The organism is Acidiphilium sp. JA12-A1 (assembly GCF_000724705.2).
GTDB classification, from domain to species: Bacteria; Pseudomonadota; Alphaproteobacteria; order Acetobacterales; family Acetobacteraceae; genus Acidiphilium; species Acidiphilium multivorum.
This window is the reverse complement of the sequence record NZ_JFHO01000056.1, coordinates 1-42286: the sequence shown is the minus strand read 5'-3', so window position 1 is coordinate 42286 and position 42286 is coordinate 1. Positions and strand designations below refer to the sequence as shown.

The following is a 42286-nucleotide window of genomic DNA, read 5'->3' as shown; positions in this document are numbered from 1 at the left end:
CTTCGAGATCGAAATCCCCAGCGATCGCAACAAGGCGAGCAACCGCGGCATCGTCGATTGACCCTGATGATATTGCACCAGCACGAAGCGGCGTAGTTCCGGACCGAAATGGCCTGCGGTTCCTTGAGGCAATGGTGCCAGGATCGTCCGGCCATCCGGCGTTATCCAGCGCTCTCGCAGGTAACGGGTCGCCGTCGCCGAAATCACGAGGTCCTGGACCAGAAAAGGTTCATGACCTTTGAAAACAGCTCCTGGCGGGACCTCAATCCCGATCACCTTTTCTTCGACTTTGACCCGGGGTGAGACCTTGCCCCGAACGGGACGCTTCTCCTGCTTCTGGGGCTTCGGCGGCGCTGTTCCTTTTTCCATGCCACTCGGTTTGATATGCGGGCGACCCTTCAGACCCTTCAGTCGCGCATTCTCTTCGCGCAATTCAGCAACGATCACCTTCAGGCTGGCGATCTCACCGAACAGTTCGACCAGCAGAGCTTCAAGCTCTGCACGGCTCAGCGCGGAAAGGGTGACGGACGGAGGCACATGACCCAAAGACTCCCCTGCGCCGAATCGGTGCAAGGAAAAAATGTACGGTCACCCACATTTTTGCCCCTCTTACACTTTATGTATCAACGGTTACTTCACGACGGTTTTCATCAACCAAGGATTGAAAATTTGACACAATGTTTGCGGTCGTTTGTCACCTTTCGGTTTCAGACTGCATGAATGACACAACTCACGATGGCGCCCGGCGCGATGGCCGCCGCCGGCATGTGTTGATTCATGTCAATGAACCCGCCCGAGGGCCCGGCTAACCGGACGTCAAATCTGGCGGATGACGATTTCATGGCGATTCTCGATCTCGATGCCTTCCGGGCGACACCGCTCACCGAAGCCCCCTTCCAGTATCTGGTGACACCGCATTTCATGGCCCGGGAGCAGGCGCGGGCCGTGCTGCAGGACTTTCCCCGGATCGAGGTTCCGGGACTTCTGCCGCTCGAGGCGACCGATCCGGGGCCGTTGTTCCGGGCGCTGATCGACGAGCTCACGGGCAGGGAGATCACCGCCGCCGTTTCGGAGAAGTTCGGCGTCGATCTCACCGGGCGGCCGACCATGATCACCCTGCGCGGCCGCGCCCGCGAGCGCGACGGCCGCATCCATACCGACAGCGAGGCCAAGCTGATCACCGCCCTGCTCTATTTCAACGAGGCATGGGAAGCCGAAGGCGGCCGGCTGCGGCTGCTGCGCGGGCCGGACAATCTTGACGACATGCTGGCCGAGGTGCCGCCGCTGCTCGGCACGCTGGTGATGTTCCGCCGCTCGGACCGGTCGTTCCACGGCCACGAACCCTTCGTCGGCGTGCGCCGCTACGTGATGATCAACTGGATGACATCGAGCCTGACCGCACGGCGCGAACTGATGCGTCACCGGCTCTCGGCCCAGGCAAAGCGGGTGCTGAGCCATGTCTGACGCCGCCGCCTCGATCCGCCGCGCGCTGGCGGGGGCCGATGCCCGCACCGAACCCTACCGGCACTGGCTGCTCGCCGAGGTGCTGCCCGGCGAGGCCGTGAGCGCCATCCTCGCCCTGCCCTTTCCGCCGCCGGAGATCGGCGAGACGGCGGGGCGGCGCGAGACGCACAATTCCACTCGCCGCTTCTTCGCGGCGGAGGAGCAGGCGCGGCATCCGGTCTGCGGGGCGCTCGCGGCCGCGTGGCAGGCGCCGGACACGATCGCGGCGATCGAGGCGATGTGCAGCGTCGATCTCGGCGGCAGCCTGCTGAGGATCGAATACTGCCAGGACCGCGATGGATTCTGGCTCGAACCGCATACCGATATCGGCGCCAAGTTCTTCACCATGCTGGTCTATCTGGCCGATCCGCCGGCCGGCGAGGACTGGGGCACCGACATCTTCGCCTCGCCCGTCGAATATGTCGGCTCGGCCCCGGCCCGTCGCAACGCAGGGCTGATCTTCATCCCCGGCGAAAACACCTGGCACGGGTTCCGCCAGCGGCCGATCAGCGGGGTGCGGCGCTCGCTGATCGTGAACTACGTGACACCGGACTGGCGCTCGCGCCACGAACTCGCCTTCCCCGACAAGCCGGTAGCGTAACCCCTATACGCGGGGGCCGACATGGAGCACCTCGCCCTGGAACAGCCGCCGCGCGGTCCGGAACACGGTGGCGTGCGAGACGCGGGGCCCGTCCGGCCCTGAGGACACGCCGGCGGCGACGAGGATCGCGCCGGAAGGATGGCCGACCCGCACCGGATCGGCCGCCTCGCCCGGCCGGACCAGGTCATGCGCCACGGTGCCGGGCAGCCGGCAGGCCACGGCGAGGCAGAGCGCGCCGGTCAGCGGCACCGCGCGATGCGGCTGGCCGGACGACATCATGCGCGCCAGAATGTCGACGCTCGCGGCCGTCTGCACCGCCCCTGACAGGACGGGCGCATCCGCCGGCGGCGCGAGAATGCCCACTTTCGGCACGCTGATGATCCGCGCCGCCGCCTCGAGATCGGCGGCAAGGCCCATCCGCACCGAAGCCGCGCGCCGCAGCGCCTCGATCCCGGCGATCAGCGCGGTGTCGCGCTCCATCGCCGCCGGGGTTTCCGTCGCGGTCATGCCGAGATCGGCGGCGGCGACCAGCACGCAGGGATTGGCGGCGTCGATCAGGGTGACGCGCAGCGGCCCGAGGCCGGGTACGTCGAGCCGGTCCGTCAGGTTGCCGGTCGGCAGCAGGCGCCCGGTGCCGGCGCCGCCGGGATCGGTGAAATCGAGGCGGATCGGTGCCCCGGTGCCGGCGACGCCGTCGATCGCGAGGTCACCCGTCACCGCGGCGCGGCCATCTTCCATCGGGAACCGGGCGACGATGATCTTGCCGGTATTGGTGTTGTGGATGCGCACCACCGCCTCGTTCCCCGCAGGCGGGGCGACCAGCCCCTCATCCACCGCGAAGGGGCCGATCGCCGAGGACATGTTGCCGCAATTGCTGGCGTAATCGACCTCCGGCCGGTCGATCGCGACCTGCGCGAACGTGTAGTCGACATCCGCATCCGGCCGGCTCGGCGGGCCGACGACGCAGCATTTCGACAGCGAGGACACGCCACCGCCCATGCCGTCGAGCTGGCGCATCGCCGGGTCCGGCGAGCCCATCGCGGCGAGGAAGATCGGCGCCCAGTCCGCCCGATCGGCGGGGAGATCGCCGGCGCGGAAGATCAGCGCCTTCGAGGTGCCGCCGCGCATGAACACGGCGCGGATTGCCCGGAGCGCCACCGGATCAGCCCGATGCCGCCGGCGCGGCGGATGCCGGACCCGGGACCAGCGCCTGGCCGGTCAGCCGGCGATAGCCGTTCTCGACATGCGCGCGCATCGCCGCCGCCACACGGTCGGGATGGCGCGTCGCGAGGGCGGCGACGATCGCGCGGTGCTCCTCCTGCGAGCCGGCGCTGCCCTGTCCCTCGTCGAAATTGCGCCGGCGGAGCAGGTGCATCCGGTCGATCAGCTTTCGATAGAATTCGATCAGGGTCGCATTGCCGGTCAGCTCGACCAGGCGGTCGTGAAAGCCGATGTTCAACGGGAAATAGGCGGCCATGTCGCCGGCCCGCGCGGCATCGGCGAGGCGGGCGAGCCAGCCGTCGAGTTCGGAGAGGATCTCGCCGGTGACGCGCGGGGCGAGCTGGCGGCCGGCCATTTCATCGAGCGTCGCGCGCAGTTCGTAGAGTTCGTGCGCCTCGGGCTCGCGGATCTCGCGGACGAACACGCCGCGGTTCTTCTCCAGCCTGACAAGGCCCGCTTCCTCGAGCGCGCGGAATGCCTCGCGGATCGGCGCACGGCTGACGTTGAAATGCTGGGCGAAGCTCTGTTCGCTCAGCTTGTCGCCGGCCACGAGGTCACCGCGCTTGATCAGGCCGATGATTTCTTCCCGCACCAGGTCGGCGACCGACCGGGTCTGGAGGATCCGCAGGTGGTTGAGGGGCGCGTTCATGGGTCCGTTATTGCCGTGCCGACGGGGTTTCGCCAAGAGGTTGCCATATTGTCGATTGTCGACAATACTACGATTAAACCACCAAGGAGGATCTGCATGCCCGACCACGCCCCACCAGCCGGCAAGGTGGTCCCCGTCACCCGCATCCTGGCGGAATACGCCGCCGCCGCATCGCCGGAGACGCTGCCAGCGCCGGTGCGCAAGGAAGCCGCCCGCACCTTCCTCAACTGGCTCGGTTGCGCGATCGGCGGCTGCCGCCACGAGGCCGTCGATGCCGCGATCGCGGCGCTTTCGCCGTTCGCCGGGCCGGGCCGCTCGGTCGTTGCCGGCCGCGCCGAGCGCCTCGATCCGCTGAACGCCAGCCTGATCAACGGGATCAGCTCGCATGTCTTCGATTTCGACGACACCCATCTGCGCACCGTGATCCATCCCGCCGGGCCGGTCGCGAGCGCGTTGCTGGCCTATGCGGGCGTGCAGCCGATTCCGGGGCGCGATTTCGTCAATGCGCTGGTCGTCGGCATCGAGGCGGAGTGCCGGATCGGCAATGCCGTCTATCCCGAGCACTACGATGTCGGCTGGCATATCACCGGCTCGGTCGGCGCCTTCGGCGCGGCCGCCGCGATCGGGCGGATCCTCGGGCTCGACGGCGAGCGGATGGCATGGGCGCTCGGCATCGCGGCGAGCCAGCCGGTCGGGTTGCGCGAGATGTTCGGCAGCATGACCAAGAGTTTCCATCCCGGCCGCGCGGCGCAGAACGGCATGACGGCGGCCCTGCTCGCCGCGAAGGGCTATACGAGTTCGCCGCAGGCGCTGGAGGCGAAGCGGGGCTGGATGAACGTCCTCAGCACCCGGCACGACGCGCGCGAGATCACCGAAGGGCTGGGGTCACGGTTCGAGATCCTGGCCAACACCTACAAGCCGTTCGCCTGCGGCATCGTGATGCATCCGGTGATCGATGCCTGCATCCAGCTTCGCGAGGAGCACGGCGTGGACGCGGGAAGCGTCCGCTCGGTTGCGCTGCGCGTCCATCCGCTGGTGCTGGAACTGACCGGCAAGACCGCGCCGCAAAGCGGGCTCGAGGGCAAGTTCAGCATCTATCACGCCGCCGCGGTGGCGCTGACCGAAGGCGATGGCGGCGAGGCGCAGTTCAGCGACCGCGCCGTCAACGATCCGGCCATCGTGGCCCTGCGCGGCCGGGTGAACGCGACGGTCGACACCGCCATGCCGGCCGATGCGGCGCAGGTGGTGCTGACCCGCACCGACGGCACCACGACCGAGATCCGGATCGACCACGCGATCGGCAGCCTGGCGCGGCCGATGTCCGACCGCGACCTTGAACGCAAGTTCACCGGACTTGCCGCACCACACCTCGATGACGACGCGATCAGGCGGCTCATCGATCTCTGCTGGCGCCTCGAAGCGCTCGATGACGTCTCGCTCATTGCCGAGGCGTCAACCCGCTAGGGATTTCGCCTCTCGCGCCCGCGCAAAAGAACAACAAGGCTTGAACAGGAGGAAACGATCATGGAACAGGTTCTGGACAGGACGGCAGCGCGACATACCGTGCTGGCGCGCATCGACCGCCTGCCGCCATCGCGGCATCTGGTCGGGCTGGTCGGGCGTATCGCGGCCGGTGGCTGGTTCGAGTTCTATGAACTCTTCATGCCTGGCTTCATCTCGCTCGGCCTCGTGCGCGCGGGCATTTTCGTCGCGAAGCCCGGCAGCATGTTCGATCCGCGCCTGTTCGCGAGCTTCCTCGCCAGCTTCTTCATTGGCATGCTGCTGAGCACGGCCGGGTTCGGCTTCATCTCCGACCGGTTCGGCCGGCGGGCGATCTTCGTCTATTCCATGGCCGTCTATTCGCTTGCGCAGCTGACCATCGCCTTCCTGTCGAACCCCGCGGCGATTGATGCCGCGCGCTTCGTCGCCGGCCTCGCGGTCGGGATGCAGCTCATCAACAATGACAGCTTTCTGACCGAGCTCACGCCCCGCGCGGCCCGCGGGCGCTACATGGCGGCGTCGTTCATCTTCGTGCTCACCGCGATACCGGTGGCGGCCTTCCTCGCGGCCATGCTGGTTCCCGCGGCGCCGTTCGGCATCGCCGGCTGGCGCTGGGTGGTGGCGATCGGCGCCCTCAGCGGCGTGGTGGTCATGCTCGTTCAGCGCGGGCTTCCGGAATCGCCGCGCTGGCTCGAAGTGCATGGCCGCTACGACGAGGCGGACCGCGTCGTCGCGGCGATCGAGGCGAGGATCGAGGTGGAAACCGGCAGGAAGCTGCCCGATCCCGTCGCCGATGTGCCCGACGCGGCGGCCGCGAGCGGACACTGGAGCGAAATGTTTTCTTCCTTCTACCTGCCGCGCACGCTGATGATCTCGATCTTCCAGTTCGCGCAGACCATCGCGGTGTTCGGGTTTACCGCCTTCGTTCCGATGCTGCTGGTCAAACAGGGATTCACGATCATCCACTCGCTCTACTACACGACGATGATCGTCCTGCTCGCGCCGGTCGGCGCGATCTGCGGCACGATCTTCGCGGAACGGATCGAGCGCAAGTGGCAGCTCGTCGGCACGGCGGTGCTGATCGGCATGAGCGGCATCGCATTTGTCCACGCGCATACGGTGGCGCTGGTGATCATCAGCGGCGCGCTGATCGCGCTCGGAAACAACTGGATGATCGCGATTTTCCATCCCTATGCGGCGGAGCTGTTTCCAACCCGCATCCGCGCGCGAGCCGTGGGCTTTACCTTCGCCTGGAGCCGCGTGAGTTCGATCTTCATCGGCTACTGGGTCGCTGACCTGCTGGCGGGATTCGGCCCGGCCGGGGTGTTCGTGATGATCGGCCTCGGCATGCTGGCGATCATCCTTTCGGTCGGCCTGTTCGGCCCGCGGACGAACGGGCAGAGCCTGGAAATCCTGTCTCCCTGAACCCAAAACTGCAAAGAAGGCAATCGAGATAATGAAGATCGGCATACTCAACGGCGACGATATCGGGCATGAAATCGTGCCGGAGGCTGTCAGGGTCATGCAGGCCGCCGCGGCCCGGACCGGGCTCGCGATCGAGTGGCAGGATATCCCGATCGGCCGGGCGGCGCTTGACAGCCTGGGTTCTACCCTGCCGGACGGAACCATCGAGCGGCTCGACGCCCTGGATGGGTGGCTGCTTGGCCCGATCGGGCACATGGCCTATCCGAAGATACCTGAGGCGATCAACCCGCATCCGCTGCTGCGCAAGCATTTCGACCTGTTCGCGAATATCAGGCCGGTGAAGTCCCATGCCGCGCTGCCCTGCCTGCATCAGGGCGTCGATCTCGTCATCGTCAGGGAAAATAACGAGGGCTTCCAGCCGGACCGCAACGTCGTCGCCGGCTCGGGCGAGTTTCGGCCAACGCCGGACGTGACGATCTCCGTGCGGGTCATCACCCGGAACGGGTCATCGAAAGTCGCGCGGGCGGCATTCGAACTGGCACGGGCGCGCCGCCGGCATCTGACCGCCGTGCACAAGGACACCGTGTTCAAGCTCGGTTGCGGCATGTTCGCCGAGGAATGTCGCAGGCTGGCGGCGGAATATCCCGATGTGACCTATGACGAGGCAATCGTCGACACGTTTGCGATGCGCCTGGTGATGACCCCGCAGCGCTACGACGTCGTCGTGACCACGAACATGTTCGGCGACATCCTGACCGACGAGGCCGCCGGCCTGGTCGGCGGTCTCGGGATGGCGGCAGGCCTGTGCGCCGGGCCGCGCCATGCGATGGCGCAGGCGACACACGGTTCCGCACCTGACATCGCAGGGCGCGGGATCGCCAATCCCTATGCAATGATCATGTCAGGCCAGATGCTGCTCGACTGGCTCGGCCGCCGCCATGCCGAACCCGCGGCAACCGCCGCGGCGCGCCTGATCGAGCAGGCCGTGGCAAACGTGATCGAGGGGCGCCACGCGCTGACCCCCGATCTGGGAGGTCAGGGGACGACCGCAGGCATGGGCTCGGCGATTATCGAGGCGATGACCGAGAGTTGAGCACGCGCCCGGGGGGCGGGCGCGCTATCCGGCGTCCTGCCCCTCCTCGCTCAGGCGGAGCGCTGCGTTCACGAGCGCAACATGCGTGAATGCCTGGGGGAAATTGCCGATCTGTCGCCGGTTGACCGTGTCGTACTCCTCGGCGAACAATCCCACGTCGTTGCGCAACGCCACCAGCTTTTCGAACAGGGCTTCGGCATCCGCGCGCCGGCCCATCATCACGTAATTGTCGACCAGCCAGAAACTGCACGCGAGAAAGACACCTTCATTGCCGGTCAATCCATCCTTTCCTGTTTCGGTGTCATAACGGCGCACGAATCCATCTTGCAGAAGATGCCGTTCGATCGCGGCGACGGTGCCAATGATGCGCGGATCGTCGGGCGGTAGAAAGCCGACGATCGGCAGCAGCAGCAGGCTCGCATCCAGCGCCTTCGAGCCATAGGCCTGAACGAAGCTGTTCATCTCCGCGTCGAAGCCGTTCTGGCAGACCTGATCGTGAATCTGCTGGCGGATCGCGCGCCAGTGTTCGACCGGACCGTCGTAGCCGTAATCCTCGACGGAGCGGATCGCCCGGTCGAACGCGACCCAGGCCATCACCTTGGAGTGGACGAATTGCTGGCGGCCGCCACGCACTTCCCAGATACCCTCGTCCGGCTCGGCCCAGATCTTCTCCAGGGTTTCAAGCAGGACGAGACGGATGTTCCAGCTGTTCTCATCCCGCCGCACCCCGCCGACATGTGCCTGATAGAGAGCATTCATCAGTTCACCGAAGACGTCGAGCTGACGCTGGCCCGCGGCCGCATTGCCGGCACGGACCGGCTTTGAACCTTCATAGCCTGGCAACCAGTCGATCTCGCGTTCGGTCAGAAGGCGCTCGCCGGCCACGCCATACATGATCTGGATGTCCTCGGCACCACCGGCGATCGCACGATCGAGCCAGCGCGACCACGCATGTGCCTCGTCCCGGTGCCCCGCATTCATCAGCGCCTGGAGTGTGAAACTCGCATCGCGCAGCCAGCAGAACCGGTAATCCCAGTTGCGCTCGCCGCCGAGTTGCTCGGGCAGCGAAGACGTCGCCGCCGCTATGATTCCGCCGGTTTCCCAATGTGTCAGGGCCTTGAGCGTGATGAGCGACCGCCGCACGATTTCGGCCCAGCGCCCACGGACCGGCGCGCGCTGCGCCCAGCTGCGCCAGCGGTCTGACGCCTGCTCGATTCCCATTTTCATATCGAAACGATGTGGCACCCGCTTGTGCGAGGGCAACCATTCGAGGCCGAACAGGAACTCCTCACCCGCCTCGATTGTGAATTGCGCTTCCGTGTGCTGATTGCGGCCGGTCATCGGCACGTCGCCCCAGACCACGACCATGTCGGGTCCGGCGACCGCCACGAAACCTTCATGGCCGGGCAGCCGCTGCACCCAGGGTACGACGCGGCCGAAGCCGAACCTGAACACGATGTCCAGCCGCATCTCCACTCGTCCGGACAGGCCGCTCACCATGCGGACCAGCCGCGTGGTGTCATGCGGGTGGGGGACCATGCAGTCGGTCACCCGCACCACGCCGTCATCGGTATGAAAGTCGGTTTCAAGCACAAGGGTCTCGGGGCGGTAACGCCGCTCCACCCGCAGGGGCGATGCAGCCGGTGCGATCAGCCACCGCCCGTTCTCGCGCGTTCCAAGCAGCGACGCGAAGCACGGATCGGAATCGAATCGTGGCAGACAAAGAAAATCGATCGAGCCGTCCTTGCCGACAAGGGCCGCTGTCTGCCGGTCTCCGATGATTGCGTAATCCTCGATTCTCAGGCTCATCGCGCCCTCCCCTCGCTAGTTTGCTGAAACCTGGCCAGCCTGCAGCGACCGCATGATTCTCCGCACGATGCCGACGGGAGACTCATCGATCGAGACGACAATCGCATCCTCTCCGGCCTGCGGCGACTCGAGCGCCGCGAGCTGGCTGTCGAGCAGGGATGCCGGCATGAAGTGACCACGCCGTGCGGCGATGCGCGCGGCCAGCAGATCGCGCGATCCATCGAGATGCACCAGCGTGAACGGGCCAGCACCGCCGCGCACCAGATCGCGATAACGCCGCGTCAGAAGCGAGCTGACAATGACGCCGCCGCATCGTCTCGTCCGCCATTCCGCAAGGCGCATGGCGATGCGATGCAGCCAGGGCATCCTGTCTTCATCGTCGAGCGGGCGGCCGGAGCGCATTTTCTCCCGGTTCGACTCCGGATGCAGATCGTCGCCATCGCAGAACGGCACGCCCAGAAGTTCCGCCAGCAAAAGCCCGATCGTGGATTTGCCGGATGCGGAAACACCCATCACGGCGATCAGTGGCGGAATGTTCGGCTTCGGCAGGCCGAGGCAACGCAGCGTGGCCGCGGCGGGTGCGAGGCCGGCCGCGGAGACCGCGTCGCCATCGAACTGGCGGGTCGAGCCATCGGGATAGCCAATGATCGCGCAGGCGGAACCCGACAGGAAGAGGCCGGTGCCGACAACGCCGGCAATCGAGCGGAGGGCAGACTCGATGGCTTCGGGAACGATGCCTTTCGGCATCGTGCAATCGGCAATGAAGTGGCCGCCATCCGAAACGAAGGGACTGCCGGCATTCGCGCGCAGAACGGGCGCAAGATCCAGTTCGGCGAGCCTGGCACAGGTGCGGTCCGCGCCATGGCGGACGATCTCGACTGGCAGTTTCGAATGCGCGCCGAGCCGTGTCACCAGCTTGCTTCGGTCGGCGATGACGACAAAGCGTCGTGCCGATTGCGCCACCAGCTTTTCCCGCAGCAGGGCACCACCCAGCCCCTTGATCAGGCGGAGCGTTCCGAACTCCACCTCATCGGCTCCGTCAACCGCAAGGTCGAGGGAACCATCGAGCGGCACGAGGCGCAGGCCGAGGAATTCCGCCCTGGCTGCCGTGAGATCGGATGTCGCGACGCATTCGATGTCGAGCCCTTCGGCGCGGACGCGCGCGCCGAGTTGATCGATGAAATGGGCGGCGGTCGACCCCGTGCCGAGGCCCACGCGCATTCCGGATTCGACGAGACCGACGGCCAGCCGCGCGGCCGCACGCTTGCCATTTTCGAAATCGGTTCCCATGCGATTTGCCCCCTTCAGTCTGCCCATCGTCCGGCGGCATCGCGATCCGCGAGCCAGATCAGGCGTCCGACCGGCCTGAGGCGAGCGGCGGGCACGTCACGATCCGAACCGCTCAGGACGCGATCGAGCATGTCGCGCTTGCCCGCGCCGGAGACGAGAAACACCACGACCCGCGCGCTTTCGAGGATCGGGTAGGTCAGCGTGACGCGTGCTTCCGGGCGTCCCTTGGTCACCGGAATCACCCAGCGTTGCCGTTCACCGAGCAGATCGTCCTGACCGGGCAGAAGTGATGCGGTATGACCGTCATCGCCCATGCCAAGCAGGCAAAGATCAAAGAATGGTCTCGAAGGATCGAGAGTCGCTGCGCCATGGACCTCGGCCAGATCCCGCTGATATGCCGCGGCGGCCTGATCGACCGTCATCCCGTCGAACGGCACCTGATGCAGGCGGGGCGCCGCCGGCAGATGCGCGGTCAGGGCGTCGCGGATCATCCGGACATTGCTCTTGTCGTCATCCGGCGCGACGAAACGCTCATCGCCGAGAACGAGATCGATGCGTGTCCAGTCGATGCTGTCGCGCCAGGGCGCAGCAGCCAGCCGTTCGTACAATGCGCGCGGCGTCGATCCGCCGGCGAGGCCGGCCACGAACCGGCCGCGCGCGGCGGCGGCCTCTTCCGCAAAGAGGCGCGCTCCGTATTCGGCGAAGGCCTTCGCATCGGGCACGACGACGAGTTCGCCACGCACAGGTTTCATCAGCGTCTCCCCTCGAGCACGAAGCGCATCATCGCTTCGGCAAAGCCATCTTCCTCATTGCCGCGTGTGGCATGATCCGCCTTCCGCTTGACACTGTCATCGGCATTGCCCATCGCGATGGAAAGGCCGCTGCGGGCAAACATGGCAACATCGTTCGGCATGTCGCCGATGGTCGCGATACGCTCGTGCGGGATGCCGAGCTCGCTCGACATCGCATCCACCACCGCGCCCTTGTTCGCATGTGCGCTGGTGATATCGAGATAATAGGGCTGCGAGCAGTCCGCCGTCACGCCGTCACCGAACGCCTTGTGCGCGGCGGCAAGGCAGGATTTCATACGCTCGGCGTCATCGGTCACCCCGACAATCTTCACGACGCCATGAAGAGACGATACATCGTACCGCTCGACGGTCTCCGGCTCGAACGCGACGGTACGCTGTTCGCGATCGACATGCGGCGCCGCGGCATCGCGGACCAGCCAGCGATCATGCGTGTAGACCCAGGCATCGAGGCCATGGTCATCGAGCAGATCGATGGCCTTGCCGATCACGTCGTCCTGCAGGTCGTGCGAGGCGACGACGCGGCTGAAATCGGGGGCCATCATCACGCCACCGTTGAACCCGGCCAGCGGCGTGTCGATGGCGAGCGGTTCGCTCAGCATCCGCATGCCGCGCGGCGGCCGCCCGCTGGTGATCGCGAAGCGGATACCCGCCTCGCGAAGCGCATCGACAGCCTGCTTCGTCGCCGCCGTCAGGCGCTTGTCATTGGTGACCAGGGTGCCATCGACATCGGCAATCACGAGATCGACCGCGCGGCTCATTGCCCGCTCTCCGCCGGATCGAGCGCGACCGGTCGCCAGCGCCGCGTCGGCTCATCATCCGCAAGCAGCTTGTCCGCCGCATCCGGTCCCGCGCTGCCGCTGCGGTAGTTCGGGAAATCGGCGGCTCGGTCTCTGCCCCAGGCGTCCAGAACACGGCCGACCACACGCCACGTCTCCTCGACCATGTCTGCCCGCTGGAATAGGGTCTGATCGCCGATCATGCAATCATACAGAAGGGTTTCGTAGCCGACGTTCGGTTCCGGTTCGAAACGGTCACGATATCTGAACTGCATCCGGGCGGGCGCCAGCCGCATGGTCTGGCCGGGTTGCTTCACCTCGAACTCGATGGCGATGCCTTCATCGGGCTGGATGCGCAGAACCAGCCAGTTCGGCGGCAGGCCATCGAGCGATGCGCCCTGGAACGGCGCCAGCGGCTGCTTGCGGAAGCGGATGGCGATTTCGGTCATCCGCTCGGAAAGATGCTTGCCGGTGCGAATGTAGAACGGCACGCCGGCCCAGCGCCAGTTGTCGATGGCAAGCCGCAACGCGACATAGGTTTCGGTATTCGAGTCCGCAGCAACGCCTGGCTCCTCGCGATAGCCGCGCGCCGATTGGCCGGACACCTCGCCCGCGCCATACTGGCCACGCACGGCATCCTCCGGACGCAAGGTGCGGATGGCGGAGAAGAGTTCCAGCTTCTTGTCGCGGATCGCCTCGGCCCGCACACCAACCGGCGGTTCCATCGCCACCATGGCGACGAGCTGGAAGACGTGGTTCGGCACCATGTCGCGCAACGCGCCGGCCTGCTCGTAGAATTTCGCCCGTCCCTCGACGCCGACCGTCTCGGCGACGGTGATCTGCACATGGTCGATTCGATCGCGATTCCAGAGCGGATCAAAGATTCCGTTGCCGAACCGCAACGCCATGATGTTCTGAACGGTTTCCTTGCCAAGAAAATGGTCGATCCGGTAGATCTGCCGCTCGTCGACCACGCTCAGAAGCCGACGGTTCAGGTCCTGAGCCGATGCAAGGTCGTGGCCGAACGGCTTTTCGATGATGATCCGCCGCCACGTCCCCCCGCCCGACTCATCCTCGGTCACGAGGCCGGCCTTGCCCAGATGCTCGACGATCGGTGCGAAGAACCGGTCGGCCACCGCAAGGTAGAACAGCCGGTTGCCGCCCGTGCCTTGCGAATTTTCGATCGCTTCGAGGCGGGACTTCAGGGCTTCGTAGAATTCGTCCCTGGTGAAATCACCCTGGACGTAATCGGCATGCGCCGTCAGGCGATCCCATGCGGCGTCGTCAACTTGCTTGATCTGGTCTTCGGCTTCCGGATCGCCGACGAAGCTCTCCAGCATCTCGCGCAGCGAGCCGGTCCAGTGCTTTGCGTCGAGGTCGGCGATATCGGCGCCAAGCAGGCCGAACTTCTCGGGCACCAGGCCGGTATTCGCAAGATTGTAGAGCGCCGGCACCAGCAGCCGCTTGGTCAGATCCCCCGCGGCACCGAAAATCACGACGCTGCAAGGGCCCGCGGGGGAGGCCGAGGCGGCGCCGGAGGATCCGGCCTCTGACCGGAGCGGGTGTTTTGCCAGCGGGTTCATGCGCCACCTCCCTGCTTGGCAGCAGCCGGTCCCTGCTCGACATGACCGCCGAAGCCCTGTCGCATGGCAGACAGGATCTTCTCGCCGAACGTATGATCGAGCCGGGAGCGGAACCGCGCATAGAGTGCGGCGGTGAGCACATCGGCCGGAACCGCCTCCTCGATCGCGGCGTTGATTGTCCAGCGTCCCTCGCCGGAATCCTCGACATAGCCGCTGTAGTCGGAAAGCGCCCCGTCGCGCGCCAGTGCCGCGGCGGTCAGGTCGAGCAGCCAGGACGAGATCACGCTGCCGCGCCGCCACACCTCGGCAATGTCGGCGACATCGAGGTCGTAGCGTTCGGCTTCGGGCAACGCATCGGCGCAGCGGTTGCGCAGGATCGCGAAACCTTCCGCATAGGCCTGCATCAACCCGTATTCGATGCCGTTGTGCACCATCTTCACGAAATGCCCGGCGCCGTTCGGGCCGGCATGGATGTAGCCAAGCTCGGCACGCTCGTCCCGTCCCTCGCGCCCCGGCGTCGGTTCGATTTCCCCACGCCCCGGCGCCAGGGTTCGAAACACGGGGTCGAGCCGCCGGACGATGGCGTCGTCGCCCCCGATCATCATGCAGTAGCCGCGTTCGAGCCCCCAGACTCCGCCCGAGGTACCGACATCGACGAAATGGATGCCCTTGCGTTTTAACCGCGCGGCATGGGCGATATCGTCGCGATAGAAGCTGTTGCCGCCATCGATGACCACGTCATCCCGCCCGAGAAGGTCGCCGAGCGCGTCGACGGTCTCGCTCGTCACCTGCCCGGCCGGAAGCATCACCCAGACCGAACGCGGTGGCTCCAGAGCCTTCACGAGGCCTGCGAGATCGCGCGCGCCGGTCGCCCCTTCCTTCTCGAGCTTTTCGACGGATTCTGCGGATTTGTCGAAAACCACACAGTCGTGGCCGTCTCGCATCAGCCGGCGGACAATGTTGGCGCCCATCCGGCCAAGGCCGATCACACCAATCTTCATGGCTCTGTCTCCGTTCCTGTTGCCGCGCCATGCCGCTGACGGTCCCACGACGCGGGGCCGCCGGGCATGACGCTCGTCAATGGTCTCCGGTCGGGCGCGGAGCTGCGCGCCCGCAAGATTCAGGCGAAGGCGTGGTCGATGGCCTTCTCCAGTTCGGCGAGCCCCGCGTCCACCTCGGCAAGGTGAACGCGGATGGCCCGGCGTTCGCGTTCGACGAGAACGCCGAGATCTCCCTCCGCCTGCGCCCCCTTCACCTGGCCGAAACTGTAGCGGTGGCCGGGCACGGCGAAATCCGCCGCGTCATCGGCAGTGATCTGCAGGAAGACGCCGCTGTTCGGCCCACCCTTGTAGGCCTGCCCGGTGGAGTGAAGGAAGCGCGGGCCGAAGCCGACACAGGTCGCGACCTTGCGGGCATCGCGCAACCGCAGGCGAATCGCCTCCAGCTTCGCCTCGTGCGCCCGCGTGTGCTCGATATAGGCGAGCAGACCGATATAGTCGCCCGCGTGGGCGCGCTGGAAATGGTGCTTCAGCCAGGCCGACAATGTGTTGTGACGGCCGAGCGCTTCGGCGTTCGCCGGATCGGCGTAGACGGCAATGCCGTTCGCGCGGAACACCGGATCGGGAGAGGCGACCGGCGCGCCCTTCTCATAGGCATCGGTCAGGGCGCGGGTCTTGATCTTGCTCGCCTCGACGTCGGGCTGGTCGAACGGGTTGATGCCGATGATCGCGCCGGCGACCGCGGTCGCCATCTCCCAGCGGAAGAATTCCTGACCGATCTGGGCGACGTCATCGAGCACGATCCGCACCACCGGATGCCCCGCTTTCGCGAGTGCTGCGAGCTTCGCATCCTGAGCCTTGTCCTCATCGCCCTTGAGCACGAGCTGCGCGAAGACGCGGTCCTTGCCATAGACGGCGGGCTCGCCGAGCGCCTCGCCATCCACGGGGATGAGGCCGTGCCCCTGCTTGCCGGTCGATTCGGCGATCAGCTGTTCCAGCCAGGCGCCCAGCCCGGCAATGCGCGGCGAGGTCACGATGGTCACCTTGTCGCGGCCGAACCGCGTCGCCGCGGTGCCGAGGAGGAGGCCGAGACGCACGCCGGGATTGCGATCCGCCGGCACGCTCGCGGCGCAGGAGGCGACCATGTGGGACGTCCGGACCAGGAAGTCGGAGACGTCGAGTCCCATCGCCGCCGCCGGCACCAGGCCGAACTTCGACAGCACGGAATAGCGCCCGCCGATCGACTTCACGCCGTGGAAGAGATGCGCGAAACGCTCGTGCTTCGCGACCTGTTCGAGCGCGGAACCGGGGTCGGTCACCGCGGTGAAGTGCCGGGACCACGCATCCTCGCCCACGGTCTCGATCATGCGGGCGCGGAAATGCGCGAGCATGATGTTCGGCTCCAGCGTGCTGCCGGACTTCGACGAGACGATGAACATCGTCTTCGCCAGATCGAGCTTCCGCTCCAGCGCGCGGATCTGGGCGGGATCGGTGCTGTCGAGCATGTGGAAGTGCGGCCAGCCGGCCTGACGGCCGAAACTGGTGGCGAGAACTTCAGGCCCGAGGCTCGATCCGCCCATGCCGAGCAGGGCGACATGGGTGAAGCCGCCCTCGCGGATCGCGTTGGCGAAGCGCACCAGCGTGCCGACATGGGCGTGCTCCTGCCCGACGATGTCGAGCCAGCCGAGCCAGTCGGCTTCGTCGGCGCCGGTCCAGACCGCGGCGTCGCCGGCCCAGAGCCGCCGGACCACGCCATCCGCCCGCCAGCCGGCGGCGGCCTCGTTCACGGCGTGGACGATATCCTCGGGCGCCTCGATGCGCGCGGCGTTCACCGTGACCAGCGCCTCGCGCTTTTCGGCGACCGCACCGAGCAGCTTGTCGAACGCCTCGGCGAACTGGCGCACGCCATCCTCGACCAGGTCATGGGTGACGGTCGCGAGCGAAATGCCCTGCTCCTCGATCGCATGCAGCGCGGCATAGGCGCCCTCGATATCCTGTTCGACGGCGTCATGCACGACCGAGCCATGGTCGCGGAACGCGTCCATCGTGGCCGGCGGCATCGTGTTCACCGTGTCGCGGCCGATCAGCCGTTCGACGTAGAGCGTGTCCGGATAGTCGGGATTCTTGACGCCGGTCGAGGCCCAGAGAAGGCGCTGCACCTGCGCGCCCTTCGCGACCAGCGCCTCCCACGCCTTGCCCGCGAAAATCCTGCGGAAGCTCTCGTAGGCGAGCTTGGCATTCGCGATCGCGGCCTGGCCGAGCAGCGGCTGCAGGATGCCGGCCGGGCCGCCGGCATCGATCCTCGCCTGCAATTCACGGTCGATCACGGTGTCGATCCGGCTGACGAAGAAGCTCGCGACGCTCGCCACCTTCGACACGTCGCCGCCCTTTGCCGCATAATCCTCAAGGCCGGCGATATAGGCCTGCGCCACCGCCTCGTAGCGGGGCACCGCGAACAGCAGGGTGACGTTGATCGACAGCCCCTCGCCGATCAGGGTGTGGATCGCGGGGATTCCGGCCGAGGTCGCCGGCACCTTGATCATCAGGTTCGGGCGGTCGACCGCGGCCCACAGGCGGCGCGCCTCGTCGATCGTGCCCTGGGTGTCGTTCGCGAGGTAGGGCGAGACCTCGAGGCTGATGAAGCCGTCGCGACCGCCGGTTTCGCGATGGACCGGCGCCAGCGCGTCCGCCGCGGCCTGGATGTCGGCGATGGCCAGGTGTTCGTAGATCTCCATTGGCGCGCAGTCGCGCTCGCGGACGAAGCGCTGGAACGCCTCCCCGTATTCCGGCGCATGGGCGATCGCCTTCTCGAAGATCGCCGGATTGGAGGTGACCCCCTTGAGCCCGTCGCGCGCGACCATGGTGGCGAGTTCTCCCCCCTCGATCAGGCCGCGCTGGACGAAGTCGAGCCAGGGCGCCTGCCCGGCTTCAGCGAGTTGTTTCAGGGGGTTCATGCGGATCTCCTCAACGCAGGTCGTGATGGACGACGGTCCGGTGCCGGAGCAGGCTTATCGGCTGTTTGCCGATCCTGTCGAGAGATGGGAAAGCCCGCCGCCGATGTCACGTCCCGTCTCGGCTTGTCACCGTTCTGTGACTGAAGGCAGGTTTGGCGCAACCGATCGTTCTTTTCAATGGTACGATGGACCCGACATATCGAAGCGGGGCCGCCTTCCGCGCAATGAAGCTGACATTCGCCCCGATCTCGATTAAACAGCGCGCATGACCTCGACCCCCACCGAACTGATCCGCAACTTCTCGATCATCGCCCATATCGACCACGGCAAGTCGACCCTGGCCGACCGGCTGATCCAGACCACCGGCGCGCTCTCCGCCCGCGAGATGACCGAGCAGGTGCTCGACAACATGGACATCGAGAAGGAGCGCGGGATCACCATCAAGGCGCAGACCGTGCGCCTCAACTACAAGGCGAAGGACGGCAAGACCTACGTCCTGAACCTGATGGACACGCCCGGCCATGTCGACTTCGCCTATGAGGTGAGCCGCTCGCTCGCCGCCTGCGAGGGCTCGCTGCTGGTGGTCGACGCCTCGCAGGGCGTGGAGGCGCAGACGCTGGCGAACGTGTACCAGGCGATCGACGCCAATCACGAGATCGTCCCCGTGCTCAACAAGATCGACCTGCCGGCCGCCGAACCCGAGCGGGTGAAGCAGCAGATCGAGGACGTGATCGGGCTCGATGCGTCGGACGCGGTGGAAATATCCGCCAAGACCGGCCTCAACATCGAGGCGGTGCTGGAGGCGCTCGTCACCCGCCTGCCGCCGCCGAAGGGCGACGAGACGGCGCCGCTCAAGGCCATGCTGGTCGACAGCTGGTATGACTCCTATCTCGGCGTGATCATCCTCGTGCGCGTGCGCGACGGGCGGCTGCGCAAGGGCCAGCGCGTCCGCATGATGTCGACCGGCGCGGTCCACACCATCGACCAGGTCGGCACCTTCTCGCCCAAGCTCACCCCGCAGGCCGATCTCGGCCCCGGCGAGATCGGCTACATCACCGCCGCCATCAAGACGGTGGCCGACTGCAACGTGGGCGACACGATCACCGACGACCGCGTCCCCGCCACCGAACCCCTGCCCGGCTTCAAGCCGTCGATCCCGGTGGTCTGGTGCGGGCTCTACCCGGTCGATGCCGACGATTTCGAGAAGCTGCGCGACAGCCTCGCCAAGCTGCGGCTCAATGATGCGAGCTTCCATTACGAGGCCGAGACCTCGGCGGCGCTCGGCTTCGGCTTCCGCTGCGGCTTTCTCGGTCTGCTGCATCTCGAGATCATCCAGGAGCGTCTGTCGCGCGAATTCGATCTCGACCTGATCGCGACCGCGCCCTCAGTGGTCTACCGGCTCTACAAGACCAGCGGCGAGATGATGGAGCTGCACAACCCGGCGGACATGCCGGACGGCTCGGTCATCGACCATATCGAGGAGCCCTGGATCCGCGCGACCATCATGGTGCCGGACGACTATCTAGGCGCCGTCCTCACCCTCTGCAACGAGCGCCGCGGCCAGCAGGTCGACCTCACCTATGTCGGCAACCGCGCCATGGCGGTCTACCGGCTGCCGCTCAACGAGGTGGTGTTCGACTTCTATGACCGGCTGAAATCGGTCAGCCGCGGCTATGCCAGCTTCGACTACCAGATGGACGACTATGTCGAGGGCGACCTCGTGAAGATCTCCATCCTGGTCAACCAGGAGCCGGTGGACGCGCTGGCCTTCATCGCCCATCGCTCCGTCGCCGACACCCGCGGCCGCGCGATCTGCGCCAAGCTGAAGGACCTGATCCCCCGGCAGCTCTTCAAGATCGCCATCCAGGCGGCGATCGGCGGCCGGGTGATCGCCCGCGAAACCCTCGGCGCGCTGTCGAAGGACGTCACCGCCAAGTGCTATGGCGGCGACATCAGCCGCAAGCGCAAGCTGCTGGAGAAGCAGAAGGAGGGCAAGAAGCGGATGCGCCAGTTCGGCAAGGTCGAAATCCCGCAGACCGCCTTCCTCGCGGCGCTGAAGATGGACGCCTAAGCCCGGTGCTCGCCGCCGCCATCGCCGCCACCATCGCCGCCCTTGGCGCCGCGATCCTCGTCGTCCTCGCGGTCCTGCAATCCCGCCAGATCGCCGCCCTGCGCGGCGAGATCGCCGAACAGTCCCGCGCCGGGCTGCGCGAGGCGTTCGACCGCGTGCAGGACGGGGCGCGGGCGCAGGGCGAGCAGCTCGCGCGCCTGCACGGCGCGATGAGCGAACTGTCCATCTTGCTCACTGGCAAGCTGGCCGAGGCGGAATCGGCGGCACAGGCCGGCCGCGCCCAGGGGCTCAGCGAGACCATGGCCGCGATTGCCCGGCTGACCGAGAGCCAGACCCTGCTCGCCGATCGCATGAACCGCGATCTCGCCGGCGTCTCGCTCGCCCTGCGCGAGGGGCAGGAGGCGCTGCGCGGCCGCGTCGAGCAGAAGCTCGATGAAATCCGCACCGGCAACGAGGCCAAGCTCGACGCGATGCGCGCCGCGGTGGACGAGAAGCTGCAATCAGCACTGGAGCAGAAGATCGGCGAGAGCTTCCAGCGCGTGGCCGAGCAGTTCGCCCAGGTGCAGCAGGCGATCGGCCAGGTGCAGTCGGTCGCCACCCAGGTGGGCGATCTCAAGCGGCTGTTCGCCAACGTGAAATCGCGCGGCGGCTGGGGCGAGGCGCAGATCCGCCAGACGCTGGACGACACGCTGCCGCCCGGCACGTTCGAAGCCAATTTCCGCGCCGATCCGAACGGCGCCGAGGCGGTGGAATTCGCGCTGCGCATGCCGGTGCGCGAGGGGGATCAGCCGGTCTGGCTGCCGATCGACGCGAAATTCCCGACCGAGGATTACGACCGCCTGCTGCTCGCCGCCGAGGCGGGCGACCGCGATGGCGAAACCCAGGCGCTGCGGGCGCTGAGCGCCCGCATCCGCGACGAGGCGAAGAAGATCGCCCAGAAATACATCCGCCCCCCGCGCACCACGGATATAGCGATCCTGTATCTGCCGAGCGAAGGCCTGTTCGCCGAGGTCGCCCGGATTCCAGGCCTGGTCGAGCAGGTGCAGCGCGAGCACCGGGTGCTGATCCAGAGCCCGAGCTTGCTGCCCGCCTTGCTGCACACGATCCGGGTTGGCCATTTCACCGTCCAGCTGGAGCGCCGCGCCGGCGAAATCGGCCGCATCCTCTCGGCGGTGAAGCTCGAATGGGGCAAGCTCGGCGAGAGCATCGAGGCGCTGGCGAAGCGCGCCGAACAGCTCTCGAAGGGGATCGACAGCACCCAGGTCCGCATCCGCGCCGTCGGCCGCAAGCTGCGCGACATCGACGAGCTCGACCCCACCCAAGCCCCTGCCCTGCTCGGCCTCGACACCGCCGAGGAATAACGCTGCCCCCCGCTTGAGCCCGGCGCGGTTGTTGGCTATGAAGCCCCGGCGCCGGAGGGATGGCCGAGCGGTCGAAGGCGCACGCTTGGAAAGCGTGTGTGCGTGAAAACGTACCGTGGGTTCGAATCCCACTCCCTCCGCCAGATTTGGAATTGTGCAATCCTAGCCACAATCTTTTGAAAATAGCGTGCTTTTTGGATTTGAATTGTTCCAAAAGGTGCTCCAAATTGAATCGCATGTCATACGTTCGGAAACATTCAAAAACTGGCATATATTGGTATAGGAGAGCGGTCCCGCCGCGGCTTCGGGAGCACATGCCGCCGATCTCTGGGTTCCCTGCACGCGTCCGCACCGAAATCACCAAGAGCCTAGAAACGCGGGACTTACGCGCCGCCAATCGACTGGCCGGAGACATCGACAGAAGGGTGCAGCGAGCGCTCGATCAAGCTCAGACGGCACTCAACGGTGGCGCTCATGAAATGTTGCCGCAGAGCGCCCCGACAACTGCCGGCAGCTCGTCCGCCGTCTACACTCGCCGGCAACTACAGGACGCCATCGAGGCATGGCGCCGGCAGGAAATTGCCCGGGTCGAGACTGAAATCCTGAACTCGCCCCTTCTAGACAACCCAGCTGAAGTGGCGATGAACGAAAAATTCGCGAATGCCGACCGAAATTTTGCCCTGTGCGAGGGCCGTTGCGAGAACGTGCCCGGCTTCTACGAAGCAATGTCAGCGGCCTTGGCACAACAAGGTGTCAACATCGCGGTCGACCATCCTGCTCTGCGGCGTCTCGACAAATCTTTCGCGTCGGCATGGCATGACACCATCACGGCACGGGAGTATTACATCTTAGGGTTGCCCTATCCGGCAGCAGAGACCAGCGCAGACACGGTCGGCATTTCACCGGGAACAACACCAATGAAGCAGTCGATGGCCGATGATAGGGCATCAAAGCCATTTCTGCTGGCATTGAACGACTGGGAACGCGAGATGCCATACCGCGGAAAGCAGATCAGCACCTACCTCTCCGACGTACGTTCGTATGCAGCCGTAATAGCCGAGGGGCCGATCTCGGCAGTTGACTTTGATTCGGTCCAGAGATGGGTGGCTGAAATTCAGACATCGCTCTCCGCGAAGACCGCGAAGCGCAAGCTGTCCGCCCTTCGGAGCTACTGGAACTACCTTCAACACAAAGGTCTAATGCCGCGTGGCGAATTTCCGGGCCGCGGCGTCACGATCCTACGCACTCGCACGGCGCCAGAAGACAAAAGACGATCATTCGCTCCCGACGATGTTGTTCGACTATGGCGAATGGCCGAGAGCAACGGGGACGTCCATCTCGCAAATGCGATACGACTCGCTGCCTACACAGGTGCGCGAATCGAATCTCTCTTTCAGATGCGCGTCGCTGATTTCGGGGAGACGGACGGTATCCTCTTCGTACGCTTCAGCGACAAGACAGATGCCGGGGTCCGGTCAGTGCCGATCCACAGCGCCATCAGACCTATGGTCGAGCGCCTGCGTGCGTCACCCCTCCCTGACGGCTATCTGCTTTCCGGCGCGATAAACCGGCATGGCGAGCGTTCCGCCGCCGTTGGAAAGCGCTTCGGGCATCTCAGAACAAAGGCAGGATTTGGCCCACAGTATGTCTTCCACTCGATCCGGAAGACGGTGACCTCCATGCTCCGAGTGGCTGACGTCGAAGAGGCCGACGCAGCACAGCTTCTCGGGCATGAATATAGAGGCATCACGTACGGCACCTATGCAGGCGACCTTGCCGTCCCCAACCTCTCAGCCATCATCGAGCGTCACCTCACCTATCCCGACGCTTTGTAGATGCGTTCCCCCCGGCGCCATCGTTGCTTGATCGGTTTCTTCGAATTCATGAGCGTTTCATCCTGTAAGCGTCGATCATCTGGCCCTTGGCCATCGAAGCGGACATCCATATCCGCCATAGAACGCGGCAGGAGATCAATTCGAGCGTCCAGAATCGGCATTCTATCCCGCAGGGGTGAAAGCCTTTTGTCCGAAGACGGCGATAAGATGCTCGGTCCGTACGCATTGTCTCCGTGTTCAGACGACAGCTTCCCCTTTGCGGCAGCGACACTGCCCTTGCCGTTCGTGCCAAAGCGGCCAAAATCGCTTTGGCCGCAGGGGCGGAACACGAGTCTTTACGGCGGCGAAAGAGGCAAAATGCGGCATCACCCGATTGATCGATCTGACCCGAGGCCGGCCCGGTGACCGCCGCAAGGCATGGTCGACCAGTCGCCTTCTTCGCCGTGGTGAAGCAATATCAGCGACTGGTCGTCGTCGAGGCAGCATTTGCCCTGACCCGTAATGCGGCTGATAACACATCGGGGAAACTTCATGACTGAGCTGAATTTCAAGGGCAAAGAATTTGTATTCAATCATCATCTGGCCGTGCCATTTCGCCCGCTCGTGCTGCATCCCACGAAGGGGATCGGGCCGGTCGCCCTCGATGGCAACCTTGTCATCCACGGAGACAACCTGCACGCATTAAAAGCCCTCCTGCCGCTCTACGCGGGCAAGGTGGACTGCATCTTCATCGACCCACCTTACAACACCGGCAACGAGGGTTGGTGCTACAACGACAACGTCAACGCCCCGATGATCCGCGAGTGGTTGGAATCGAACCCTATCGGGATCGAAGACGGGCTACGGCATGACAAGTGGTGCGCCATGATGTGGCCACGCCTCAGATTGCTTCACGAGCTTCTAAGCGATGAGGGAACTATCTGGATCACGTTGGATGACAACGAGATACATCGCGCTCGCGGGATACTTGATGGAATATTCGGCGAGACCTCTTTCATCTGCCAGATTGTCACTCAATCAAACAAGCGCGGACAAACATACAAAGAAATTGCCAAAACCCACGAGTACATCCTTGTGTATGGCAAGACACAATTTTCTGTTCTGCATGAGATTGAAACTGAAGGAAGCAACCTTCCCGATAAGGATAGCTTCGGGAGCTTTTCCGCGCGGGAACTTAGGAATCGAAATCCGAAATTTGGCCGTCATAACAGGCCAAATCTATTTTTCCCTTTTTATGTGAGGGACGGTCTTACCGACGACAATGGTCATCATATCGTCTCCGTCGAGCCATTTGAAGGGGCAGAAGAGGTTCTGCCGATGAATAGCACTGGCGGCGAAAGTTGCTGGCGCTGGGGAAAAGACAGAAGTTGGAAGAAAACCGAAAATCAATCAACAGAATTTCTGTTTGCAGCCAAGACGCGAAATGGAGAATGGAGAATATTTGAAAAATATAGAAAGGAAACTGTCAAGGCAAAAACCATATGGTCACACAGTAAGCACATCACAGAGCAAGGAACAGTTGAACTTGGAAAATTAGGTCTAGCTGATTTATTTCCTTTCCCAAAACCTTTGGGATTGCTTGAGGATGTTATTAGCATTGCCACTTCGGATGACGCTCTTATTTTAGATTCCTTCGCTGGCTCAGGCACAACGGCTCATGCAGTGCTGGAAGCGAACAAGCGTGATGGTGGCAACCGCCGCTTTATCCTTGTCGAGATGGAAGACTATGCTGATCGTTTGACGGCGGAGCGCGTCCGTCGCGTCATCAACGGCTATGACTTTCAAGGCACTCAAAAGACCGAACTGCTGCGCGAGCGACTGAACTGGCGCGCCATCAGCAATAGCGGCGATCTGGTGCATAAGGTCGAAGCCATCGAGAACCTGCACAGCCACGAATATGACCGCATCAAGAAGGAAGTGAAAGACGATGAATTGATCGTCACCGGCGAAAAGACGGTGGCGAAGCATGCCGAAGGGCTCGGCGGCAGCTTCACCTATTGCACGCTCGGCGATCCGGTCGAACTGGACAAGGTCTTGAGCGGCGAAACCCTACCCTCCTACGCCGGTCTTGGCGCGGCGCTGTTCCACATGGCGACAAATCACGCTCTCGACCCCGCCGCCGCGAGGGAGGATGACTTCTATCTCGGCGCGACCGAAGGGCAGCATGTATGGCTGATCTACAAGCCCGATCTCGACTGGCTGAAGTCGCCGGACGCGGCGCTGACCCTAGCTCGTGCAAAAGCGTTCGCCGCCACCGATCCGGACCGGCGGCATCTCGTCTTCGCTCCCGCGAGGTTCGTGAGCCAGAAGATGCTTGCGGAGCAGAACATCCCCGTCGAGTTCGTGCCGCTTCCCTTTGCGCTCTACCGCATTGATCGGAGCTGACCGCTATGTTCCGTCAGCTCGATTATCAGGACCGTGTGCTTTCCATCCTCGACGCCTATCTGGACGCCTTGAAGGAAAAGAAGGTTCGTGCCGACAGGATAGCGGCAGTCGCGGCGCAGGAGCCTGCCCTTGGCATTCCCGTGCCGGATTTCGCCAAGGAAGCTTGGGAAGCACTGAAGGCGGCGGGCAAGCTGCCCGCCTCCCGCGCCGCGATTCCGTTCTCGCCGCGCATGGATGGCTGCAACCGGCCTGTGCCCAATGCTGTGCTGAAGGTACCGACTGGCGGCGGCAAGACGTGGCTCGCTATCTCAGCCGTGTCGCGGGTGATGGGTCGCTATCTCGAACGCAACACCGGCTTCGTACTCTGGATCGTGCCGAACGAGGCGATCTACACGCAGACGCTCAAGCGCCTGAAAGATCGCCAGCACCCCTATCGCCAAGCGCTCGACCGCGCAGCGGCGGGACGCGTGACGATCATGGAGAAAGCTGATCGCCTCGACGCGCGGGATGTGGAAACCAACCTCTGCGTCATGCTGCTAATGCTGCAATCAGCGAACCGCGAGACGCAGGAGTCGCTGAAGATGTTTCAGGATCGGGGCGACGTGCACGGGTTCTTCCCGCCGGAAGGGGAACAGCAGGCCCACAAAGCCGCCATCGAACGCACCCCGAACCTTTCCGCCTATGCAGGGCTGTTCCCGATGGTGAAGGATTCCCTCGGCAACGCGCTGCGGATCATCCGCCCTATCGTCGTGATGGATGAAGGGCACCGAGCGGTTTCTGACCTCGCCTTCGGTACGCTCTACGGCTTCAACCCCTGCTTCGTGCTGGAACTGACGGCCACGCCGCAGGATGTGCAGCCGCGCGATGGCCGCAACCCGCGCGATGGCCGCTACGCCAATGTGCTGGTGGAAGTGACCGGGCGCGAGCTGGACCGGGAAGGCATGATCAAAATGCCGCTCAACCTCGACCCCCGGCAGGGCAATGACTGGAAGGCGACGCTGAACGCAGCGGTCGCCAAGCTCAGCGCGCTCGATGCCGAAGCGCGGAAGCTGCGCGCCGACACGGGCCGTTATATTCGGCCCATCATGGTGGTTCAGGTCGAACGCACGGGCGCGGATCAGCGGGAAAGCGGCCATATCCACGCCGAAGACGTGAAGGAATGGCTCCTGACGGCAGGTTTCGATCAGGCCGAAATCGCCATCAAAACAGCGCAGCAGAACGATCTAAGCGACCCCGAGAATCAGGACCTGTTGTCACCGACGAACCGCGTCCGCGCCATCATCACGAAGCAGGCGCTGCAAGAAGGTTGGGATTGTCCCTTCGCCTATGTGCTTTGCAGCCTTGCTGCCAGCGCCAATTTGAAGGCCATGACACAACTCGTCGGTCGTGTTCTCCGGCAGCCCGGCGCGCTCAAGACCGGGGTGGAAGCGCTCGATGAATGCCACGTCATCACTCACCATGCCGATACCGCCTCGGTTGTCGGCGCAATCAAGGAAGGCCTAGAGCAGGACGGACTTGGCGATCTGGTGCTGCGGGTGACGCAGGATGACAAGAGCGGCGCGGGAAAGGCCACCCGTTCGATCAAGCGTCGTCCCAAATTTGACAAGTCGGACATCTATCTGCCGAAGGTGATGATCGTGGAGGGCGGCCAAGCGCGCGAGCTGGATTACGAAACCGACGTGCTTTCGGCCATCGACTGGCGCGGCTTCGATCCACAGGCCATTGCGGACCGGATGCCTGAGAATGCGCAAGCGGCAGAAAGCCAGCTTCAGCGGATCAGGCTCGCCGATGACGGCGACGAACTGTTCATTGGCGAGACGGTCGCCGCGAACACGGAAATTCTTGCCTTCGATCCGGCCCACGCCGTCAGAATGATTTCGGACATCGTGCCGAATCCATTCGTCGGGCGCGAGATTGTCGGTGCGACGATTACCGCCCTTCGGACGCGCGGCTTCGATGATACCAAGCTCGGCCAACTCGCCAGCCTGATCGTGGAAGAGCTGCGCAAGGGGCTCGATGCTGAGCGGAGTGGGCGTGCCGAAGCCCTGTTCAAGGCCGAGGTGGCGGCGGGCAACATCCAGTTCCGGCTGCGGATCGATGGCCGCAACTGGCGGATGCCGTTCAGCATCGAAACCACGGAACCGGCGAATGCTCGTCAGCTTCTGAACCGAGCAGGTGGCCCGCTGGAAAAGAGCCTGTTTGCGCCGGTTTTTGAAAACGATCTGAACGGCGACGAACGGGACGTGGCCGTGTATCTCGATGGGGAAAAGACGCTGGCATGGTGGCACCGGAACGTCGCGCGGACCCAATATGGCATTCAGGGCTGGAAGAGAGGCAAAATCTACCCTGATTTCATTTTCGCCGTGAAGCGGGACGGACAAGCCAGTCGGATCACAGTTCTTGAAACGAAGGGTGATCAGCTCGACAATCTCGATACGGCGTACAAGCGTGATGCACTTTCGTTTCTATCAGACCATTTCCAATGGGATGCGACCGCGCCAGTCGGCGAACTGGAGTTGGTCAACAACGGCGAAATCATCGAGGCCAAACTGATCCTGATGAGCGAGTGGAAAGTGCAATTGTTGCATTGAGGCAAGCAGAATCGCGCAGCATACAAACTTGTTGCCTGTGAGGATGGAGAAAGGGTGACGACCTACAACGATGGGTCTGCAACGCCCAGAGCCCAAAGGGTATCTCCCCTTGCGACGCACGTATTGCGAGGCAGCTCGATTCGTCGGAACGCCACATTGCTCGTACGTCGAAGCGTCCGATATCGCTCGACGGTCTCCTATTCGGGCGCGGGCGCGTCGCACGTTCGCCTTGATTGGCTCCCGAACGAACGGCTTTAGGACTGACAGATTACCGGGAGGGGACCAACAAACCGGGTGGACAAGGACTCGACCGCGGCGTTGAACGCATTTTTCGCGACATCATCGCGATACCAAATTGAGGCTGACATGACGTGGCCGACTTCTGTCGATGGCGAAAGAATCTGCAGAGCGTCCAAAATCGTTTCAAGACTGATGACTTCGGGGAGAATGCCAGACGTCCCCGCGGTCAATTTGGTTTTCGGGTGACACATTTTGAACAGACAGGCATCCGTCGGGGATGCGAAACGCAGGTATACGTCCGGCGCGACTGCAGGCAGATAATCGAAGTGAATTCGTCCGACCATATCGAGGGCTTCCTCGACGTGACATTCATCAATGGCGTCGAAGATTAGGAAGAATCTGTTCCAGCGGACCATGTCGCATCTCCTGTGTTGGGCTATTTATCCGGCTGCTATAGGCGTTGTCGGGTGTGACATCCGTGCGCTGTGTCAGTCTGTTCGACGACACTTCCCTGCGACCGGGTATCGAGATGATCCCGACGTCGGTTAGGGGTTCCGGATCGGTCACTGTGTCGGGTCGGCTGCGATGCGGGCGCCCGTGTCGCGCGTTCACAAAACCCCGGTGCTGAACGGGAGCTGGAAGCCGCGGAATACGTCGCTTTTCGGATCGGCAAGAAGTGTGTCCGTAACCATCCTTTTTTGTTGACGGGCCGAGAATCCGTGCTTCCTTCTGTTCATGGGAAGCATGACGAAGCGCGCGGCGCTGTACGTTCGGGTCTCGACCGCTGATCGCGGTCAGACCCTTCAAAACCAACTGACGCCGCTGCGTGATGCCGGCGCCCGGCTGGGGTGGGAGATCGTCGCGATCCATGCCGACGAAGGCATCTCCGGCTCAAAGGGGCGCCAGCAACGACCCGGCCTCGATGCATTGCTTCGGGGCGTAACCCGACGGGAATATGATGTGGTCGCAGCGTGGTCGGTGTGTCGCCTTGGGCGGTCGCTGCCCGATTTGGTCGGGCTGCTCGGCGAACTTCGCGGCTCTGGCGTCGATCTGTATCTCCATCAGCAGGCCATCGACACGAGCACACCAGCCGGGATGGCCCTGTTTGGAATGTTGGGCGTGTTTGCCGAATTTGAACGCGCGATCATCCGCGACCGAATTCATGCGGCTTTGGACAGGGCGCGGCGGGACGGCAAACGGCTTGGTCGACCTCGACTTTCCCCATTCCGCATCGGTCAGATCACACGGTTACTGGCAGAGGGGCGAGGTGTTCGTGAGACGGCTCGGCTTCTTCAAGTCAGCCCGGCGAAGGTAACGCAGGTCCGGCGGTCGATGATGGTGCCGACTGAACAGACGTTTGAGAGGGACGGTCAGCAGCCGGCGGAGAACGCCCCATGAGCGACCGGGAGGGCGGATTTGACGACCCCGGCGAGGATCGTGATCAACCGGATCGCCCGGTCCAATCGTCGCGATACAGCCCAGATCAGATCGAAGATATGAAAGACGTGGCCTCGGTTCTCGGGCTCGATCTGCCGTTCGACTCCCCCTGTGGCGACATCACGCCCAATCTTTTGACCCCTATCCGCGAAACGATGTCGCCGGCCGAATACGACCGCCATCTCGACGAAATGGCCGCACTCCTGCGCGCAGCCATTTCGGCCGCATGGGACCGAGAGGCCAAGCGCCAAAAGCGGCTGCGGAAGAAGGGGAAGCGCCGTCATGGCCCATGACGACGAAAAGTTCGGCGATCTTCCGGCGAAACTCTGGGACAAGCCGCTTTTCGCAGATCACGTTCCGACCGAACTCATTCTCCATTTCGCCTTTATCCTGACGAATCTTCCCGAACGGAACCAACAGACCTCCGACCCAGACCTCTGCGAGGAAGAAGACCACTATGATACGGCGCTTGCGCTGATGACTATCGGCGACCTCGAACGCCGGGGTGTCGAACCGCGATTCATGCCTTGGCCGCTTCGGTTGATACGAGTGAGCATGATGGGCCGGCGAGAGGGGCGGCTGCCGCCCGACTGGCGGCCGCCGTGGCAGGACGATTGAGTCGGTGCGGCAAAGCCCGCGCAGCCATCGAAAACGATTTTGCCGTCAGGCGCGCTAGATTCGCATCACATCGCGATCCGCTGTTGCTTCATCAGGTCCTGCTCGGAACGCGGAAGCGTAACTCCGCGACCGATAACTATTGCTCTTTCTTGCGCGGCGAAGGCCATCGGACCTCGATTTCGTCGCTGTGGTAAAGCTTGTGATCGTACCGGGGCAGTTTCCGGCGACCTGAATGCTCCCGCATGCCTTCCGGCCCAGAAACAACCGGGACGAAACCCCTTTAAGGTCTTGAAAGGTGTTTTCGTCTCGGGAAGCCCCGCTACGCGCAGCCCGAATCTTTCTGGGCAGCCTGACGACATGGAAATTGCGACCGTCCGAACGCACCCGCTATAAATAGGACGTCCCGCCGGACGTCGGCTCTCCGCGACATGGATGTGATCAAGACGATAAATACGTCAGGTCAATTACGGCCTCGACCGTGATCGTCCGAAGATACTCCATCGAAAGCCCGCAGGGAGCCCGACACCCTGCGGGCTTTTGAAACGGAGTATTTGATGATCACGATTCATTACGTCGACTCCCTTGCAGGGAGCGGCAAGACCTACGCGGCGATTCGCGAATCTCACCGGCTCGCCCTCCTCGAGAAAAAGGTGCTGATTGTCCAGCCGACCGTGACACTCATCCGGCAGACCGAGGCTGATCTGCGGACCTTGGCGCCCACGGTGCCGATCACCGCGATCTATGGGGACGGCGCCCATGGCCCCGGCACCAGCGAGCAGGTCGGTGTCGATATCATGCGCCACTTCAAAGAAGCGGTCGCGGGTGGCGAAATTGTCCTGATCACGCATGCCGCCTTCCTCGGCCTTCGGTATGTTCACCGGCCCGAGGACTGGCACGTCATCGTCGACGAGATTCCGCAGGCGGACTGGGTTCATGAGGTGCAGTTCAAGCGGCCGAACGACCACAAAATCGTCACCGAGCACCTCAACCTCGTGATCGATCAGTACGCTGGCGCAGGGTATCCTCGGCTTGTGCCGGCCCGTCGGCACGTCAATCCGCTGAAGGAGATGCATCGGAACAAGGCCAACGTGCCGGAATATGCAGCGATCCGCGACTTGCTCAACAAGGTGCTGGCGCCGCACTGGCACGTGCACGTTCTCGATAGCCAATACTGCAGCCTGATCGACGGCAAGAGCGACGGTCTGCGGCTGCTCGCGTTCGCCATCCTGTCGCCGTCGCTGCTCGACGGCTACGCGTCGGCGACCATCATGGGGGCCTGCTTCAAAGAGGCGGCGTTATATCATTTGTGGCGGTTGCAGGGCGTGGAGTTCCGCCCGCACACGAAAATTCAGAGCCGGCTGCGGTACATGCAGCACAACAACTGCGACCTCCTGACGATCCGCTACGTTGTCGATCAGGGATGGTCCAAGCGACTGCGCGACGCAGCCGTTCCGACGAGCGAGCTCACGGCCGTCGAGGAGGGTGCCGAAGCGAAACGGCTGCTGGATCACGTGGTCAAGACGATCACCACGGCGTTCAACGGCCAGCCCTACGCGTGGATGGGCAACACCGACCAGCCAGACGACCTGTTCGGCGGGCAGGCAGTCCGGCTGCCGAACTCGCCGCATGGGCTCAACGAGTTCCAACACATCCACAACATCGCGGTCGTCAGCGCACTCAACCCGCCGCCTGCGCACTTCGCGTTCCTCCGGTCCGTTGGGCTGAGTGCGGAGGAGGTCAAGCGGGCCGGCTACTGGCAGTCGGTCTATCAGGCCGTGATGCGCAGCTCCCTGCGCAATCTCGGCGACCGCACGAAGAAGACGGTGATCGTCATGGATCGTCCGACGGCCGACTGGCTGGCGGGGCTGTTCCCCGGCTGCCGGGTCGAACGCCTCGACTGCGGCGTCAAAATGCAGGAGGCGCGCAAGCCGGGCCGGCCTCGGAAACATCTCCACGACGCGGATCGAAAAGCGGCATTCCGCGACCGCTACCGACGCGAACTGACAGAGGCGCTCGACGCGATGAAGGTGCAGCAGACGGATCGCATACATTGCCTGCCGGACGACCTGCGCGAGAGCTTCGATCAGTGCGTCCGGCTGCGCGAACAGAGGGCGACAACGGGTTCCAATGCCGGCCTGCCCGCCATCGGCGGCAGCCTGTTCAGTTCGATCTTCGCCGCGACGGCCTGTGCGTTCATGCCGGTGGGTGAGATCGACGAGTTCGTCGACCTGCTGAAGTGGTTCCACTCGCATCAGCACCCGTCGAAGGACGACAACTGGCTGATCAGCCCGGCCACGTTCGAGGCGTCGGCAGCGTCGAAGACCCAGCGCGGCCTCGCCAACGTCCGTGAAATCTGGGGCATCTGGCTCGACAACGATGGTGGCGATCTGACGCCCGACGCGTTCGCCGCCCTGTTCCCGCGTCTGCGGATGGTGATCTACAATACGTACAGCAGCACGAGCGCGGCACCGCGTTGGCGCGTCTTCATCCCGACGACTATGTCGATGCCGGTGGCCGTGTTCACAGCGATCCTCGACATCATGATGCGCAAGCTCAACGAGCACGGCTTCTGGTCGGACAAGCAGCTTGCGGACGGGCGGCCACGAAAAGACCCTCGGCGTCACGGCTTCGACAGCACGAAGCTGGTGCCGACCAGCCTGTTCTATCTGCCGTGTCAGGCGCAGGACCCGGCGGACAGCTTCTTCTTGGACTACAACGGCAAGTGCCGGAATCCGCTCGATCCGTATGAGTGGGCTGAGTTCGCCGCCCGGGCCGCGCGTCCCGCGCCAGAGCCGACCGCAACCGTGGTCAAGCTGACACCGGCAACCAACGAGGACGCGGCACCCACGACATCGCCGGAAGAGGTCCGTGAAGCAGCCATCGCGACGTGGAGGCGCGCTTCCAAGGGCCATGGGCATAATGAGTTCTTCAAGCTCGGGCGCGCTCTCCGCAACAGCGGCATGCCGCTCGACGAGGTCCGCGCCATGATGGAGAGCGAGGCGGCCTTCGCCCGCAGCCCGGATGAGCGGCGACGACAGATCACCGGGATCATGCATGCGCTTGTCACGGACCGCCCGAACCTAGCCGCCTGACGCGACGAGGACGGTGATCGTCGAAGACGTCTCGCCGTTGCCGGTCGATGATGCCGAGCAGCATGACATGCTCGGCATCATCGACGAGGTTGAGCGACATGGCGCTCAGGAGGCCGGCCGCGAATCGCAGGCCGGCCATCCGCCCCGCATCACGGCGACGATCCGCTCCGCGACGGTGTCGGCCGCGCTGATCAGCGCGGAGTCGGCGACGTGGATATAACGTCGGGTCACGCTGTACCCTCTGTGTCCGAGCAGCGAGCCGATGGTCGCATCGGCGAGCCCAAGATCGGCCGCGACGCTGGCATATGTGTGACGCAACACATGCGGCGTGACGTCTCTCGGTAGCCCGGCGGCACGATAGACGACCCGCTCCCAGACACGCCTGTGGTTCGCCAACGGCGCGTCCGCGTTCATCGACCGGAACACATACTCGCCGGGCGTCATCGCCGTGATGATGGCGCAGCCGGCCTTGCACAGCGGGCGCATCGAGGCGCCGGTCTTGGTCGCAGTGAGCCGCGCCGTTGATCGCGCCAGATCGATCTCGGCCCATCGGAGGCACAGAACCTCGCCCCGGCGCCAGCCAGTGACCGCGAGGTATCGGATGGCCGCGAGCGCCGGCGGCCACTCGTCACCGGCCTCGGCCGCATCCAGCGCGGCGCCGAGTGCGCGATATCCCGCGTAGTCGAGCCGTCGCTCACGACGGCCATCGGCCGGCTTGATTACCAGCCGACACGGGTTGTCCGCACGCAGACCACGCCGCACGGCGTACGTCATGATCGCACCCATCAGCCCCATCGTCCGGCTCGCCGCGCCGCGTCCGCCCCGAACGTGAGATACGGCACGGGGCTTGTCGAGCTTGACCCTTCGATGCGTCTTGCCGCCGATGATATCGGCCATCATGCGCACGATGTCGGCGCGGGAGATCGAAGCGACCGGCTGGTGGCCGATGAGCGGCCTGATATGCGCATCGATCCGACAACGGTCGGTGGCGACGGTGCTCGCACTGTTGGGCTCCCGGCGCTGCGTCAGAATGCGGCCGGCCTCGGCGTCAGCAAGGTATTCCGTGCACAGGTCCGCTACGGAAATCGCTTCGCGCTCGATCTTACGGTCACCCCGTGGGTCACCGCCGTCGACCACAATTCGCAGCAGCCGGATCGCCTCGGCCCTTGCCTCGTCTGGCGTCCACGGCGAACTGTGCCGACCTATCGTATAGACGCGTTGCCGCCCATCCTTGGTCCGGTATTTGAATACGTAGGACGGCCTCCCGCCCTGACGACGGGCGCCAAACCCCACGACCTGTGTATCCCATGCGATCTCGCCGGGCTTCAGCGCCTCGACGACTCGCGACCCAATCTTCGCGCGCAGCCTTGTGGTCCCCCTCTCGAAGAGGAGTCGCACGGAAGCTCGATTTGTCCATCGAAATCAGCAACCAGTCAGCAACCACCGGACGCCGGAACGCCCCGGTTCTCCTGTTGGATTCACGAGGATTCTTCAGCCGTCACACCGTTCCGAAGGCAGAGGCCACAGGTTCGAATCCTGTCGGGTCCGCCAGAATCTCCCAGAAAAATGCAGAGCTTTTTCAAGGTGGCTCGGTCGAGCACACCGCACCAGAGCCCATTAGCAACCACACAGCGATCAGATCGCGCCGCATTTTGGGTGGTGGATACCGGGAGAAAGTGATCCGAGAGGCCGTTCCGAGAGGTGGCGTCCGGGGTGACGGGACAGGTCGCAGCGACCGTCGTGCGGACGACACGGCAGGCACGACTCGGTCGCTGCCACCGGCGTAGCAACCAGCCAGCAACCACGGCGATTAGCCACCGATCACACGGGCGTGAGGCCGGTCAGTAGGATGCGCGGCCGGCGACGGACGGCGCGACGGTCATCTCCACGGTCACACAGAGCGCCTGCCGGGCGCGCCTTTACCGTCTCTGGACCGTCACAGAGAGCGTTGGGCGTGGCGCCGTGAATGCCTGCACCGGGTCGCGCGCGGCGCACGGGAGGACGGTCACCAGCACGGTCGGTCAGACCGTCGGCAGAGCGTCCGAAATGATCTCGCCGCCGCAGGCGCTCTGGATCATCGTGGCGAACGCTCATCGCTGAACGTTCCGAGACCGTCTTCGACCCCTTCCATCAGCACGCGGTGCGCACGCCGATGATGGGGGGATGGTCGGCGCACCGGATTCCGACATGGCGTCGCCCGAGAGGCTGGATCGATCCGAGAGATACTCATCCACACGGTCACCCAGATCGTCCAGTGGGAGCGCCTTGACCGTCTCGACACCGCTGCCACGAGGAACCGGAGCGGCGGTGTCATAGCGCCTGAGAGCCTGAGCGCCTGAGAGCCGGCGACCAGCGAGGATGCGGCGCCGGCGAGGTCATCCGAGAAGATCCGGGAGGCTGCCATCGCGACGTGGCGGTGCTCTTCGAAAAACCACGGGCACAACGAGTTCTTCCGCCTCGCGTGTAAGCTGCGCGACAGCGGAATGCCGCTCGACGAGGTCCGCGCGACGCTCCAGAGCAAGGTTTCTTTTGCCCGCAGCCCGGACGACCGCCGCCGGCAGATAAACGGAATCATCAATTCGCTTGGCATGGACCGCCCGAGCCTCGCCGCCTGACGGGCGCGATGAAGACGGAAATAATCAAGAATATCAGATTGTTATCGACCCGTGTGTGAGAACACACGACAATATCACCAGAGGTGTTCCAAATGCACTCCAACGCTGCTACAGACAACATCAAATAAGCACGTAAATTCAAAAGGTTACGTTTGCTAATTCGAATCCCACTCCCTCCGCCAGTTTCGCGTTTCACGCGATCTCAATCAGCCTCAACCACCTGAAATCTCTTCACTTTCCTCCGCGACGGTGTCCTAATCCGTCTCACGAGATACCCCCCAATCCCGGGGCACTTCGGGGTCGGATGTGGGGTATGGGACAGGAGGCAGGGGTATGCTCACCGACATCGCCATCCGCAAGGCGCAGGTCCGAGACAAGCCGTACAAGATGTTCGATCCCAATGGCTTGTTCCTGCTGGTCACGCCCGCCGGAGGAAAGCTCTCGCGCTTCCGCTACAAGATCGGCGGCAAGGAGAAGCTGCTCAGCATCGGCCCCTACCCCGAGGTGATGGTCTCCGCAGCGCGGGATGCGCGCGACGAGGCCCGGGCCGGCGCGCAGGCCGGCCGCGATCTCTCGCTGGTGCGCAGGCAACTGCGCGCCCAGGCGGCCAATTATGAGCGATTTTCTACGAGCCGTCGTTCGATAATCAGTGACATCGACACTAATTTGGGAAGGTAGGCTAAACCTCGTTTCCCGTCATTTCACAGGCTCTTGTGATGGCACTCCCTAGATACCAGTCCCAGAAGGCGCGTTCTTTTTTCCGGTCGGTGGCTTCGGACCAGGGTAATCCGCCGGCCTCCGCCGCGGCTGCAAGCATGCTCGGCTCGAAACCTTCCGGATCGAGATCATCGTCATCGATTTCGGCATCTGCATCCGGAACCCCCTGGAAGACGGCAGTAGTGATGGTGTTGGCAGCCGCATGGCCGACAAACATTGCCGTCTCCTGACCTTTCGCATAGCTCCGGTTCTCGACGATATCGACATAAAGCGAATCGCGGGTTTTTTCAGCCAGTACCGGATCCGTACGATCGAAGGCGGTATCAAGAGCAATTCGCAGCATCGAAGCTGGCGAGTTATCAGTCGGAAAGACCGCGCGCCAAAGCGGCATTACGCGCTGGACCGCGAGAATATCCAGCAGAACAAGTCGGCGATGGCCAACATCGCGCCCTTGTTTGGTTTCGATATCGGGATACATCGCGCGCCAGATCGCACGCCTCCTAGGCAGGCTGACGCGCCCGCTTGCTTCCAGCTCATGCCGGGCAATATCAATGTTGCGTGCGAGCGTAAGAGAATTCGTCAATTGATGCCTCGCAATCGCCATTCATGATTTCGGCCTGTGATCGTTCCATCAGCCCCGAAAGTCCATGTTCCGTCCGGATCGGTGACCGTCTGGCCTTCCCCGCTCGACATCGCGAGCTTTGAAAAATACGTTCGGAGTCGGAACACATCGGCTTTGTAACACCTATGGGCTCGTTAGGTCGCGTGGACGGGTTTAACCAATATCAGTGCGCAAGCGAAGCTGATGAAGGCGGCGTAGCTGGTTGCGGTCTTGTCGCAGCGCATGGCGATGCGTTTGAAGCGTTTGAGTTTGCCGATCGTCTGCTCGATGCGTGCGCGTCGGCGGTATAACCGCTTCGGGAAGAATCGGCCTCTTTCCTTGAAATTTTCGTGACGCGGGATGACCGGGGTGATGCCGCGCGCGCGAGCTGCCACTCGGTTGGCGCGGCTGTCGTATCTCTTGTCGGTCACCACGATACGCGGACGGATGTCGGGTCCGATATCGAGCGAGGTCTCGAACTCGGTTGTATCGCTGGCTTCGCCGCCGGTCAGGCGGAAGTCGAGCGGGTGGCCGTCGAGATCGGTCTTGAGGTGAATTTTGGCCGAGAAGCCGCCACGCGAGCGGCCAACGGCCTGGCCCTGCTGCCCCCTTTTGCCCCGGCGGCGGAGACGTGGGCGCGCGCCGTTGTGCTGTCGAACAACTGCACCAGATGCGAGGTCTGACTGTATTCGGCGAGAAGCTGAAAGAACGCCTCGAACACCCCGGAGCGGCTCAGCCGCCAGAACCGCTTCCATACGCTGTTCCATTTGCCAAATTCCGCAGGCAGGGCCCGCCACGTGATGCCATGGACAGTGAAATAGTGCACCGCTTCCAGAAATTTCCGGTCGTCATGCCCCGGCTCGCCACGGCTCGATTGGGCCGCGTCAAAAACCTTCAGCACCACAGACCAATCCTGTTCCGTCATTCCCGTCAGCATGCCCGACCCTCCGTTGCCGGTCACGCAGTGATTCGAACAATTCCCGATTCGGGAATCGGTGAAATCCTCATATCAGCGATTCCGTCCACACGGACTAGATGCACGGCACCGATAGAGGGCCACAAGTCAGCACGCGCTGCCTCGAATTGGCCTGCTTGCCGTTCCCGTTACGAGCGTTCCCGCCGCTACAGAACGGGGTATTCGTCCCCGTACTCATCACCGTCCTATTATTCTCCGTCGGGGAATAGCGGAGGCGGTCGGAGCAGCGGCGGCACTTCCGACCGTGCAAGAGCCGGTTGGTCGAAAGCCGCGTATGCTGTATCGTTGTGCGGATGGGAAATGCACTTTCAGGATCACCTGGACCGCGCCCCTGGTTGGCAACGCCCCATCCGCAAGCACTCCATCTGGATCTGCGAAGCCTCCACGCGGTTTATCTCGTCCTGCCCACCTCGGCAGAGACGAGATAAGTCCGCCGGTTCCAGACATATCAGGGATCCGATACTCTCGGCCGGGTCGAATTCGAGCAGATGCTCGACGCCATGCGTCACGGCGGCACGCCATTTTTCAGTCATCCGGGCAATCTTGCGGCCATCCGTCGCTTCTACGCGGCCTGGCGGAACGAACGTCAGGAGGTCCCGCCAGAACTCCTGATCCGGCAGTTCCAGGCGGATGTCAGCCACGGCGCGCTTGCGGTCTTCCGTTTCCCGAGCGACCCGCATCGCAGCATGCTCCGCGGCGATGCCGGCAGCGGGATCCTGCCGGGCCGCGGCCCGGTGTCCGGCTGGAGCGGTGGGCAGAAGGTGGTCGCCATGTTCGAGGCGATCCCGGAGTGTCTTGGAGAGGCGAGCCGGGCGGAATTCAGGGCATTCCTGACGCCGCAGAACCTTGCGGTGATGGCGCTGTTCTTCGGCGGGATCGCGGTCGTGCAAGCGGTACCGGGGGCGGATGCGATCGTGGACGGCATGATCGCCGGGCTGGCCTGGTGGCAGTTCGGCTGGGCGGGGCTGATTGCCGGGAAGGATCTCGTCGAGGCGGTGATCAAGGCCGGCCATGCCAGGACGGGTGAAGAGATCAAACTCGCCGCCAAACTGGCCGCGGCGGCGCTGGTCTCACTAGGTCTCCTCGTCCTGCTCCGTGAAATCATCGAACGCGTGCATGAGGTGAAACCCAAGGCGCCAGAGACAGAGGATGAGCCCGTCCGTCCGCCACCACGCCGCGTGGCGAAGGCCGCGACCGGCAGGTCGGGCCGCGGGGGAGCGGCAGAGCCGTCTTCACCGAAACCACTACCTCGTGCACTGCCAATGCGCCGGCCGCTTTACCGCTCCGATCTTGATGAGCAGTGGTTTGATCCGAAGACAGGCGACTTGCGGTGGCCGCCAAACGATGGATTCGATGGTCCCGCCGTGCGCACGGAACTGCAACCTGGGCAGACGATTGACCGCTATAGCGGCTTCTCCGGCGAGGACGACGCCGGCAGCTTCCTGTCGCCGGCCGGGACGCCGTTCGGCGATCGTGCCCTGCCTTATGATCCAGCGACGCAGCAGCACGCGGTCTACGAAGTCTTAAAGCCGATCCCGGTCACCTCCGGCCGCGCCGCCGGCTGGTTTGGCGAGCCCGGGGGCGGTGTACAATACAAGACGGACATGTCGGTTGGCGATCTCGTCCGGGGTGGTTACTTGCAGCAGGTTCGCTAGAGGAGGTCCAGATGAAGGTCAGCGAGATGAAGGCGCGCCTCAGCGCTCACGGCGTCGAGGACGGCGATCTCTACACGCACGGCAGCCTCGGCGGCGGCGAGATCGACGGCATCGAGCAGGTCGACGGCAAGTGGTTCACCTATTTCAGCGAGCGGGGCAGCAAGCGGAACTACCGGGAATGGCCCTCCGAGGAGGAGGCCGCGGCCTATATCTACGAGCGGGCGGAACGGCTGGCGCGCCGGCTCGGGCTCTGGAAGGGTTGACAGGCGGCCCTCCGACCGGGCGGGGGGGGGGGCAGCGAGCAAGCCACCAACAATTCTGCGAAAGCTGAACCGCCCCGGGTTTGCCGGAGGCTCCAACTCCCAAATGGGATGGAGCGATGACGAGTCCGACGACGAACAAATTTTCTGCCGAAGTCCGCGAGCGTGCGGTGCGGATGGTGCTGGAGCCGAAGGTGAACATCCGTCGCGCTGGGCGAGGCAGCCAAGGTTCCGCCTGCCTTGGCATGTGGAATGCTGCGGAGGGGGCGATGGTGTCGATAGCGGCGAAGTTTGGCTGCTCGCCGCATACGCTGCGTGAATGGGTGCAGAAGGCGGATCGCGACAGCGGCCGTGCGCCTGGTGTTCCGTCGGAAGTATCTGCGAAGCTGAAGGCGCAGGAACGCGAGAACCGCGAACTCCGCCAGGCGAATGAGATCCTGCGCAAGGCGTCGGCATATTTTGCCCAGGCGGAGCTCGACCGCCGGTTCAAGCCATGATCGCGTTCATCGATGATCATCGCGAGGCCTATGGGGTCGAGCCGATCTGCGGGGTGCTGCCGATCGCCCCATCGACCTACTACGAGCATGTAGCGAAGCGGGCCAACCGCGAGAGGCGGTCAGAACGTGCCCGGCGGGATGAGGCGCTTGAGGCGGATATCCGGCGCGTGTTCGCGGAGAATTTCGAGGTCTACGGTGCGCGCAAAGTCTGGCGGCAGTTGCGGCGGGAAGGACGCGTTGTTGCCCGCTGCACGGTGGAGCGGTTGATGCGGATCATCGGCCTGCAGGGCGTAATCCGCGGCAAGCCGGTCAGGACAACGATCAGCGACAGGGCGACACCCTGCCCACAGGACCGCGTCAACCGCCAGTTTCAGGCGCCGGCGCCAAACATGCTCTGGGTCTCCGACTTCACCTATGTCGCGACCTGGCAGGGCTTTGTGTATGTGGCGTTCGTCATCGATACATTCGCCCGGCGTATCGTCGGCTGGCGGGTAAGCCGCACGGCGCATGCCGGTTTCGTCCTCGATGCCCTGGAACAGCCTCTTCACGACTGACGTCCGGTACGTAGCGGCGGCCTCGTCCATCATAGCGACCGGGGCAGCCAGTATGTCTCGATCAAATACACCGAGCGCCTGATGGAGGCCGGCATCGAACCGTCCGTCGGCAGTGTCGGCGATAGCTAGGACAACGCTCTCGCCGAGAGCATCAACGGCCTCTACAAGACCGAGGTCATCCGTCGTCGCGGGCCGTGGAAATCGTTGGAGGCCGTCGAGTTCGCAACCCTCGAATGGGTCGACTGGCTCAACCACAGACGCCTTCTCGAGCCGATCGGCAATATCCCGCCCGCCGAAGCCGAACAACGATATTTCGCCACACTCGACCAGATGAAGATCGCCGCTTGGCTTAACCCGAATGGCCTCCGGCAAACCCCGCGCGGCTTACTGTAAGTCACTAAAGTAAAGAGCAATTTCTCTCATCCAGTGGGGGGCCCCGCCCGGCCCCGGCCGGGCGGGATCGGGCCTGTCGGGTCAGGCGGGTTCGGCGACGCGGCGCGCGCGGCGCGGCGGGGTGCGGGCCGGGGCGATGGGGGCGGATGCTGTCGGTGCCGCGTGGGCAGGTGC

31 protein-coding genes, 1 tRNA gene, 3 pseudogenes and 1 other annotated feature are annotated in these 42286 nt (G+C 64.0%); of the genes and pseudogenes, 20 read left to right on the top strand and 15 right to left on the bottom strand.

Annotation, left to right across the window (positions count from 1 at the left end):
• Window positions 1–537 (bottom strand): annotated as a pseudogene (locus RT91_RS21495) (hypothetical protein); the annotation flags it as partial.
• A gap of 303 nt (window positions 538–840) precedes the next feature.
• On the opposite strand from RT91_RS21495, the gene RT91_RS11060 reads away from it, so the two are divergent.
• Both RT91_RS11060 and RT91_RS11055 read left to right on the top strand, forming a co-directional pair.
• Entirely contained in the window at window positions 841–1464 is a 624-nt protein-coding gene (locus RT91_RS11060; protein WP_240314267.1) for a 2OG-Fe(II) oxygenase, read from the top strand.
• Window positions 1457–2104: a 2OG-Fe(II) oxygenase gene (locus RT91_RS11055; protein WP_035187299.1), complete on the top strand. Its 648-nt coding sequence runs from the start codon at window positions 1457–1459 to the stop codon at window positions 2102–2104. The genes RT91_RS11060 and RT91_RS11055 overlap by 8 nt, the downstream gene beginning before the upstream one ends.
• A gap of 3 nt (window positions 2105–2107) precedes the next feature.
• Here RT91_RS11055 and RT91_RS11050 read toward each other — a convergent pair whose 3' ends face one another.
• Together RT91_RS11050 and RT91_RS11045 are read right to left on the bottom strand one after the other, a co-directional pair.
• On the bottom strand, window positions 2108–3262 hold the full coding sequence (locus RT91_RS11050) for a 2-methylaconitate cis-trans isomerase PrpF family protein (protein ID WP_035187296.1): 1155 nt from the start codon (window positions 3260–3262) through the stop codon (window positions 2108–2110).
• 4 nt (window positions 3263–3266) lie between these two features.
• Window positions 3267–3974 carry a GntR family transcriptional regulator gene (locus RT91_RS11045; RefSeq protein WP_007421744.1) on the bottom strand — a complete coding sequence of 236 codons (708 nt, stop codon included), beginning with the start codon at window positions 3972–3974 and terminating at the stop codon, window positions 3267–3269.
• Between the two features lie 96 nt (window positions 3975–4070).
• Between RT91_RS11045 and RT91_RS11040 the strand changes: the two genes are divergently transcribed.
• The 3 genes from RT91_RS11040 to RT91_RS11030 are packed head-to-tail and all read left to right on the top strand — an operon-like array spanning window position 4071 to window position 7992.
• Window positions 4071–5438: an MmgE/PrpD family protein gene (locus RT91_RS11040; protein WP_035187295.1), complete on the top strand. Its 1368-nt coding sequence runs from the start codon at window positions 4071–4073 to the stop codon at window positions 5436–5438.
• A gap of 60 nt (window positions 5439–5498) precedes the next feature.
• The gene (locus RT91_RS11035; RefSeq protein WP_035187292.1) at window positions 5499–6899 is read left to right on the top strand and encodes an MFS transporter; all 1401 of its coding nucleotides are present in this window, start codon (window positions 5499–5501) and stop codon (window positions 6897–6899) included.
• Window positions 6900–6930: 31 nt separating this feature from the next.
• Window positions 6931–7992: an isocitrate/isopropylmalate dehydrogenase family protein gene (locus tag RT91_RS11030; RefSeq protein ID WP_035187290.1), complete on the top strand. Its 1062-nt coding sequence runs from the start codon at window positions 6931–6933 to the stop codon at window positions 7990–7992.
• A gap of 24 nt (window positions 7993–8016) precedes the next feature.
• Here RT91_RS11030 and RT91_RS11025 read toward each other — a convergent pair whose 3' ends face one another.
• The 7 genes from RT91_RS11025 to RT91_RS10995 all read right to left on the bottom strand — a co-directional run bounded on the left by RT91_RS11025 (window position 8017) and on the right by RT91_RS10995 (window position 18214).
• The gene (locus RT91_RS11025) at window positions 8017–9801 is read right to left on the bottom strand and encodes a glycoside hydrolase family 15 protein (protein WP_035187288.1); all 1785 of its coding nucleotides are present in this window, start codon (window positions 9799–9801) and stop codon (window positions 8017–8019) included.
• Window positions 9802–9816: 15 nt separating this feature from the next.
• Entirely contained in the window at window positions 9817–11091 is a 1275-nt protein-coding gene (gene rpiA / locus RT91_RS11020; RefSeq protein ID WP_035187287.1) for a ribose 5-phosphate isomerase A, read from the bottom strand.
• 14 nt (window positions 11092–11105) lie between these two features.
• On the bottom strand, window positions 11106–11843 hold the full coding sequence (gene pgl, locus RT91_RS11015) for a 6-phosphogluconolactonase (RefSeq protein WP_013639917.1): 738 nt from the start codon (window positions 11841–11843) through the stop codon (window positions 11106–11108).
• Window positions 11843–12661, bottom strand: coding sequence for a Cof-type HAD-IIB family hydrolase (locus tag RT91_RS11010; RefSeq protein ID WP_013639918.1), 819 nt, complete (start codon window positions 12659–12661; stop codon window positions 11843–11845). Before RT91_RS11010 ends, pgl begins: the two co-directional genes overlap by 1 nt.
• Window positions 12658–14262: a glucose-6-phosphate dehydrogenase gene (gene zwf, locus RT91_RS11005; RefSeq protein WP_035187286.1), complete on the bottom strand. Its 1605-nt coding sequence runs from the start codon at window positions 14260–14262 to the stop codon at window positions 12658–12660. The genes RT91_RS11010 and zwf overlap by 4 nt, the downstream gene beginning before the upstream one ends.
• Complete coding sequence (gnd, locus tag RT91_RS11000) at window positions 14259–15263, bottom strand: phosphogluconate dehydrogenase (NAD(+)-dependent, decarboxylating) (RefSeq protein ID WP_035187284.1); 1005 nt, start codon at window positions 15261–15263, stop codon at window positions 14259–14261. Before gnd ends, zwf begins: the two co-directional genes overlap by 4 nt.
• A 119-nt stretch (window positions 15264–15382) precedes the next feature.
• Window positions 15383–18214 carry a bifunctional transaldolase/phosoglucose isomerase gene (locus RT91_RS10995; RefSeq protein ID WP_035187282.1) on the bottom strand — a complete coding sequence of 944 codons (2832 nt, stop codon included), beginning with the start codon at window positions 18212–18214 and terminating at the stop codon, window positions 15383–15385.
• A 265-nt stretch (window positions 18215–18479) separates the two neighbouring features.
• Between RT91_RS10995 and lepA the strand changes: the two genes are divergently transcribed.
• From lepA to RT91_RS10965, 6 genes are all read left to right on the top strand, one after another.
• Window positions 18480–20285: a translation elongation factor 4 gene (gene lepA, locus RT91_RS10990; RefSeq protein ID WP_035187281.1), complete on the top strand. Its 1806-nt coding sequence runs from the start codon at window positions 18480–18482 to the stop codon at window positions 20283–20285.
• Between the two features lie 5 nt (window positions 20286–20290).
• Entirely contained in the window at window positions 20291–21646 is a 1356-nt protein-coding gene (locus RT91_RS10985; RefSeq protein WP_035187279.1) for a DNA recombination protein RmuC, read from the top strand.
• Window positions 21647–21699: 53 nt separating this feature from the next.
• A tRNA-Ser gene (locus RT91_RS10980) sits at window positions 21700–21789 on the top strand.
• Between the two features lie 93 nt (window positions 21790–21882).
• Complete coding sequence (locus tag RT91_RS10975; protein ID WP_082468586.1) at window positions 21883–23481, top strand: tyrosine-type recombinase/integrase; 1599 nt, start codon at window positions 21883–21885, stop codon at window positions 23479–23481.
• A 531-nt stretch (window positions 23482–24012) separates the two neighbouring features.
• A complete protein-coding gene (locus tag RT91_RS10970; protein ID WP_035187278.1) occupies window positions 24013–25866 on the top strand; it encodes a site-specific DNA-methyltransferase in 1854 nt (617 codons plus the stop codon).
• Between the two features lie 5 nt (window positions 25867–25871).
• On the top strand, window positions 25872–28457 hold the full coding sequence (locus tag RT91_RS10965) for a DEAD/DEAH box helicase (RefSeq protein ID WP_035187275.1): 2586 nt from the start codon (window positions 25872–25874) through the stop codon (window positions 28455–28457).
• Window positions 28458–28711: 254 nt separating this feature from the next.
• Here RT91_RS10965 and RT91_RS10960 read toward each other — a convergent pair whose 3' ends face one another.
• Window positions 28712–29113, bottom strand: a complete 402-nt coding sequence (locus RT91_RS10960) for a hypothetical protein (protein ID WP_035187273.1) — start codon at window positions 29111–29113, stop codon at window positions 28712–28714.
• Between the two features lie 328 nt (window positions 29114–29441).
• Between RT91_RS10960 and RT91_RS10955 the strand changes: the two genes are divergently transcribed.
• From RT91_RS10955 to RT91_RS10940, 4 genes are all read left to right on the top strand, one after another.
• A complete protein-coding gene (locus RT91_RS10955; RefSeq protein ID WP_035187306.1) occupies window positions 29442–30095 on the top strand; it encodes a recombinase family protein in 654 nt (217 codons plus the stop codon).
• On the top strand, window positions 30092–30427 hold the full coding sequence (locus RT91_RS10950; protein ID WP_055726018.1) for a hypothetical protein: 336 nt from the start codon (window positions 30092–30094) through the stop codon (window positions 30425–30427). Before RT91_RS10955 ends, RT91_RS10950 begins: the two co-directional genes overlap by 4 nt.
• Window positions 30417–30752 (top strand): hypothetical protein, encoded by a 336-nt coding sequence (locus tag RT91_RS10945; RefSeq protein WP_035187270.1) that lies wholly within the window; start codon window positions 30417–30419, stop codon window positions 30750–30752. Before RT91_RS10950 ends, RT91_RS10945 begins: the two co-directional genes overlap by 11 nt.
• Before the next feature lie 554 nt (window positions 30753–31306).
• Window positions 31307–33844, top strand: coding sequence for a DEAD/DEAH box helicase family protein (locus RT91_RS10940; RefSeq protein ID WP_035187267.1), 2538 nt, complete (start codon window positions 31307–31309; stop codon window positions 33842–33844).
• Window positions 33845–33949: 105 nt separating this feature from the next.
• On the opposite strand, the gene RT91_RS10935 is transcribed toward RT91_RS10940, so the two are convergent.
• Complete coding sequence (locus tag RT91_RS10935; protein ID WP_082468585.1) at window positions 33950–35242, bottom strand: site-specific integrase; 1293 nt, start codon at window positions 35240–35242, stop codon at window positions 33950–33952.
• Between the two features lie 1085 nt (window positions 35243–36327).
• Between RT91_RS10935 and RT91_RS22810 the strand changes: the two genes are divergently transcribed.
• Window positions 36328–36459 (top strand): hypothetical protein, encoded by a 132-nt coding sequence (locus RT91_RS22810; protein WP_256363797.1) that lies wholly within the window; start codon window positions 36328–36330, stop codon window positions 36457–36459.
• A gap of 333 nt (window positions 36460–36792) precedes the next feature.
• The gene (locus RT91_RS10930) at window positions 36793–37137 is read left to right on the top strand and encodes an Arm DNA-binding domain-containing protein (protein WP_035187266.1); all 345 of its coding nucleotides are present in this window, start codon (window positions 36793–36795) and stop codon (window positions 37135–37137) included.
• Window position 37138: 1 nt separating this feature from the next.
• Here RT91_RS10930 and RT91_RS10925 read toward each other — a convergent pair whose 3' ends face one another.
• From RT91_RS10925 to RT91_RS22550, 3 genes and pseudogenes are all read right to left on the bottom strand, one after another.
• On the bottom strand, window positions 37139–37780 hold the full coding sequence (locus RT91_RS10925) for an Imm5 family immunity protein (RefSeq protein ID WP_035187264.1): 642 nt from the start codon (window positions 37778–37780) through the stop codon (window positions 37139–37141).
• A gap of 152 nt (window positions 37781–37932) precedes the next feature.
• Complete coding sequence (locus tag RT91_RS21490; RefSeq protein ID WP_152982823.1) at window positions 37933–38544, bottom strand: IS5 family transposase; 612 nt, start codon at window positions 38542–38544, stop codon at window positions 37933–37935.
• A pseudogene (locus tag RT91_RS22550) lies at window positions 38544–38702 on the bottom strand (transposase); the annotation flags it as partial. The pseudogene RT91_RS22550 and the gene RT91_RS21490, both read right to left, overlap by 1 nt.
• A gap of 539 nt (window positions 38703–39241) precedes the next feature.
• Here RT91_RS22550 and RT91_RS22545 point away from each other — a divergent pair.
• The 3 genes and pseudogenes from RT91_RS22545 to RT91_RS20590 all read left to right on the top strand — a co-directional run bounded on the left by RT91_RS22545 (window position 39242) and on the right by RT91_RS20590 (window position 42112).
• Complete coding sequence (locus tag RT91_RS22545; RefSeq protein WP_240314266.1) at window positions 39242–40408, top strand: TNT domain-containing protein; 1167 nt, start codon at window positions 39242–39244, stop codon at window positions 40406–40408.
• 11 nt (window positions 40409–40419) lie between these two features.
• A complete protein-coding gene (locus tag RT91_RS10905; RefSeq protein ID WP_013640380.1) occupies window positions 40420–40671 on the top strand; it encodes a hypothetical protein in 252 nt (83 codons plus the stop codon).
• Between the two features lie 116 nt (window positions 40672–40787).
• Window positions 40788–42112, top strand: a pseudogene (locus RT91_RS20590) (IS3 family transposase).
• Window positions 41120–41236: a sequence feature (AL1L pseudoknot), on the top strand. Its footprint overlaps the pseudogene before it by 117 nt.
• Window positions 42113–42286 lie beyond the last annotated feature (174 nt).

What these genes read in the sequence shown, in the direction of transcription:
- RT91_RS10945 (WP_035187270.1), top strand. Translation starts at nt 30,417, where the DNA reads ATGGCCCATGACGACGAAAAGTTCGGCGATCTTCCGGCGAAACTCTGG.
- zwf (WP_035187286.1), bottom strand. Translation starts at nt 14,262, where the DNA reads ATGAACCCGCTGGCAAAACACCCGCTCCGGTCAGAGGCCGGATCCTCC.
- RT91_RS10955 (WP_035187306.1), top strand. Translation starts at nt 29,442, where the DNA reads ATGACGAAGCGCGCGGCGCTGTACGTTCGGGTCTCGACCGCTGATCGC.
- RT91_RS10975 (WP_082468586.1), top strand. Translation starts at nt 21,883, where the DNA reads ATGTCATACGTTCGGAAACATTCAAAAACTGGCATATATTGGTATAGG.
- RT91_RS10940 (WP_035187267.1), top strand. Translation starts at nt 31,307, where the DNA reads ATGATCACGATTCATTACGTCGACTCCCTTGCAGGGAGCGGCAAGACC.
- RT91_RS22810 (WP_256363797.1), top strand. Translation starts at nt 36,328, where the DNA reads ATGCCGCTCGACGAGGTCCGCGCGACGCTCCAGAGCAAGGTTTCTTTT.
- RT91_RS11030 (WP_035187290.1), top strand. Translation starts at nt 6,931, where the DNA reads ATGAAGATCGGCATACTCAACGGCGACGATATCGGGCATGAAATCGTG.
- RT91_RS11035 (WP_035187292.1), top strand. Translation starts at nt 5,499, where the DNA reads ATGGAACAGGTTCTGGACAGGACGGCAGCGCGACATACCGTGCTGGCG.
- RT91_RS10970 (WP_035187278.1), top strand. Translation starts at nt 24,013, where the DNA reads ATGACTGAGCTGAATTTCAAGGGCAAAGAATTTGTATTCAATCATCAT.
- lepA (WP_035187281.1), top strand. Translation starts at nt 18,480, where the DNA reads ATGACCTCGACCCCCACCGAACTGATCCGCAACTTCTCGATCATCGCC.
- RT91_RS11040 (WP_035187295.1), top strand. Translation starts at nt 4,071, where the DNA reads ATGCCCGACCACGCCCCACCAGCCGGCAAGGTGGTCCCCGTCACCCGC.
- RT91_RS11025 (WP_035187288.1), bottom strand. Translation starts at nt 9,801, where the DNA reads ATGAGCCTGAGAATCGAGGATTACGCAATCATCGGAGACCGGCAGACA.
- gnd (WP_035187284.1), bottom strand. Translation starts at nt 15,263, where the DNA reads ATGAAGATTGGTGTGATCGGCCTTGGCCGGATGGGCGCCAACATTGTC.
- RT91_RS10930 (WP_035187266.1), top strand. Translation starts at nt 36,793, where the DNA reads ATGCTCACCGACATCGCCATCCGCAAGGCGCAGGTCCGAGACAAGCCG.
- RT91_RS10925 (WP_035187264.1), bottom strand. Translation starts at nt 37,780, where the DNA reads ATGGCGATTGCGAGGCATCAATTGACGAATTCTCTTACGCTCGCACGC.
- RT91_RS10960 (WP_035187273.1), bottom strand. Translation starts at nt 29,113, where the DNA reads ATGGTCCGCTGGAACAGATTCTTCCTAATCTTCGACGCCATTGATGAA.
- RT91_RS22545 (WP_240314266.1), top strand. Translation starts at nt 39,242, where the DNA reads ATGCTCGACGCCATGCGTCACGGCGGCACGCCATTTTTCAGTCATCCG.
- RT91_RS10905 (WP_013640380.1), top strand. Translation starts at nt 40,420, where the DNA reads ATGAAGGTCAGCGAGATGAAGGCGCGCCTCAGCGCTCACGGCGTCGAG.
- pgl (WP_013639917.1), bottom strand. Translation starts at nt 11,843, where the DNA reads ATGAAACCTGTGCGTGGCGAACTCGTCGTCGTGCCCGATGCGAAGGCC.
- RT91_RS11010 (WP_013639918.1), bottom strand. Translation starts at nt 12,661, where the DNA reads ATGAGCCGCGCGGTCGATCTCGTGATTGCCGATGTCGATGGCACCCTG.
- RT91_RS10950 (WP_055726018.1), top strand. Translation starts at nt 30,092, where the DNA reads ATGAGCGACCGGGAGGGCGGATTTGACGACCCCGGCGAGGATCGTGAT.
- RT91_RS11045 (WP_007421744.1), bottom strand. Translation starts at nt 3,974, where the DNA reads ATGAACGCGCCCCTCAACCACCTGCGGATCCTCCAGACCCGGTCGGTC.
- RT91_RS21490 (WP_152982823.1), bottom strand. Translation starts at nt 38,544, where the DNA reads ATGGAACAGCGTATGGAAGCGGTTCTGGCGGCTGAGCCGCTCCGGGGT.
- RT91_RS11055 (WP_035187299.1), top strand. Translation starts at nt 1,457, where the DNA reads ATGTCTGACGCCGCCGCCTCGATCCGCCGCGCGCTGGCGGGGGCCGAT.
- rpiA (WP_035187287.1), bottom strand. Translation starts at nt 11,091, where the DNA reads ATGGGAACCGATTTCGAAAATGGCAAGCGTGCGGCCGCGCGGCTGGCC.
- RT91_RS10965 (WP_035187275.1), top strand. Translation starts at nt 25,872, where the DNA reads ATGTTCCGTCAGCTCGATTATCAGGACCGTGTGCTTTCCATCCTCGAC.
- RT91_RS11060 (WP_240314267.1), top strand. Translation starts at nt 841, where the DNA reads ATGGCGATTCTCGATCTCGATGCCTTCCGGGCGACACCGCTCACCGAA.
- RT91_RS10995 (WP_035187282.1), bottom strand. Translation starts at nt 18,214, where the DNA reads ATGAACCCCCTGAAACAACTCGCTGAAGCCGGGCAGGCGCCCTGGCTC.